Consider the following 57,671-nt stretch of genomic DNA (forward strand, 5'->3'; position numbering starts at 1 on the left):
GGAATACCAATATGCATTCATCTCACCACTTACAGAAGTGGGAGACTTCTGCTGGATGAAGTTAAACGAAAGGAAGATCTATGATTCAAAATAATTGAAAATAAGACAAGGAATTTTTTTACTCATCCTTAAATAGGAATCAAATGCTCCTCATTTTTCGGTTAAACAATAATGGGATAAATAAATATAACGCATATGCAAATGACATCCATGCTGTAAAAGCAATCACCTGTGAATCATCTAATGTTGGAAAAACCATATAGTGATTAGATAAAGAAAATGTGTCTAACGCTAAACCAATAATAGTACCAATGACTCCGAACTTTAGTGGTGCATTGTTTGTTTTATCGAATAATAGATACACATATGTAACACCACACAATAAAATTGATGTTCCAACTAATAATAAGACAATGCTGATAATGAACTCATCTGTAACTGGACTGAAAAGAACGTGCTCTCCAAAAAACCTAAAAAATAATGTAGCAAATAACCATACTAAAACACCACACAATGCCGTAAATAAATAGCCTTTCATTATTCGGCCTCCTTACTTGCTAACGTATTGAGTCCATTAACTAATTGCACGAATTCCTTGTATGCTTTTTCAACAGGAAAATCCTTTTGTAACAATGCCTGTAATGCCAACCCGTCGACAATAGCATTTAATAAAATTCCCCACGTCTCAAGTGAAACCCCTTCTATCGGTGATTCCGTCCAGAAGTTTGATAAATTCTCTGTTAGAGCCTTATTTTCTGTCATAATAATTTCGCCAAGCTGACCTCTTATTTTCTCACTATTAAAACTTGAAGCAACCAATGAAAGAAACAATTTATGAAAAAACGAATCATATGAACAACGACTTTTAGCTGATGCAATAGCTTCCTCAATCACATATTCGCTGCTTTGAGATATTTCTTGCCAGCTGGTTTCACAAATGTCTTGAACAATATTTATTAACAACTGTTCTTTCGTTTTAAAATGATAATAGATTGTACCTTGTGTAACTCCTGCCGTCTCAGCCACTGCTCTTAATGTGAATTTTTCAATACCTTTATCAACCAAACACTCCTTTGCACATTTAATTAACTCGTCCTTATTTATTACATTTGGTTTTGCCATTTTATCATCACCTTTTAGTTAGTCGACCAACTAACTATATATTACCAACTAAAAATAATCATTACAATCATTTCCTAGATCAAATGCGCCTTGGCGTATTTGCGCCCAGATTTTATCGAGCTCCGCTCGATAAAATTCCTCTGAAAATCTGTGGCATCCGCCGGAGGCTTTAACTTTATTCAGCCGGGATTTGAACCCTGAATGAAATACCAATATGCATTCATTTCACCACTTACAGAAGTGAGAGACTTCTGCTGAATGAAGTTAAACTTATTACTTCACCAAATAATCTGATTTATGATTTAATTAAAAAAGCCTCCCTACAAATGCGAAAGGCTCTTAAAAAAAGGGGACGATTCATTATTATCATATTTATTTTATTTAATCACCACACCAGTTTCCGAACCTACATAAATATTCTGTTTGCCGCGACTTATCATGTTCCTAACAAGATTCGGATGTGGACTTCTGTCTAACTTGTTCGATCAAATGGACATTGTTTTCGAACATTTATTTGTTAACATAAATATTAGCATAGGTTGGTATATACCAATTGGAAAAACGCTTGGATATGGACTGTTGAGACAGTTTAATCCAAGGGGTTTTTGTTTAATGAGATAAAGTTGTTTAAAAACTAAAACCATTGTTATTCCATAATAGTGCCATTTAACGGAATAAAATTTTAGATAGTAGTATGATCATATTAAGAGTGAGTGTGAGAGGAGATTCTAACATGGAGTTAGTCTTGGAAATTGTACGTATTATACTACCTGTTGTAATAGTGGCAGGGATTGGAGTATTTGTAGTTAAAAGGCTAAAACATAAGTATGACCAAGGTAAACTTGGTAAGAAAGAATCACAGGGAGCTCAAGCTTTATTAGATAGCTTAATACCACTGGGAATACTTTTTGGTTGTGCTATAAGTGTGATTTTCAGCATTTTTTTCTCAACATCTCTACTATCCGCAGTTAGTTTAGGAGCTGGAATAGGCTTATTATTTGGGTATTTTGCTTATGAATTTTATAGTAGGAAAAGAACTAAACATTCATAAATGGCTATCTTCCAGAAACAGGCGCGATTGTGGAGAAACCCGGAGATATCAAATACGCCTTGGCGTATTTGCGCCCGGATTTTATCGAGCTCCGCTCGATAAATTTCCTCTGAAAATCTGTGGCATCCGCGGGAGGCTTTAACTTTATTCAGCCGGGATTTGCCCCCTCCCCCCGCTGAATGGAATACCAACATTCATTCGTCTCACCACTTACAGAAGTGGGAAACTTCTGCTGAATGAAGTTAAAGTGTAACTTTTCCTTCAAAACTCCTCCCCGTCTTCCCTTCGCATTCGCTTCACTTTCCCCAGGTGCGTAACGATTTTATATTCACCAAATGGAGGAAGCTCTCTAATTTTCGCTTTACCATCACAGATCACGATCACGCAACTGGATGGTATATCCATTATATCAAATTCTCTCCTATTCCGACCGTTTATTTCTATATCTTGTATCTTCACAACAGACACCTCCCGTATATGGTATAATCAACTTGTAGAATTGATTTAGTCGGGAGGGATCCTGGATATTGGTTTTTTTAAGATCCACCTACGAGGAGGTTTTTACGTGTTTCTATTTGTTCTTTTTTTGATATTGATTGGCATATATGTAATTAATAGAACTGGCGGCTTACCACGAACGATAAAAACCTTTTTAATGGTATTTGCAATCATGGCTTTAATCTATACTGCTGCAGCAATAGCTGATATCTTACCTAACCCCTTTAAATATTGATCTTACAAATACCTTCATACCCACCAGATGCCAACCAATCAACGATCCGTTTATCTATATCTGCCAGTACTTCCATTGGTAATTGGCCAGATATAGTTGAGTAACTCCTGAATCGGCCTCATCCCTCTGCCTCCTCCAATTTCCATTTATTTTGCAGCTTGAATTTGATACAATGGACCAAATCATTTTCGAGGTGATCTCATGTGCGGCCGTTTTACCCTTACAGCTACATTCCCTGAAATCATTGACCGGTTCGAAATCCAAAATTTCTTTGACGAGGACTTGTACTCGCCCAATTACAATGTCGCTCCGTCTCAAAACGTTCTTGCTGTCATCAATGACGGTACAAACAACCGTCTTGGCTATCTTCGTTGGGGGTTAATCCCTTATTGGGCCAATGACCCTAAAATCGGCTATAAAATGATTAATGCCAGAGCAGAAACTTTGACCGAAAAGCCTAGCTACCGAAACGCATACAAGAAAAGGCGCTGCCTGGTCCTCGCTGACTCGTTTTACGAATGGAAACGCCATGCCGATAAGTCCAAAACTCCCATGCGTATCAAGCTTAAATCCGATGACCTCTTCGCAATGGCTGGGTTGTGGGAAACATGGGAATCACCTGACAGTAAATCAATCCACTCTTGTACGGTTATTACCACTAAGCCCAACGAGCTTGTAAAAGATATCCACGACAGGATGCCGGTTATCCTCAAACCCGAGGACGAGTCTGTTTGGCTTGATAAGTCCATCACTGATACGGACCGTCTGAATGATCTATTAGTTCCTTTGCCTGAAGACCGGATGGTAGCATACGAAGTATCTAGCCTTATAAATTCTCCTAAAAATAACAGCCCTAACTTAATACAGAAAATCTGCTAATGGAGGACTCTCCCATTTTTGGGTTCGATCTCTGACTCGCACGCCGGACACCCTATATTACCCCGCAGGTCTTTATTGATTTGTTGCATGGGATTACCGCCCTTTTTCTCCGTACTGTTCATAACAATAACTAATTCGTTGACCACAAAAGAACAATACTTGCCATATACATTTGTTTTGCATTCAGGACATGCCTGACTTGAAACGTCCTTAATTTTTATGACTTTTTTAGGTATTTGCTTTTGTACAGCTTACCCTGCAATTACAAACGCTTTTCTTTGTTCCTCAGTCCAATTCGGCCAAGCTACACCTGCCTGTATAATGCGAATTACCTCTTGATTTTCCATAATCCCACTCCTCCACAGTTTGTATCAAATATCAGCTCGTATCTTTTTCTCTTTAAACACAACCCTTGAATACAATTTTTGTCTTTTGGAATCATAAATACTAAAACAAGGAGCTTGATAAATATGGATAATAAAAATTTAAAAAGAAATGAACCTACAGTAGCACCTGGCATGAATACTCATGATCCCCTAGAAAAGAAAGCAACTAATAAGGAAATTAAACAAGGCGATTTTACCGAAGTAACTCGACTTTTTATTGATAGAACACCAGAGGATTAATTTAACTCTCTCAGCTCGTTTCTTACGTCCGCTTAAACTGATGCTCATGCTGCAGCTGGTAGCGCCTACCACTCACCCAAATGACGGTAGGCACTCCCTTTTTAGTTTTGAGGATATGGACAGCCGGACTGTACTTGTCACCTTTTTGCCTCATGCTATCTTCCACCCCTGCGGGAACCGCGCTTTGACTTCGTGATTATTGCCAAACGTGATCTCGTTCCTTTTTACGGTACATAAGATAGTATCCTGCCCTGCCCTGTATTTGCGTTTCATGGACTCACTTCCTCAAAATCTCCAATTTTGTATATGACTATCGACAACTTGTGAGGATATCTCCTATGGAACATCTTTTCCATCATGCGAAAAACGTTGGTCTTGTGCCCTTTCCACATCCACCACTTCAATGGATCCGTCCGTATTGTGTATCTCAAAATCAGCAATGTACTCTATCTTTCTATGTGTCTTGCCATCCTTTTCAAATGCTTCCTGTAAAGAATATCGGGGCTTGTTCAGGAAGAAGAGAATCTGTTTATTGGCTTCCAACCACTTCAGCTGCTCTTAATACTTTGACTCTGCCGTCTATCTCGACCTTTTTGTCCCGGTACTTAGACCGTGATTTCCTAATCTTCCTGCACTCTTGTACCGACATACCTTGACTCATTAATAATCTTCTCTGATCAAATGCGCCTTGGCGTATTTGCGCCCAGATTTTTATCGAGCTCCGCTCGATAAATTTCCTCTGAAAATCTGTGGCATCCGCCGGAGGCTTTAACTTTATTCAGCCGGGTTTGACCCCCTGCTGAATGGAATACCAACATGCATTCATCTCACCACTTACAGAAGTGGGAGACTTCTGCTGAATGAAGTTAAATCTAGTAAACCCAACCATTTTACTCCCTGTCCGCATATCACTAGCTCGTTTTATTGAAACTTGCATAAACTGAATTAACCTTTCGAAAGGCGGTGAATTATATGGGATGCTTTGGCGGTTGTGGCTATGGTGGATACGGTTACGGAGGCGGTTATGGAATGGGCAGCTCCTTCGTATTAATTGTTGTCCTTTTCATCCTGTTGATTATTGTCGGTACATCATTTGTCTATTAATAGACCCCGCCACTTATGTAGACCATAGCAAAAACCATTCGAACCCTTGAACTCACCTCACCACCTGAAGAGCGCTCGCCCCAGCGCTCTTTAATACCCTGCTTCTTTCCTAAGTTCCTCAATAATCTCAACATCTTCCTCTATCAAATGCGCCTTGGCGTATTTGCGCCCAGATTTTATCGAGCTCCGTCCGATAAATTTCCTCTGAAAATCTGTGGCATCCGCCGGAGGCTTTAACTTTATTCAGCCGGGGTTTGAACCCCCACTGAATGGATTACCAATATGCATTCATCTCACCACTTACAGAAGTGGGAGATTTCTGCTGAATGAAGTTCAATTAGCCAATGTCAGGAGAATTCGATTCGCGACCTAAGACATACGTAAGCTACTATCATGTTAGAAATTGGTGAGAATCCAAAAGTGGTTTCAGAGAGGTTGGGGCGTTCAAACGTGAATATTACTTTAAATAAATATAGTCACGTCACCCCCAACTTACAATTCTTCAATAGAAAATTTTTCAAAAGCGATACGAAATTCAAACCCGACCCATGAATGTGGTCATTATCTGGTCAATACATGAAAACAACAACGCAAAACCCTTATATAACAAGGATTTCACGTTGTTGATTTTTTACATAATCCGTTTAAACATTTTTTCCATATCCGTAATGGAAAAATGCACAATAATCGGCCTGCCATGCGGACAGGTAAATGGGTCCTCTGCCCTTCGCAATTCATCCAACAAAGCCTGAATTTCATCGTCACGCAAATATCGGTTCGCTTTGATGGCAGCCTTGCAGCTCATCATGATGGCTGCTTCCTCACGAAGTTTTTTAATATCAATCTTATGCATTGAAAGCAGCTGCTCGATGATTTCTTCGATGATTGTTTGTTCCTGTCCTCTTGGAAACCATGCAGGATGTGACCTGACAATAAAGCTGTTCATCCCAAAGTCTTCCAAAAAGATACCGACAGACTGAAGCTCTTCCATATGCTCCTTAATTTTTAAAGATTCATCGACCGAGAATTCCAAAGTAAGCGGAACAAGCAGTTGTTGCAGGTCCATCGTCACTTTGCCGACCTTCTCCCGGAAGTATTCGTATTTGATTCTTTCTTGAGCAGCATGCTGGTCGATCATATACAACCCAAGTTCGTTCTGAGCAAAAATATAAGTTCCGTGCATTTGTCCGATTGGATAAAGTGCAGGAAAACGTTCTTTTTCATTGACGATTTCTTCTGCCTCATCAACAGTTTGGCTTTCCGGTTCTTCAATCTTTTCAATCGTCTGCACGTTTAATTCATTTGTTTTTGAAATTTGAGAAGCCGGTTCATACTCAACAGGATCATAAAGTTTTTTCATTTCTTTGGCAGGCAGAAGTTTTTCTATTTTATACGGTGTTGTAGCCGGCTGCTTCCAATTTGGTTTTGGGCTATTTTCGGCAGGAGGCTCCAGTTTAAATTCCGTCTGGAAACTCATCTGATTTTTTTTCGGCGTCGGCACAACCCCGGAAGGAATCAGCTGCTCTTTTTTAAATGCCTGTTTGATTGTTTCAGTAATGAATTCTTTTAATTCCTGCTCTTTACTTAACCTGACTTCCAATTTTGCAGGATGGACATTTACATCCACTAAAAGCGGATCCAGTTCGATGGATATAAGCGCAATGGGAAAGCGGCCAATGGGCAGAAGCGTATGATAGCCTTCCAGTACAGCTTTCACAAGGGAATAATTTTTGATAAATCGACCGTTGATCATCGTTGATAGATAGTTACGGGATGCCCGCGTCATTTCAGGGCGGGAAATGAATCCAGACACCGAAAAGTCCAATGATTGGGCACTAATATAGATCATATCCCTAGCAATGTTTTTTCCATAGATCGCTGCGAGGACTTGCCTGATATCTCCGTTCCCGTTAGTATGAAGCAGGATCCGACCATCATGGCTCAGACGAATGGATACCTCCGGATGAGCCAATGCCAAGCGGTTGACCACGTCAGTAATATGTCCGATTTCAGTATGAAGAGTTTTTACATATTTCAGCCGGGCAGGCGTATTGAAAAACAAGTCAGAAACCGTGATGTCTGTCCCTTTTCGTGATGGGGCTTTTTCATGTGTGATTAGTTTTCCGCCTTCCAATATCGCTTTTGTACCGTCTTCCCCCTCCCTGGCTGTAACCAGTGTAAGGCGCGAAACAGAGGCGATGCTTGGAAGGGCTTCTCCTCGAAAGCCAAGGGTACGGATTCGGAATAAGTCATGTTCATCTTTTATTTTACTTGTTGCATGCCTTTTAAAAGCTGTGACAATATCTTCTTCTCCGATGCCTTTTCCGTTATCAATGATACGAATTTCACCAAGGCCTGCTTCTTTTATATTGATTTCAACGATGGTGCTTCCTGCATCAACAGAATTTTCCACCAGTTCTTTTACAACAGACGCAGGGCGCTCGACAACTTCACCGGCGGCTATTTTATTGGACAGGGCGTCATCCAGCTCTATAATTTCACGCATTGTTTCGCTCCTTCCCTCTGTTTATTTCCTTATTTTTTTCTGCAGCGAATATAAAACATTCAAAGCTTGTAGAGGGTTCATCTCAAGCAAATTTAAACTCTCGATTTCTTTTAAAACTTTTTTCTCAGTCTTACTAACAGCTGGCTCATTCGGTTTGGAAAAAAAGGCCAATTGCTCATTCGAAGCATTCGAAACTATCGGCTCTTTAACTTCCTCCCTTGAAACAGAAGCGGTTTTTGTCTTGCCATTTGACTTCTCCAACTGGCTTAAGATTTCTTCGGCGCGCTGGATCAGCGTTTCGGGCAGCTCGGCTAATTCAGCGACATGGATACCATAGCTTTTATCAGCGGCGCCGTCCTTCACTTTATGCAAAAATACGAGTTTACCTTGATGTTCAGCAGCACTCACATGGACGTTTTTTAAACGGGACAGTTGTTTATCCAGCCCCGTAAGCTCATGATAATGGGTTGAAAATAGTGTTTTGGCACCAATCTGTTCGTGGATATATTCAATGATTGCCTGAGCGAGCGCCATCCCATCATATGTAGATGTACCGCGACCGATTTCATCGAATAAGATTAAACTATTTTGAGTCGCATGGGTAATGGCATTTTTCGCTTCCAGCATTTCAACCATAAATGTACTCTGTCCTGATATTAGATCGTCCGCTGCCCCAATTCTAGTAAAAATTTGGTCAAAGATTGGGAGCTTTGCGTTCGATGCGGGTACAAAACAGCCAATTTGCGCCATGATGGCTGTCAAGGCCACCTGTCTCATATACGTGCTTTTTCCTGACATATTCGGCCCAGTAATGAGGAGCATTTCCCTTTCGTCATCCATCATGCAGTCGTTTGGAACATATTCTTGTGACCCCATCACTTTTTCGACAACCGGATGCCTTCCGTTTTCAAGAATCAGCTCTCTGTTGAAGTGAAGCTCTGGTTTCACATAGTGCCGAGCCTCACTGATCGCTGCAAAGCTTTGGAAAATATCAATCTCACTAATGATTTTTGCTGTTTTTTGTAGTCTAGGAATAAATTGTTTTACTTGATCCCGCAAATCAAGAAATAAATCGTACTCTAGTTCAATGGACCTTTCATCTGCTTGGAGAATCAAAGCTTCTTTTTCTTTTAACTCGGGAGTTATAAACCTTTCAGCATTTGTCAATGTCTGCTTTCGTTCATATCGTCCCTCTTCAAGAAACTTCACGTTGGCTCTTGTCACTTCAATGTAATAGCCAAAAACCCTATTGTAGCCCACTTTTAATGATTTAATGCCTGTTTTCTCCCGTTCATCCTTTTCCAGTGTCGCAATCCAGTTTTTTCCGTTTCGGCTTGCATCGCGATACTGATCCAATTTCTCATTGTAGCCATCTTTGATGATTCCACCTTCTTTGACAGATATCGGTGGATTTTCAGCTACGGAGCGTTCTAGTAGATCGGTCAATTCTTCACAAGGATCCAATGCCATAGCAAGCTTGTTCGTTTCCTCATGATCCATGCCCTTTATTAAACTGCGGATGGCAGGTACCTGCAGCAATGATTTTTTCAATTGAATGAAATCACGTGCATTTGCATTTCCGAAAGCCACCCTGCCTGCAAGACGCTCCAAGTCATAGACGCTTTTTAAAAGCTCCTGCAAATCAAGACGTTCAAAATAATGTTCCATGAATAGCTCTACCAAGAGCAGGCGCTTTTCTATCAAAGACTTACTGATTAAGGGCCTGTCCAGCCACTGTCTCAAATGACGCCCGCCCATTGCAGTAGATGTTTCGTCCAGAAGCCAAAGCAGCGTTCCTTTTTTATCCTTTCCTCGGATGGGCTCAGTAATCTCTAAATTCCTTTTAGAGTAAAAATCTATTTTCATAAATTGGTCATTTTCATAGATTTCAAAAGGCTGCAAATGATCGAGACTGCGCTTTTGTGTTTTTTTCAAATAATGAAGCAGCCTTTGTACGGGCTCCTGCAGTTCTTCAGCATCAAGCTTCTGAAGAATTTTCTGGAATTCATCGTGCATAAAGGAGTTTTCTTCATACGAAATAACTGCCTGACATCTCTCTTTGATTTTATCAAGAAGGTCTTTATCTTCATCTGGGCATGACACAACTTCCTTTGCCCCGATTGTTGCCAACTCATTTAAAAGCAGATCAACCGATCCTTCCAGTACAGTTGCTCTGCCCTCTCCGGTTGATAGATCCGTATACGCGATTCCGTATGACTGGTTGTTAAAATTAGCGATCGCCGCGATGTAATTATTCTCTTTCGCTACAATACCTTTTCCATCCATCACCGTTCCAGGAGTGACCAATTGGACAACTTCACGCTTGACAACACCCTTAGCGTGCTTTGGATCTTCTGTCTGTTCGCAAATCGCTACTTTATAGCCTTTTTGTATTAAATTTTCAATATAGCCCGCAGCAGAGTGATGCGGAACACCACACATGGGGATTTTTTCTTCCGCGCCTCCCTCTCTGCTAGTCAAAGTGATTTCCAGTTCTTGGGATGCCTTCAAAGCATCTTCAAAAAACAACTCATAAAAATCTCCTAGACGAAAAAATAAAAAGGCATCCTTGTTCTCTGCCTTTACTTTTAAATATTGCTGTATCATTGGTGTATATTGCTGACCCATATGTACTCGTTTCCTTTCCATTCGAACACTTAGAATGATTATATCATACCATCTTTAAAGCGTGAGATTCCAATAAGAAAAGTAAACAGACTGCAGCTTGAAAAACAATTATACGGTCTTTTGATTTTTCGGATTTCAATTTCAATAAGCAGAAAGCCTGTGATTAAAAACACGAATCTCTATATAAAAAAGGCAGTTAAGAGCTATAAAAAGCTATTCTATACAACCACTTTTGAATAAACTATTGACAGCTTAAGCGTTTTATCATTTCCAGTATGTAAAATAAATTCCTTAGATGACTAAACAAAGAAAAACCGGGGGTTTCCCGGTCTACACCTATTCTTCTTCAAGTGCTACAAGAAAGTCCGGATCAATTTCCTCGAATTCTTTATCGTCTAGCTCCTCTAGCTCATCTTCCCATTCATCGTCATCACTTGAGCATTTATCGTGATGTATGGCAACACAAACCTTCGTTTCACCAATGACCTCAACTAGGAATTCTCTCTCCACATTGACCAGTATCCTGTTCCCTTTCTTAGATATGACAGCTTCGACACAATTTGGCTGTTGGAGTACTTTGGCAGAGACAATTTTATCATCCAGACAATCAGGATCACGGTACTTCAGCTTGATTACATCTTTGTAATCAACTTTTTCGGTCACCACAGACGTCTTTGTATTATCATGATGGGAATACCAAACATTAATATCAAAAGAGCCGCAGACTTCGACGTTTTTGCCTACTTTCCGCGCTTCGTATTTATGGTTGATAATCCAACAGCCCAGTATGCTCGAAGGATGGTGTGGCGGGTCGATCGTATGATTGGACAGTGTCATTTTGCGCCCTTTCGCAACGACCGCTTTTGTTATAATTTCTCTATATTCTGCCATTCGAGCGAAACCTCCTCATTCATTTTCATTTCATCGTATGCATTCATCTAGACTCCTGTGCTTAATTTGCCTATTCATCGCCCGCCTATATTTAGGCAGTTATCCAGAACCTCATCCGATTATTTGACAGGTATCTTCCTGATTGATCCCATCAAAATAAATATAGATAGAGCCTAATCATACATTATAAAATATGGCAGCTATCGTGAAGGGGTGTTTGTCCATTAAAAAGAGCCCCGCCCAAATGGGCGAAGGCTCCGATTTTCATTAATGGTTTATGAGCAGCTAGATGGACTGTTCTTCAGTTTTGACCCTGTATCACCTGTCAACAAATCTCCGCCCGTTGACACGAGAATTTCATCTGTTACTTTGTTGGAAATGGCACTAGCTACCATTTGCAGCAAATCGTTAACATCAGTTTGTGACTGCTTAAACTCCTGAACAATAGGAATCTCATCCAATTCCTTCTCAAGCTTTTCAATCTTTTCTTCAACTAGTTCCAATGCCCGCTCTTTTTCGTAATGCTGAAAATTGACCGCTTGCTTTTGTAAGCTTTTGATGCTTGCAATCATTTCTCTAACTTTTTGATTTTCGTTAATTTGAGCTTCTGCACGCTTGAAAAAATCTACTTCTTCTGTTTTGGCGATCATGCTTGCCAATTCATGTGCACGTTCAACGATGTCCTCTTTTGTATATTTTGTCATATTAATTCACCTCAGCTGCTTCTCGTTCTTCCACCATGACTCCATCTAACGTCCACGTTTTTGCCTCAACAATTTTTACATTGACTAATTGCCCAATGGCAGATTTTGGACCTTTGAAATTTACAAGTTTGTTTTTTCGTGTATAGCCTGCAAGAACATCAGGATTATTTTTACTTTCACCTTCTACAAGGACTTCCACAACCTGGCCTTCGAATTTTTTCATAGCTTCTGCGGAAAGTTCATTCACCAGCTGATTTAAACGCTGCAATCTTTCTTTCTTCACTTCCATTGAAACATTATCCTTCATTTTTGCAGCAGGAGTACCGTCACGCGGTGAATAGATGAAAGTATAGGCTATTTCAAATCCAACTTCTTTATAAAGTGTCATTGTCTCTTCAAATTGCTCATCCGTCTCATTTGGGAAACCGACAATAATATCAGTTGACAAGGAAACATCAGGAATAGCCTCTTTGATCTTTCTCACAAGCTCAAGATACTGTTCACGGTTATAGACACGTCCCATGATTTTTAAAATATCACTGGATCCTGATTGAACCGGTAAGTGGATATGCTCCATCATGTTTCCTTTTTTCGCAAGGACCTCGATAAGACGATCATCAAAGTCACGTGGATGGCTTGTTGTAAAACGGATACGAGGGATATCGACCTTTCTTAATTCATCCATCAAGTCTCCAAGACCATACTCCATATCGGCCAAGTCTTTTCCATACGCATTGACGTTTTGCCCCAGAAGAGTGATTTCCTTATATCCTTGAGCAGCCAGATGACGGACTTCCTGGATAATGTCTTCAGGGCGTCTGCTTCTTTCTTTCCCACGAGTATAGGGAACGATACAGTACGTACAGAATTTGTCACATCCATACATGATGTTGACCCAAGCCTTAATATTACCCATGCGAACTTTAGGGAGGTTCTCAACGATGTCCCCTTCTTTAGACCATACTTCGATAACCATTTCCTTGGACATGTATGCCTCATTTAAAATGTTCGGCAGTCGATGAATGTTGTGTGTTCCGAAGATCATATCGACAAATTGGTGCTTTTCCAAAATTCGATTCACAACTGATTCTTCCTGTGACATACAACCGCACACACCGATCAAGAGACCGGGCTTTTCCAATTTCAGCGATTTTAAATGTCCCAGTTCACCAAAAACTTTATTTTCCGCATTTTCACGGATAGCACATGTATTCAAAAGAATGACATCTGCATCCTCGACAGTATCAGTATTTTCGTATCCGAGTCCCATAAAGATACCAGCCATGACTTCAGTATCATGCTCGTTCATTTGACAGCCGTACGTACGGATATAAAACTTTCTTCCTTGTCCCATGCCGAGAAATTGTTCAGGAAGCTCAAAGTCTTTATGATATTTGACTTCTTCTCGTCCCCTTTTTCTAGCATCTTTCAAGGAAGGAGGCATATAGACAGTTTGGAAATACTTGCTGTAATCCTTCTCTTTCTTTTCAGAGGAAGCGTTTTGCTTTACTTGCTGGCTTTCCAAACGCTGTTTCTCGTTCATAAAAATCCCCTTTCTATTTATAAAAAACAAATTCGGCCTATTGAAAGCCAGAATGGATGTAAATACAATGCAGGATTTTTCCCATACATTCTACTAGTATAATCCCTTTTTTTTTTGAATACAACAGACGGCTACTTTTGTACATAATTATTCAGAAATACCGTTGTGAATTTGACTAATCGGCAAATATCCCTGACTAAATAATCTTTTTTATGTATGAAAAAAGAGTTTTTCAGCCTTGTTTAGCATTCTTATTATTACGGACAAGATAGAATAGACTTTCCATGATATGGCTAGATGCAAAGCATCAAGTGCCCTGCAAATGGAATACTCATTCAAATCTTCTGCTTTTACACCCTTGCCGAATAGCCTCTCAACATCTTGTTCTTCAAAAAATCGTTGGACATGGTTAAGGAGCTGCCGGTCACACAGGATATTGATCAGTAGGGTTTTCAACCGGGCACCCAGAGACAAGTGACAACGACCTTTGTCCCAAAACCAACTGTTCATTGATGATTCCTTCGAAGTTTATTTCATCACAAATGGCAGAGTGGAGTTGGGGTAGACCAGCAGGAAGCGTTAAAACCGCATCAGATTGAGTCATGGATTTTCCCTCGCTTTTTTAGAAAGAGAGCAAAAATTCGCCATACTCTTGAGTAACACTATATAAGGAAGTACAAAAGAGAAATTATTAAAGCAAACAGATATTCTCAAAAAAAGTGAAAAACTTACACTAAGCAACTTGATTGTGATGCACTGTTCTAAAGCTAAATCAGGTTAGTATTAATAGGATATTTGAATACTTTTCCGTTTGTTCGGTTAACATAATTTCGGGAAAACAAAAAAGTACCTGAAGCAAATTACTTGAAAATAACCATTTTAATGTTAAAATGTAAATAAATCAAATATCTCTAATTCGAGATATTTGATTTATTTACATAATTTCTGAAAAATAGGGAGGAATTAATAATGAGCAAGAAAAAAGTAGCAGTCATTACAGGTTCAGCTCAAGGAATTGGGAAAGGGTTAGCTGAACGTTTAGCGGGAGAAGGGTTTTCAATTGTGTTAAGCGATATTAACAAAGAAATTTTAACAGGAACCGAAAATGAATTTAGAAACAATGGGTTTGAAGTTACATCGTTCGTTGGTAACGTTACAAAACCAGAAGATCAAGCTGCGTTAGTTCAACACGCCGTGGATACTTTCGGTAGTGTGGATGTATTCATTAATAATGCCGGTGTGGAAGGACAAGTAGCTCCTCTTATAGGGGCAGATCCCAAAGCGGTTGATTTCACATTTGATGTCAATATTAAAGGAGTTATCTACGGTATTCAAGCTGCAGCAAAACAAATGATAAAACAAGGAACTGGCGGAAAAATAATTAACGCTTGTTCTATTGCTGGACAACAAGGTTTTGAAATGTTAGGAGTGTACTCTGCTTCTAAATTTGCAGTAAAAGGATTAACCCAAACTGCCGCTAAAGAGCTTGCACCACATAAAATTACTGTTAACTCGTACTGCCCAGGTATTGTAGGTACTGGCATGTGGGAACGTTTAGACGAAAAAATGATGGAACATATGGGAACCAAAAAAGGAGAAGCTTTCGCTAAATTCTCTGAAGGCATTGCGCTTGGTCGACCTCAAACTCCTAAAGATGTAGCTGATCTTGTATCATTCTTAGCTTCACCAAACTCTGATTACATTACAGGACAAAACATTCTAACAGATGGTGGTATGATTTTTAATTAAATCAAATGCGCCTTGGCGTATTTGCGCCCAGATTTTATCGAGCTCCGCTCGATAAATTTCTTCTTAAAAATCTGTGGCTTCCGCCGGAGGCTTTGACTTCAGCCGGGGTTTGAACCCTCACTGAATGGAATACCAATATGCATTCATTTCACCACTTACAGAAGTGGGAGATTTCTGCTGAATGAAGTTAAACATTTATGTTAGGCAGAAGGATATGGGATAACTACATAAAAAAGCTAAGTTCTCACTTACATTGTAGATGTTCGTGTTCATCCCAGCATTTTCCTTAACTATAGATTTCACTGATGGCGGTGCTAAATTTATCACATCAAGAACAATCAGTAAATCAAGTCATTCCTTTAGCCTGTTTAAAGACCAATGAACCCATTTTGAGTCATTCAAAATGGGTTCTTTCTTTTGATGACTTATAATTAGAATAAATGTTTTTTTCAAGAGGTCCTTAAAAACAATAAAAAAGCCGGCACCATATGAGGATTCGGCTTACAACATTCCAATTATATAAAACCCATTGTGATAAAACAGGCCTTTTATATATTTTTACTACCTAGGTTCCACTATCAATTTTATCGCTGTACGTTCTTCCCCATCAATCAGAATGTCCGTGAATGCAGGGATACAGATTAAATCTACACCGCCGGGGGCGACAAATCCTCTTGCAATTGCAACAGCTTTTACTGCCTGATTCAAAGCCCCGGCCCCTATTGCCTGAATCTCCGCCCCGCCTCTTTCACGGAGAACCCCTGCCAACGCGCCCGCTACAGAATTTGGATTGGATTTTGCTGAAACTTTTAATATCTCCATTTCCTGTTCCTCCTTGTCATTTCCCCATATCGATTGCCATTTCATCTGGCAACCCCGGTAGACCTTTCCACTGATACTATATTCGCGGAATGGAGGAACTATTCCGGTTTGTCCGAAACTGAAACAGGAGGATACTCATCAATCTTTAAAAAAGGGACGATCGTCATTGATCATAATGCGTTCAATCGACTTTGCCTTGCCTGTCTCCTTATTTATATGTATGAGACAAGCGCTGAGCTGTTTCCTACCTGTTTTTGGAACCTCAAAACGTGCAGGTAATGACGTCTGGAAACGATAGAGGACTGGACCTTTATCCATACCAAGAATCTCATCATAAGGGCCTGTCATACCTACATCCGTGAGATATGCTGTACCAGCAGGCAGGATTCTTTCATCCGCGGTCTGAACATGAGTATGTGTACCGACAACAGCCGTTACTTTTCCATCAAGAAACCAGCCCATCGCCTGTTTCTCACTTGTGGCTTCTGCATGAAAATCGACAAAAATAATATTAGTGCGCGCCTTTGCAATCTTAATCAATTCTTCAGCCTTCTTAAATGGACAATCGAGCGGAGGCATAAACGTACGTCCTTGAAGGTTGATTACTGCAACCTCTAGATTGTTTAGTCTTAAAAACACCATTCCGGTTCCGGGAGCATCCGGAAAATTAGCGGGTCTAGTCATATATTTAGCTGTATTTATAAAATCGAAGATCCCTTTATTATCCCAGGCATGATTGCCCAGCGTCACCGCATTAGCCCCGGCTTCAAGCAATTGTTTATATATGGATTCGGTAATTCCTCTTCCTCCGGCACTGTTTTCGCCGTTTACTATGGTAATTTGTGGCTTGTAATAGGATTTTAATTTAGGCAAATATTCTTTGACCATTTCTCTTCCCATTGAACCAACAACATCACCCACAAATAAAATATTCATTAAATGCTCCTTTTTTTCTAAAAACTGGTCACTTTGATTGTATAACAATCAATCTCATTAATAAACTAAAAGTAGTAAATAATAGGAAAAGCGGTGTGACATTTCACACCGCTTTATTTAGCGTATTCAACTGCTCTTGTTTCCCGGATGACTGTAACTTTAATATGTCCAGGATAATCAAGATCATCTTCAATTCTTTTTCGAATATCACGAGCTAACCGATGTGCTTCCAAATCATTGATCTGTTCCGGCTTGACAATAATTCGAACTTCTCTACCCGCCTGAATGGCAAATGATTTTTCGACTCCGTCGTATGACTCTGAAATCTCTTCCAGTTTCTCCAGACGTTTAATATAGCTCTCCAATGTTTCACTTCGTGCTCCTGGCCTTGCTGCAGACAATGCATCGGCTGCGGCGACCAGCACAGAAATGATTGAAGTAGGTTCTGTGTCTCCATGGTGAGAGGCAATACTGTTAATGACAACTGGATGTTCTTTGTATTTAGTAGCCAATTCAACACCAATTTCGACGTGACTTCCTTCCACTTCATGGTCAATCGCTTTACCTATATCATGGAGCAGTCCTGCACGGCGGGCCAGCATCACATCTTCTCCAAGCTCCGCAGCGAGCATTCCAGCTAAAAATGCAACTTCCACCACATGTTTAAGAACATTTTGTCCGTAGCTTGTCCGATATTTCAAGCGTCCGAGAATTTTTATTAGATCTGGATGCAAACCGTGAATACCGACCTCAAACGTAGTCTGTTCACCAATTTCACGAATATGTTCATCCACTTCGCGCCTGGCTTTATCGACCATTTCCTCAATTCGAGCCGGATGGATACGACCGTCCTGAACTAGCTTCTCCAAGGCAAGTCTCGCCGTTTCGCGCCTTATCGGGTCAAAGCCTGATAAGATGACCGCTTCCGGCGTATCATCAATGATCAAGTCAATTCCGGTTAAAGTCTCAAGGGTACGGATATTTCTGCCTTCCCGGCCGATGATCCGTCCTTTCATTTCGTCATTCGGCAAATTCACTACTGAAACGGTGGTCTCAGCCACATGATCAGCTGCACAGCGTTGGATTGCAAGTGAAAGAATACTCTTAGCTTTCTTTTCCGCTTCTTCTTTGGCACGTGCTTCAGTCTCTTTGATCATTAATGAAGTCTCGCGGGCCAGTTCCTTTTCAACATTTGACAAAAGGAGTGCTTTCGCTTCTTCACGTGTCAACCCTGAAATGTGTTCCAGTTCTGCTTTTTGCTGGCGGATCATTTCATCCACTTTGCTTTCCATCTCTTCAATATGTTGTTGTCTTCCATTCAGAGAGTCCTCTTTCCGTTCAAGCTGTTCTTCACGCTTGGCCAGAGTATCATCTTTTCTGTCGAGGTTCTCCTCCTTTTGCAATAAGCGATTTTCTTGTCTTTGCAATTCGGTTCTTCGTTCACGAAGTTCACGTTCAGTTTCAATACGGAGTTTGTGGTTTTCATCCTTCGCTTCCAACAGGGCTTCTTTCTTCAGTGATTCCGCTGTTCTCTTGGCTTCTTCCAAAATTTGTTCTGCGGACCCCTGTGCACCTGTTATTTTTGCTTGAGCAACTGATTTAAAGATGAAATAGGCAACAACTACACCGACGATAAGGGCAAGCAAAATGGAGATGATGAATATGGTCAGATCCATGTTTTCACCCCCTCTTGCTATAAACTTGTATCATTCACTAACTGTCGGTTGGTACATGTTACAATATAGAGAGCAAAGCTCTAATTTTACGAAAAAAAATTGTAAAATATACAGTTTAATTTTATAGGTGTGGAGAATTATTGTCAAGCGCGGGCCCCTATTATTCTGAAAAAAGAAAACAGCAAAACCTAAGCTTTGCTGTTAAAGTGGCGTATTATTGATCCAATAGACTAAGTTCTTCCTGCTCCTCTTCTTCCGACGCTGTTTTTTCATCATCCAATCCATAATACTCTCGGATTTTAAACATGATTTCTCTGCGTAAATCTTCGTTTTCTTTCAAAAAGAGCTTTGCATTCTCCCGCCCTTGTCCTAGACGCTCATCATTATATGAATACCAGGATCCGCTTTTTTGAACAATATCGAGTTCAGAGCCCATATCGATGATTTCACCTTCATGTGAAATACCTTCTCCGTACATGATATCCACTTCAGCTGTTCTGAAAGGAGGAGCCACCTTGTTTTTGACAATCTTAATCCTTGTTTTGCTCCCCACGACATCCTGTCCCTGCTTCAATTGCTCGGCACGACGAACCTCAAGCCTGACAGAGGAATAGAACTTCAAAGCGCGCCCACCAGGAGTTGTTTCCGGATTTCCAAACATGACTCCCACTTTCTCCCTGATTTGGTTAATAAAGATGGCAATCGTTTTGGATTTGTTGATAGCGCCTGACAATTTTCTTAACGCTTGAGACATGAGGCGGGCCTGTAAACCAACATGTGAGTCTCCCATTTCCCCTTCGATTTCCGCTTTCGGTACAAGAGCAGCGACGGAGTCAATAACAAGAATTTCAATCGCACCGCTTCGGACAAGAGCTTCTGCTATTTCCAAAGCCTGTTCTCCAGTATCTGGCTGCGAAAGTAGGAGTTCATCAATATTTACACCCAACTTTTGTGCATATACCGGGTCAAGTGCGTGCTCCGCATCAATAAAAGCTGCTGTACCGCCTCTCGCCTGTGCTTCCGCAATCGCATGCAGGGCAACAGTTGTTTTCCCGGAGCTTTCAGGGCCATAGATTTCAATGACCCGCCCTCTTGGATAGCCGCCTACACCAAGCGCTATATCAAGCGCTAACGATCCGCTCGGGATGGTTGAAATTTTGCGGTCCGTTTGTTCGCCTAGTTTCATGATGGACCCTTTTCCAAATTGTTTTTCTATCTGTTTCAAAGCCATATCTAATGCCGCTTGACGATCACTCACACATTTTCCTCCTCAAATATATTCATTCAAGTGTGAACTACCCACCACTTACCACCCCTTGCGGGTTGCTTGAAGTGGGCTTCTTGGGTAATCGCCACTGTTGGTAGCTGACGAAATGAACCAAGCTAACCCTCTTGTTCCAAGAGTTTATAATAATACTGATTGTACTATATCAAGATTAATACAAAAGAAAATGCCTTTGGGCTAACGCCCAACCGAAATTCATCTCCCTCTAACCATCTAGCTTCGCCCTGCACATGCTTAAAGAGGGAGACCTCTTTCGAAGGAATGTTAAAATCTATTTATATTATACCTTCTTTTCATACCATTGCCAAGCAAAAAGGCGAACATTTATTCTGTGTTTTTGAAGGGCAAATAATAGTAAAATTTGATTTTCATTCATATATTCTTTTGTTTTGAGCAGATAAATTCCTATGAAAGTTAAATTTTAACTTCATTCAGTAGAAGTCTCCCACTTCTGTTAGTGGTGAGATGAATGTCCAAACTTCCGAAGCTCCGCTGCTTACCCGATCACTTAAAACATAGTTCGCTCACTGATCAGGCTATACCCCTTCGATAGAAAACAAAAATAGAGCCGATCGGCCCTATTTTTTGTCTAATTCCTTCAATAGATAGTAACATCCCATTTTGACGGAACGTCGTCTGTTTCCGTTCCGTGTACCTGCCATCTTTACGAGAACCGCCTTAGATCCCTCGTCCTTGAACGACATACCGATCCAGACAGTTCCAGCCGGGTGGCCCTCAAGCGAATCCGGTCCGGCTGCACCCGTGAAGCTGATACCAATATCGGCATCCAGAGACTTTCTGACATTCTCGGCAAGCTCAATAGCACACTGCTCACTGACAGCGCCATGCTTTTCCAGTGTTTCAGGCTTTACATTGCACAGCTTTATTTTTGCCTCATTTGAATAGCAGACGATGCCACCAAGCAGCATGGTACTGACGCCGACAACCGAGGTCATCTCGGACTGAAACAGTCCCCCTGTTAAACTTTCGGCTGCCGTGATGGTCAATTCACGATCCTCAAGCACCCTCAAAAGCTCGGCCATCAACGAGGTATCTCCATAGCCGTAAAAATATTCGCCAGCCTTTTCCTGGATTGGCTTTTCGATTTCATCCAGCAGCGAAATGGCGTTCTCCCTGCTGTCGCTTCGTGCAGTTAATCTGACTGTCACTTCGCCATCCCCTGCCAACGGAGCAACAGTAGGATTCGTTTGGGCGTCAATGATATCAGACAGCTTCTCGGCAATCTCAGCTTCTCCGATATTAAAAAAACGGAGCACCCGCGATTCTATGCATTCAACTTTTTCCAATTGGTCAATAATTGCTTGTCGCCCGTAGTTTCTAAACATCGGTTTCATTTCATGCGGCGGTCCTGGGAGCAGCATGTAAAAATGAGACCCTTCTTTTACAAACATACCTGGTGCCATCCCGTGGTCATTTGGAAGCACTTTTGCCTCCTTGATGACATGAGCCTGTTTTTCATTATTGGCTGTCATATAGCGTCCAGTCCGCATGAAATAATCCTGAATTTGTTTCCAGGAATTATCATCTGTCACCATCTCACGCTTTAAATGATCTGCAATAATTTCTTTTGTCAGATCGTCTTTTGTCGGGCCCAACCCTCCGGTAAATATCAGCAGGTCAGCCCTTGTTTCCGCGTGCTTTATAGCCTCTGACAGCCGGCTTGGGTTATCACCAACCACAGTATGGTAATAAACATGGACACCTATTTCCGCCAGCTCCCCTGATAGATACTGAGCATTCGTATTGGCTATTTGGCCAAGCAATAGTTCCGTACCGACACCAATGATTTCAGCTTTCATTCATGGATCACTTCCTTATTTCGAATGTTTAAATATTCCTCGGTTAAGGTAAAAATAATCCCATCCAGACCATACGGTAAATATTAAGGCTACCCATAACATTATGTCAGCAAACGGCACATTTATTGCTGAAAACGGCATATTGTTAAGAAGTAAAGCACTGATAGCAATGATTTGCGTCCATGTCTTGATTTTTCCCAGCATGTTGGCTGCCACTACTTCACCGCTTCCAGCCAAAATAAGTCGCAAGCCTGTCACTGCAAATTCACGGCTTATGATCAATATCACAATCCACGATGGTGCCAATTTCATTTCAACCAATACGATGAGGGCAGCGGAAACGAGTAGTTTGTCCGCAAGCGGGTCGAGGAATTTCCCCATATTTGTAACAAGATTATATTTACGTGCGAAGTAGCCGTCAACCCAGTCAGTAACTGAAGCAATGATAAAAAGAATCGCTCCAGCAAAATGCGCGACTTTCAAGTCAGCACCAAAATAATGGAAGGTTCCCCAGTCAAATGGTACAAGCATTAATATCAGGAATACAGGAATAAGCAATATTCTTGATACAGTGATTTTATTAGGTAAGTTCATCTGTCGTCTTCCTCCTAAGAAATGCACAAGGTGCCAGCTGGCGGCAAAAATCTCAAGTACTTAGCACTCATGTTCATGTAAGACTTGAAAAATGGCCGCCGATTGCGCGGCAGCCTCCCGAAATCATGACTCTTATTCTTTATCAAACTGGATGCTGATTTCCTGTGTGACATTCTGATTCGGGTCTAGTTCGTATTTCAATTTTTGATCGTTTACATAAATATCCGTTTCGAATGCTCTGCCGATCCGAATGTACGCTTCATCTTGATCTGACAAATCAAAGCTTTGGCTGGCTCCATTTTGAAGCATCCCTTGAAACAGCTGCTGATTTCCGCCATCAAGTATTTTGACCCACGTCTCACCCGATGCCGAAGCACTTACTTTCAGTTCGAACTTATCAGTACCTGACAGCTTATAGGTAGTTACATTGCCGGAAACCTGATCCATAGTCAATTCCTGGCCTGCATTTTGGGACTCCTGTTCTTCAGCATCATTTTCATCATTCGATTCCGCTTTATCCTTTTGATCAGATGCTGATTCTGAGGCTTTTATTGCATCTGACTCTTCAATATCAACGGTCTGATTTTTCCCTTTGTCAGCAGATCGATTTCCTGTTTCCCCACTTTTTGAAAACAGATACCAGGCGAGGAAGAGTACCGCTACGATCGCAACACCGATCAAAATTTTCGGCAGAAGCTCGGCAATTTTCGAAACACCCGGTGAGACGGTACGTCTCGTTTGTACACGGGAAAGCTGTTCCGACAAATCATCCTCATAGGCTGCCGGAATCTCGTTTTTATATTCCTCGAACAACTCGTCCGGCGAAAGCCCTACAGCCTCAGCGTATTGTTTTATAAAAGCTCTCACATAAAATTTGCCGGGGATTTGACTGTAGTCTCCCTTCTCAATGCCGGAGAGATATTTTTTCTGAATCTTAGTCATTGATTGCAGTTGATCCAAGCTGATTCCTTTTTCCTCACGAGCCGTTCTCAGACGGCCCCCTAATTCACTCAAAGCTAACACCTACCAATCCTAAAAATCAAAGTTTCCAAAACCGCCCACACCGGGCTCATCAAATAGGTTTTGTTTTTCAACCACGTCGTATGTTATTTCCTCATCAGGGTTATTGCGCAGCTCGATTATGTAATCGAAATCCTCGATGGAATACTCCGAATGCTCAACAAAAATATCCGGGTGCTCAATCACCTTTACAGCCGGCATCCTCATAATTTCCCTCACCAGTTGAAGATGCCGTTCATCAGCCCTTCTTCTTGAGACAATTCCATCTATCAGGAAGATATTATTCTCATTATATTCATCTTTAATCAATTCTTTTCTTATCGTCTGTTTCAATAAAGTAGAGGAAACAAATAGCCATTTCTTATTGGCACAGACACTTGCCGCAACAACAGATTCCGTCTTTCCGACCCGTGGCATCCCTCTAATGCCAATTAACTTATGCCCTTTCTCCTTGAAAATTTCAGCCATGAAGTCAACAAGGATTCCCAGTTCGTCCCTGACAAACCGAAACGTCTTCTTGTCATCATGATCTCTCTGGATATAACGCCCATGCCTTACAGCCAGTTTGTCGCGCAATTTAGGCTCCCTGATTTTTCTTACCTTGATCGTTTCCACTGTTTCTAAAATGGATTCAAGTCTTTTAATTTGATCCTCGCTTTGTGCCCGGATCAAAAGGCCCCTTCTCCCGGCATCTACGCCGTTGATACTTACAATATTTATTGAAAGCATGCCCAGAAGCGATGAGATATCCCCTAATAAACCAGGACGGTCAATCGTAATTTCATACTCTAAATACCATTCTTTACTTTCCATATAAAAACAGCTCCTCGAAAAAATGGAAATCGACCCTTATTATATTATCCTACCACATCATTTCTAGCTTATATCATATCTGATTTTAGATAAAGAAAAAAGGGAAACCTTATGATAAAAATGTCATCTGATATAAAAAACGAATATAAAAGGGGGTACAAGACTTAAAAACGGAGTTCTTATTGTGGAAATAAAACAAAAGTACAAGCGACTGTATATTGACATACTAACTGAAGTTGAAATGCGAAGAATGCATGCTTAGCCTTGACAAGCATGAGACAATTTCCATTTCTTAGCCGCCACAGAAACATCGAGGAGTTAAGCGTAGGAATGTGGACGCAGTATTTAGTAATAAATAAGCTACTTACAACTTAGGCAAGTTTATAATTTCCTGCAACAAGTAAAAAGAGAGGATGGCTCCTCTCTGCTACATGTCCTTATTCATTTAGTGAGTGCTGTTGTTCTCAACCAGCTTGACCATCACACTGGCAATCGCTTGTTGCTCTTCTTCAGATGCAACAGACCATAAATCAGAGAGCACTCGCTCCTGTTCGTTTTTCGGGTCAACTTGTTTTGACAGATAGTCACCGACTTGATGAGCCATTTGACCTATAACTTCCTGTGACATTCCTTGCTGCTGAGCCTGATCCAGTCGGTCACCAAGGAAGTTTTTCCATTGTTCCCAGTTTTCAAGTATTGACATGTTATTGTGCCTCCTTCACATTTTGATACGATGTTATTATTTGCATGGGTGAAGGAAATATGCATAAATCTTAAGTTTACAATACATATATTATGTATACCATCCGCCATTTATAGCAATGACTTGTCCCGTGATATAGGATGCTTTCGGTGATAATAAAAAAGAAATAGTATCTGCGATTTCGCCCGGCTCAGCCAGCCGCCTCAGCGGAATTTCCTCCTCCAAGCTTACAAGCTCCTCTTTCGAAAAACGATGGAGCATCCCTGTATTGACAGCACCTGGGGCTACACAGTTCACCCGGACTCCGGAACCGGCAACCTCTTTGCTTAACGCTTTGGTAAAAGAAATTTGTGCACCCTTTACGGTTGAATAAATTACTTCACACGCGGCGCCCGTCTGTCCCCACAATGAGCTGATGATGACGATTTGAGAAACTGAATTTCTCATCAATTTTGGAAGCAGGTTTCTGACCAAAATCAGTGGGCTTTTTACGTGTAGCTGAATGGCACTTTCCATTGTTTGATCATCCAGATCTGAAAAAAGACCAAAAGGGGCGTTTCCACTTGAATAAACGATAGCATCCAGTTGAAATACATTCCTGATAACTTGATCACATCCGCTTTCAACTGAAAGATCAGCCTTGATCGGAATCACTTCAATGTCATACTCGGCCAATTCCGATACAAGGTCTAAGATTCGCTGCTCATTGCTGTGATAATGCAAATACAAATTCCAATTTTCCTTCGCAAGAGCCCTTGCCGTCGAAGCTCCTATTCCGCCGCTTGCCCCCGTAATCAAAGCAAATTTTTTCATTTTACATTTCCTTTCAAAGAAAAAACCCGGGCTATTGGCCGGGTTTTTATATTTATTTAGGTACCATATGACATGTCGCCATTCTGTCTTCTGAAAAAAAGTCAGTTGCTGCGGTAGTTAAATCATTAAGTGTTAAATTCTCAATTACCGGTACAGCATCAAACAGGTTCATTCCATTCAATTTATAACGTGTAAACTGATTCGCAATGAACTCAGGAGAGTTGAACGCTCTTAAAAAGCCGCCGATCCGCTTTTTCTTAGCTCTTTCAAGCTCTTCTTCCTTCAATTGTCCCCCGGCATTCAGCATCATATTCTGCAAGCGCTCCGTCAGTAAATCCGGCTCTTGTGTATCACTGCCGACAATGGCAAAGCCAAAACCATCTTCCTGCGTATAATCAAATTGGAAAGACTCATCGATCAAGCCATCATTGTACAATGCTTCGTAATTTGCGGAACTCTTGCCGAATAAAATATCGAGCAAAATATTGACCGTCAATTCCTTCTTGAGCATCGCTTCACCATCACCATGAAAATGTGGTGCTTTTACGCCGACCATGCATTTGGGCGTTTGGACATCCATTTTTATGACTTGCTTTTTCTTTGCTACTCTATCTGGTTCTTCCTCGAAATGCCTAACTATTTCCGGCGCGGCCTCAAATTGCTTTTGCTTCTGGTTTTCGCGAATGAATGAAATTATTTTTTCTGGATCGACTGGCCCTGTAACAAAGAACAGCATATTACTCGGATGATAGAACGTGTTGTAACAAAGGTAGAGCAAATCAGCTGTGATATGGGAAATCGACTCAATCGTACCGGCTATATCAATCTTGACAGGATGATTTTGGTAAAGGTTCTCGATCAAGCCAAAATAAACTCTCCAGTCCGGGTTATCATCATACATGGTAATTTCCTGTCCAATAATCCCTTTTTCTTTTTCAACTGTTTTTTCTGTAAAATAGGGTTCCTGAACCATATCAAGCAACGTACTTAAATTTTGTTCGACATTAGACGTGCTGGAAAAAAGATAAGCCGTTCTTGTAAAGGATGTAAAAGCATTGGCAGATGCCCCTTGTTTACTAAAAAGCTGAAACACGTCCCCATCTTTTTTTTCAAACATCTTATGTTCAAGGAAATGCGCGATTCCATCAGGAACTGTTTGCATTTCTGTATCATTTAAAGGGATAAAAGTGTTATCAACAGAACCGTATTTTGTTGTGAATGTGGCAAAAGTCTTATTGAACCCTTCCTTCGGGAGGACATACACTTGAAGCCCATTATCAAGCGTCTCATGGTATAAAGTTTCTTTTAACTGATCGAAGAAAATGCTCTTCACTTGTCGCCCTCCTCCTTCGTTCCTGTCAAAAAGTAAATAGTATCCATTTCAATCTTACGGGCTGCGTTCATGATCTCTTCTTTGGTCGTTTTGGCGATCTGGTCCTGCCACTCATCTAAGTTGATGACTGTATGGCCTACAACATTATGATAAAGTACTTCCGTCAGTCCACGTGCCGTATCGATCGTCTCAAGGAATTGATTTTGGATAACAGCTTTCGTCTGCTCTATTTCCTGATCGGAGAAATCCCCGTTCTTCATTAATTGCATTTGTTCTTTGATAATCTTAACTGCATTCTCATAGTTTTGATCATCAATTCCGGACATGACCATCAGCAATCCCTTATGACTTTCTATTCTGCTGGCCGCATAATAGGCCAGATTGGCCTTTTCACGCACATTGATAAAAAGCTTGGAATGTGGAAATCCTCCAAAGATGCCATTAACCATTTGCAATGGAAAATAGTCCTGATCACCATATTTGATATTCGTACGGTAGCCTATATTCAGCTTTCCCTGTTTTAAATCCTGTCTTTCGACAATTTCTTTTACTTCCATGTTGCTTTTCTCAACAGAATCTGAACTTCTCTGCGGTGTGCGTTCTGTAAAACGAAGTTCATCACAGTAGCTCTCCACTTCTGCTTTGTCAATATCACCGATTATGTAAAGATCGAGTTCATCTTCTTTCAACGCTCTCTCATAGTACTGGTATAAGGAACTTTGCGTTATGTCATCCACTTGGCCAAGCTCCCCGTGAACAAATAATGAATATGGTTCATCCTTACACATTTCTTCAGTGACACGGTATGTCGCATATCTCATTTTATCATCATAGATTGACTTGATGCGCTGCTTTAATGTACGTTTCTCTTTTTCAACTGTTTCGGAATCAAAGGCCCCGTTTCTTGCATTCGGTTCCAACAATATTTCTTTTAACAATTGGACTGCCTTTTGTAATAGTGGAGTGGAATCTTTCAGGAACGACTCGTTAGCGATTTCAATCGTCAACGTGATGATATGATAGTCCCCTTTTTTACTTAGATCCACTTGTAGAGTTGCTCCATATAATTGATCGAGATACGTTCGCAACAGCGGTGTGGAAGGGTGCTTTTTTGTACTGCTTTGCAATACATGGGGCAAGAGCGCCCGATAGGTGACGGTCTCTTTTTCCAGTGGTGCTTTCATTTTCCAGATAATGGTGTTGGTCTTGTATTTATCAGTATGAATCAAGTGTAGGTTATATCCTTGCTTTTTCACTGTTTCCTCATGCAGCAACGGCATCTGCCACGCCTCCTTTATATATAGATGGGAAAATACAGTGCCTTCCCCCTCAAGCCGAGAACTTGAGGGCTTTACAGCACTTTTGCTTTTGTACATAGTAAGAAAGTATACAACTTAGATGAAATATTTTGTTCGAATTAAGATTTAATAAGTCTAGCTACGACGTACAAGGATGTACTAGTGCAAGCGAAGCGACAGGACGTCGCGTCCTGAGCCTGCCGATGTACAGGATGTACTAGTGCCAACGGCGCCACAGGGACTTGGCGCTTTTAGTCGGCCAGGCGCCATCGGCTCGAGGATCAAGTCACACGGAAGTTTATTCAGGAAGAATGTGCTCCTGCGGCACAGCTTATTCAAGGAAGCATATGTTTCCCTTGTCGCAAAGCTGCATGAAGCATACTCCAAGAAGCTTTTAACGATGTAATTGAAAATAGCAGCTTTGCTGTGGTGGCTGAGGAACTTCCTCATCAAAATGCCTAAGGCTGCGCGCCTTTCGCTTTTCTTAATAGTTTAAGGCTATGTTTATCGTATGTCCAATCTTATCATTATATTCAAAATGCGAAGTTTCTATTCTGAATCAGGAGGTCTGTTCTTCTGTTTGGGAAACTAAAACGGTTCTTGGTTTACTTCCTTCATATGGTCCGACAACTCCCCGGGCCTCCATTTCATCAATAAGTCTAGCAGCCCTTGTATAGCCTATCCTGAAACGCCGTTGCAGCATGGACACGGATGCTGTCTGCATCTCAACAATCAATTGGACAGCTTCGTCATAAAGCTCATCTTCTACTTCTTGTGATGTCTCCGGTATATCCTCAGGAATCATATCTTCCTGGTATTGGGCTTTTTGCTGGGATATGACAAAATTGACCACATCCTCAACCTCCTGATCAGACAGAAACGCTCCTTGGACCCGGACCGGTTTTGAAGCTCCCACCGGTAAAAACAGCATATCCCCTCTCCCCAGCAGCTTTTCTGCCCCGCCTGTATCAAGTATCGTTCTCGAGTCAGTTTGGGATGATACAGCGAAGGCAATTCGGGAAGGGATATTAGCCTTAATCACGCCAGTAATAACATCAACTGACGGACGCTGGGTTGCAATAATCAAATGGATTCCGGCAGCCCGTGCCATCTGCGCCAGCCGTGTAATCGAATCCTCCACATCATTCGAAGCAACCATCATCAAATCGGCTAATTCATCCACTATGACAACAATATAGGGTAAGAGCGGCTGTTTTTCTTCTCTTTCCCCATTTTCACGTTGAACAAAGTCATTATACCCTTCGATATTTCTTGTTCCGGTATGAGAGAAAAGTTCGTAACGCCTTTCCATCTCGCTTACTACTTTTTTAAGTGCCTGTGATGCTTTCCTGGCATCTGTTACAACGGGAGCCAACAAGTGCGGAATTCCGTTATAGACGTTTAATTCAACCATTTTTGGATCAATCATCATCATTTTTACTTCATGGGGCTTGGCTCTCATTAAAATACTTGTAATGATGCCATTTATACACACGCTTTTTCCACTTCCTGTGGCGCCGGCAACAAGAAGATGCGGCATTTTATTCAGTTCAGCCACAACAGCATCCCCTGTAATATCCCTTCCTAGACCAATTTGCAATTTCGCCTCTGGTTTTTGATGCTCTTTTGCCTCCAGTACTTCCCTTAAAGAAACAACGGCTATTTCCGAATTGGGCACCTCGATGCCAATGGCTGATTTTCCAGGGATTGGCGCTTCAATCCGTATATCTTTCGCGGCAAGTGCCAGTGCTAAATCATCACTTAGGCTGACAATCCGGCTAACCTTTACTCCTGCATCTGGATGTACTTCATACTTTGTAACTGCGGGACCAAGATGAACCTGGGTGACACGCGCCTTCACCCCAAAGCTTTGGAATGTTTTTTCCAGTTTCGCTGCATTAGCATGAATCAATTTATATTCGTTGCTTTGATCAGTTGTTTTGGGCCTTGAAAGCAGAGTGGAAGGCGGCAATTCATAGTCCTCATTCTCCATCTCTATAAAAGTGAGATTCGGAGCAAGGTTCATTTCATCCGCACTTGTGTCTGGTTCAAGCGACTCATCTTCCTTGCCTTTGGAATGGCTATTTTTTTCAGAAAAACTAGAAATAATCGGTTCTATCGGTTCATCTGTATGTATGTTTACCTGTTGAGGTTCTACGATAATAGGAGGCTTTTCGGCATTTTCCCTTCCCTCGCCATCTTCCTGTTTCTTCGCCTCTCTTCTTGCTTTTCTTTCTTCTTTCATGTCTTTGAGATCCTTTAAGAACAATGCCCATTGTCCTTTGATGAATACACTGGATTTTTTTACAGCCTTTTCAACAAACTCTCCCATCGGTTTACCTGTTATTAATATGATTCCAACCAAGATGAGGAAAAAGCTGATAATTTTCGTTCCGGTAGCATCAAAAAGAAGGTAAAATCCGGAAAAGAATACAGCTCCAATCATGCCTCCGCCTAAATCATTAGTTGACGCTTCTCCTTTAATAATTTGCATGAACAGATGATAAGTATTTTTAATTACGCTTTGGTTCGTAAGCATCCCTTCCTTATTCATCAGACCAAAAAGCTTCACATGGGCAAGCACAAGAATACTGGCCAGTATAAGATAAAGTCCGATAAGCCTGCCTTTCAAGAATACCGGCCATTCCCTTTTTATAATGAAAAAACCGGCAATACATAATGTCGCCAGCAATCCAACCATATACCATTCACCGAGCAAAAAATAGAAAAAATGTGAGATTCCACGGCCCACAGCACCAAGTTCAATAATGGATATCAACGTCAAAGCAATCAAAGCAATTCCTGCCAGTTCAAATTGAAGAATTTTTTTTAGCTTATTAGTTGTTTTACGACTTCTTCTTTTCTTTTTTGCCATTTTAATCACCTTGCCTAATCTATCATCTTGAACTGAAGAATGCTATTAGTACATGTTCAAAAGTTGCCAAATTAGAAGGGAAAAAGTCATGTGGCGGAAATCCATGCTTTTAAATCCATGTACTGCACAGAAACAAGCCACCGAAGGCATTCGCCACTTATCATTTGTGTCTTTTTGAACAGCCTCTTTTGATCAAAAGCAGCTCAGAACATATGAGCTGTATGACCATTCAATTATATCATATATCTGATGTACACTTTAGGATGTTTTTCCTGTTTTTCTAAATATGGGTAAACAAAGGATACAACCAATCGATTGTTCTTATCAAATGCGCCTTGGCGTATTTGCGCCCAGATTTTATCGAGCTCTGCTCGATAAATTTCCTCTGAAAATCTGTGGCATCCGTCGGAGGCTTTGACTTTATTCAGCCGGGTTTGAACCTCCACTGAATGGAATATCAATATGCATTCATCTCACCACTTATAGAAGTGGGAGATTTCTGCTGAATGAAGTTAAATAAATCAGTGAAATGACTCTAGCTAAAAAAGAACCAATGCTTTCCCCATTATTTGAGGAAAGCATTAGTTTTTTCAAGAGAAATGTATTTCGTTTATATCAATATGAGAGCCCGGTTGGATCTCGTTTCTCAAATAATGTGACGGATCGCTGCTCATAATTCGAATCACCTTGCATTTATGACCCTCTTGCTCTACCAATAGAGGAATATTATTCCAAATACACTCGGTTTGATTTAAAAAAACGTCATGATCGGCAGGAAAAATATGTTCATGCGGAACGATGGAATGGATAATCATTGTAGCAGCCTCTCTTCTTCATTGTTTTCTTTTTTAGCGGCTATCATTTCGTTCAGCTTCTTCATTGCAGGACCCACTCCACCTACCTCATTAATCAATCCATATTTTACTGCATCTGATCCGATTACATTTGTTCCGATATCGCGCGTCAAATTACCCTTGGCAAACATAAGGTCTTTGAAAGTCTCTTCAGAAATATCGGAGTGCTTTGTAACAAACCGGACAACCCGCTCCTGCATTTTATCCATATATTCAAATGACTGTGGAACACCAATAACTAAGCCAGTCAGGCGGATCGGATGAATGGTCATAGTGGCGGTTTCAGCGATAAACGCATAAGAGCACGATACAGCAATTGGTACACCTATTGAATGGCCTCCCCCTAATACAATCGACACAGACGGTTTTGATAAGGTTGAAATCATTTCCGATATAGCGAGTCCCGCCTCCACATCCCCTCCTACCGTATTCAAAATGACAAGGAGGCCTTCGATTTTTGGATTTTGTTCAATTGCCACGAGCTGAGGAATAATATGCTCATATTTCGTTGTCTTATTTTGAGGGGGCAATTGCATATGCCCTTCAATTTGACCAATAATCGTTAAACAGTGGATATTTGCATCCTGACTAAGATCAGGGACGTTCGTTGTTCCTAACTGCTGTAGTTTTTCTACAATTCCGGAGGGCTTTGTCTCTGGTGACTGTTCAGGTTCATTCGGTTGGTTTTCAAGTCGGTAATTGGATGATTGTTCGTTCTTCATGAAATACCCCCAAAACAAAAGATAATTGGAATTAGTATTCAACTACATCGTTTTTTTCATACAGAGGTTAAGAAAAGCGCAAGCGCCTTGGTCAGCACGGGCAAACAAGACGATTCCCAAGGAGGCGTTCTTCAGCCACTACAGGGAAACCGCTTGTTCCTTGCGGGGCTAAGCGCTAGCCGCCACATCCTGCCGCTTCGCTTGCACTAGTACCTCCTGTACGTCGGCAGGCTCAGTGCGCGACGTCCTGTCGCTTCGCTTGCACTAGTACCTCCTGTACGTCGCAGCTGGGACAAAGAAAAAGCTTTCTTTGAATAAAATTTTCCATAACAAGTTATACCTTCTTTACTCAGAACAAAAAGCGTAAGCATCTGTTCATCGATGAAGTCGAAATGAAAGACAGCCGATTTTGGGGAACTAGCGCTTTTTTGCCTTCAGAAGCGGATGGCTTGTCAATGGCGATCGGTTGCTTTGTTAGGAGCCTCCTATCGCATTCGCATACACTAGCGCTGCCTGTAGTCACGGCCAACTAACATAGCTGACGTGGTCCCCCACTCACCACACATTGGCTCTGGGGCACTCCCTTACTCCTTGGAAGGTGTTCCCTATCAGTTGGAGCTAGAAGCAGCATAATGCGATTAAAGATTATCAACAATCCTACTAAGAAGAAAAAGCGCCCATATGGCGCTTTTCGATTAACATTATACTTCCATGATAATTGGCAGTATCATTGGTCTGCGTTTAGTCTGGTCAAATAAAAATTGATTCAATCTGTCCCGGATATCCTGCTTGATTCCTGACCAGTCGAAGGAGCCCTCGGATATAGCTTGTTCAACAATCGACCGAACGATGTTTGTTGATTCCTCTATCAGCTTCTCCGATTCCCTTACATAGACAAAACCACGGGAGATGATTTCAGGTCCCGATGCAATTTTCTTATTCTTTTTATCCAGCGTCACGACGACAGTGAAAATTCCATCCTGTGAAAGAAGCTTGCGATCCCGCAGGACGATGTTTCCGACATCCCCGATACCGATTCCATCAATTAATATATTTCCAGCAGGCACTTTTCCTCCCACTGACATTTTGCCATCTTTGTATTCAATGACTTCTCCATTGCTAGGAATGAATATCTGATTCTTACTTAAGCCTTTTTGTTCAGCCAGCTTTGCATGCTCAAAAAGCATCCGATATTCTCCCTGAATCGGAATGAAAAATTTAGGCTTCATCAAATTGAGCATGAGCTTGAGATCCTCTTGACTCCCATGCCCCGAAACATGAATTTTAAAGTACGGCGTACTGACAACTGCTCCTGCTCTGTATAAAAGATCAATTGTTTTATACATGAAGGTTTCGAGTCCAGGCGAAGGAGTGGCTGTAATTAAGACAGTATCTCCTTTTCTAATATTGATCTGCTTATGATTTTGTCTGGCCATTTTTTGTAGTGCTTCGAAAGGCTCACCCATTGTTCCCGTCGAAATAATAACAATTTCGTTATCTTCATACTTCGGGATATCGCTAATCGGCACCATGAGCTCCTCTGACGCCAGGGAAAGGTATTTGAGCTTAAGGGCGATTTCAAAGCTCCGCTCAATGCTTTTTCCGACCACTGCCACTTTTCTTCCATTTTCATGTGCTGCATCCAAAGCCTGCTGGATCCTTATGAAATTAGATGCAAAGCAGGCAACAATGATCCTTCCTTGCGCAGTGTGAAATGTATTGGACAGCTCTCTTTCCGTGACCGCCTCCGAAATCGTAAAGCCCGGGTTTTCTGCTTCAGTGCTATCAGATAAAAGGCAAAGTACACCAGAATCACCGATACTCGCCATTTTTCCAATTTCTGCACGATATAATTCCGTAGCCGCCTGATCAAATTTAAAATCACCTGTATGAACGATTTTTCCTTCGGATGTCTGTATAGAAATCCCAACTGAATCCGGAATGCTGTGAGTTGTATGGAAAAATGTAACCACCGTGCGTTCAAACTTTATCCTGGAATTTGATCTGACGGTATGAAAACGACTGGATGTCTTCAGTCCGAATTCTTTCAACTTTTCCTTCGCCAATGCGATGGTTAATTTCGTACCGTAAACTGGAGCACTTATTTTCTGCAACACATAAGGTAGTGCTCCAATTGCATCTTCGTGTCCGTGCGTTAGAAAAATTGCTTTGACCCGATCTTTTTGTTCCTCCAGCCACGTTGTGTCCGGTATAACAATATCGATGCCAAGCATTTCATTTTCAGGAAACTTCAACCCGGCATCAATGATGAAAATGTCCGTATCAATTTCGATGACATACATATTTTTTCCAATCTCCCCTACTCCTCCAAGCGGGATTATTTTTATGTTGTCATTTATTATTTTAGTCAAAATATTTCTTCCTCCTATGGTGTATGTATTCCCGATCTTCATCAGTTACACTCCATTATACTTGATTGTGAATTCCATGTTCAACCAATACGGAAATTGGGAGTGAAAGCAAAAATAGTCTAAAGCTTATTATAAAAAACAACCGTAAAATGTGATACAATTTTTATAATTATGCGAACTCATAATAAAAAAAAGGAGACTCTGCATGAACAAGGGAAACCTGCTCCAAGAACTAGAAATTTATCGTTCATTTATTCAATACTCAGATATTCTTTTCTCGTTTCATTCAATCAACGGAGATTTTTCATATGTGTCCCCTACATCAGATCCTTTGCTTGGGTATAAGCCTGAAGAACTGCTAGACACCTCTCTTTTCGATTATTCTCATCCGAGCGACAGAAAAAAATTAAAGGATATTTGCTCTTCTCAATCGTATGAAAGAGTAAAATATCGTTTCTGTCGAAAGGAAGGAGATTATATATGGCTTGAAACCACACTGATACCGTATTGCGAAAGTAATGAACCAAAAGGCTTCTCCACGATTTCAAGGAATGTGACCAATCAGATTGCCACTGAAGCACAGTTGGAGGAGAATAAAGAAATGTACCGTTTGCTTGTTGAAAATTTCCAGGACACTGTCGGCATCATTACAAAAAGCGGTCATTGGATTTATATTAACGATACTGCCAAGAAATTGTTCGGAGTTACAAGGAAAGAAGAGGTGGTCGGCAAGTCAATCTTTGATTTTATATTTCCTGCCTCTCATGGGGAAGTAAGGCGCCAACTTATGCAAAATGGTATTAATGGCACTTTCGAACTTACTGTTTCTAGACATGACGGGCTGAAAAAATATGTACAAGTCAAATTGATTCCGACAATTTATAAAGAAAGAGAAACGTTTCAAATTTTGATCAGAGATTTGACTGAGCAAAAGAAAGCGGAAGAAATTATGCACAGGACCGAGAAACTGTCCGTTGTCGGACAACTGGCTGCAGGTATTGCTCATGAAATCCGAAATCCTTTGACAGCCATTAAAGGCTTCACACAATTGTTAAAGAAAGAAGATCATAATGACTATCTCGAGGTAATGCTGAACGAATTGGAACGCATCGAAGACATTGTCAGTGATTTACTGATTCTAGCAAAGCCACAGCCTTCCAAACTGGAAGAAGTCGATATCGGTATTTTGCTGGAGGATACCGTTGATCTTTTTCGTTCGGAGGCTATTCTTCATAATGTTGAGATCAAATTGGATATAGATCTGGGTGATTCCCTTATAAAAGGAGAATCGAACAAATTAAAACAGGTTTTTATCAATTTGCTGAAAAATGCGATTGAAGCAATGCCAAATGGGGGCGGAATCACGGTAAGCGCCATTAGGACAAGCAATGGGGAAATCATGACAAAGGTTAAAGATGAAGGCATGGGGATCCCGGAGGAACGAATACCCAATTTGGGAGAACCCTTTTACAGTACAAAGGAAAAAGGCACTGGTTTAGGATTGATGATATGCAATCGGATTATCAAAAATCACGGCGGGACGATAAGCATTGAAAGTAAAATCAATGAAGGAACCACCATCAGCGTAATTCTTCCGGCTTTCAGCCCTTCTAAGACACCTGCAAACATAAAATGATCCCCTGGTGAGATAATGTCACCAGGGGATTTTTTTAGCTATTTGGTATTTTTTTTACTGTATTCAATACAGCTTGCAAATCCAATCTTTCCTCTTCGGATAAAGGAACAAGCGGCAAGCGCACGGACCCTACATCAAATCCTGTAAGCTGCAGTGCCGTTTTAATTGGCGCAGGGTTGGGAGCCTTGAAAATCCCCCTCATAAACGGAAGCAGCTGCTGGTGTATAACCGCTGCCTTTGCATGGTCACCTCTTAAGAACAATTGTACCATGTCTTGCATTTCTTCTCCGATAACATGACTGGCAACAGAGACAACTCCCATCCCGCCGATGGAAAGCACCGGCAATGTCAAAGCATCATCGCCGCTGTATAACATAAAGTCATCAGGCGTATTGGATATAATTTTTGCCATGGCATCCAAGTCGCCACTCGCTTCTTTAACTGCAACAATATTATCAATCTTTGACAGTTCAATAACAGTATCAGGCAATAAGTTTATCGCTGACCTTCCCGGAATATTGTAAAGCATGACGGGCAATTTTGTGGCGCCTGCAATTGCTTCGAAATGTTTAAATAAACCAGCTTGGTTTGGCTTGTTATAATACGGTGCAACCAACATGATTGCATCAACCCCAAGCTCTTCGGCTTTTTTTGTTAATTCGATGGATGCATACGTATTGTTGCTTCCTGTACCGGCAATAACAGGAACACGGCCGGCCGTTTCTCTGACAACATGTTCAAAAAGAGCAAGTTTTTCTTCAGTCGTCAAAGTAGGAGATTCACCGGTTGTTCCAGCCACGACAAGAGAATCCGTACCACTATTTATCAAGTGATTCACAAGTTTAGAAGTTTTTTGGAAATCAACGTTTCCTTTAATATCAAAGGGTGTCACCATTGCCGTTGATACCCTGCCAAATTGAGCCATACACTCACACCTCAATCATATAATTCATATTCAATTTTTTCATTTTGCAATTCAAAGGCATCATGCAGTACATTTACTGCATTCTCCAATTCATTTCCTTCAACAAGGACCCAGATGGTTGTATGACTGTCAGCCGATTGAAGAATTCGGATTTCCTTTTCAGCCAAGGCAGTTACAATTTTAGCTGTAACGCCTGGGACCCCTGTGATGCCAGCACCAACAATTGATACTTTGGCACATTGTTGTTCCACGACTGGATCATAGCCTGCTGCATTCAATTCAGCAACAGCGCGTTCGACAGTATCTTCAGGAATCGTATAAACTACCCCTGTTGGTGAAATATTGATAAAGTCGACGCTGATATTCGCATTAGCCATTGCTTTAAAGACTTCAGATTGGAAATTATACTGTCCTTTTTTTGCAGTAACTTTTATTTGAGAAATATTTTCCAGAAAAGCGATCCCAGTAACCAACTGGTCGCGCACTTCATGCTGTTCGATTTTGCGATTTAACGTTGTAACAAGTGTGCCCGGTGAATCGGAATAAGTCGATCTGATCCTAAGTGGAATTTTAGCTTGCATAGCGATTTCGACCGCGCGTGGGTGAATGACTTTCGCCCCCTGATAAGCCATGTTACACACTTCATCGTATGTAACAACCGGAAGCGGCCGCGCCTTTTTAACAATTCGCGGATCGGCTGTCATCATTCCCTCAACGTCGGTAAAGATATCAATAAATTCTGCATTCAATGCCGCTCCAAGAGCTGCTGCTGAAGTATCGCTTCCTCCTCGGCCAATCGTTGTAACATCACCGTTTTCCGCTGCTCCCTGGAAGCCAGCGACTACTACTACATCATATGTCTTCAATTCCTCTTTAAGCCGACCACAGTTCATTTTCAAAATTTTGGCGTTTGTGAAATCAGCATTCGTGAGAAATCCTGCCTGCGCACCAGACAATGCTGTCGCTTTAATACCTTTCTCATTTAACATATGTGTGAAAACGACACTTGAGATTGTCTCGCCGCAGGATACGAGCATATCTTTTTCTCTGCTGGTAAGGGTTGTTTTTTTATCCCCTATCAAACCTAATAATGTATCTGTTGCATATGAGTCCCCTTTTCTCCCCATCGCTGATACAACCACAACTACCTTATTGCCGTTATCTAGAGCTTTTTGTATATGTCTTTTTGCGTGAGCACGTGTTTCACTATTTTTTACGGATGTTCCACCAAATTTCTGAACTACAACTTTCATTCTAACACCCCAAATTTAAAATTTAACTGTGCTGCGGCGTTGATACTAAACCCAATTTGACAAGACTCTGTGCAATTTGGACTGTATTTAGAGCTGCTCCTTTAAGCAGATTATCAGATACGATCCACAAATGGAATCCAGTTTTTTCATCCAAATCTCTACGGATCCTTCCTACAAATACATCGTCTTTTCCTACTGCCATAGCTGGCATCGGATAGATTTGCTCATCCGGATTGTCCTGAAGTGTTACACCCTGTGCTTCTGAAAGGACTCGCTTAATATCTTCAACTGTTACATCGTTTTGTCCAACTTCAATATAGACTGATTCAGAATGTCCAGTTTCGACCGGAAGCCGTACACAAGTTGCTGCAACCTTCAAAGCTGGAAGGCCCATGATTTTTTTCGTTTCATTGATCATTTTCAGTTCTTCCAATGTATAACCATTTTCAGAGAATTGATCGATTTGTGGAATGGCATTAAAAGCAATTTGGTAATGTTTATCCGCTCCACCCACTGGTAGAACTTCAGGCGTAAACTCTTCTTCATCAATAATGGATTTAGTTTGGTTATTTAACTCTGCAATCGCTTGAGCTCCTGCACCAGATACTGCCTGATAAGTAGAAACGATCACTTTGTTCAAACCAAATTCTTTTCTGATTGGCTCAAGGGCTGCAACCATCTGAATAGTTGAACAGTTTGGATTGGCGATAAGCCCTTTATGATCCTTTACAGCCTCTTCGTTCACTTCCGGAACCACGAGCGGAACTTCAGGGTCCATTCGGAATGCACTTGTATTATCTATAACAATTGCCCCGCGTTTCACTGCTTCGGGCGCGAATTTCTTGGATACGCTCCCTCCCGCACTGAATAAGGCAATATCTACTCCTTCGAATGATTCTGGAACAGCCTCTTCAACCGTGAGAGTTTCCTCTTTAAATTGGATTTGTTTACCTGCTGAACGGGCTGATGACAGCAGCGTCAACTTTCGAATCGGAAAGTCCCTTCTTTCCAAAGTTTTTAAAATTTGCTGTCCCACTGCTCCAGTCGCACCCATGACGGCGACATGATAACCTGTAGTTTTTTCCATTTGAAAGACTCTCCTCCTAATCCCAACTGCCTGTGTTTAGGCCCATAAGGACTATTTCAATAATAACCATTTTAACACACTTTACACTGCTATCGAAATCATTTTCTTCGAAATATTGAATTGGCGGGAAAAGGTAGATGATTGCATCCGCCTTTTCCCGTGAACACAATTAAGAAAAGCGCAATGCGCGCAGGCATAAGGTGAATTTTGATGAGGGAGTTCCTCAGCCACCACGGCAAAGCTGCTCATTTCAATTACATCGTGAAAAGCTTCCTTGAATAAGCTGTGCCGCAGGAGCACATTCTTCCTGAATAAACTTCCACGTGGCTTGATCCTTGCGCCAATGGCGCCTGGCCGCCTCAGTCCGCCACATCCTGGCTTCGCCTGCACTAGTACTTCCTGTACGGCGCAGCTAGACTTAATCAAATGCGCCTTGGCGTATTTGCGCCCAGATTTTATCGAGCTTTAGCTCGATAAATTTCCTCTGAAAATCTGTGGCGTCCGCCGGAGGCTTTGACTTTATTCAGCCGGGTTTGCCCCCCCCACTGAATGGAATAACAATATGCATTCATCTCACCACTTACAGAAGTGGGAGACTTCTGCTGAATGAAGTTAAATCTTAATTTGAACAAAGTATGTCATCTAATTTTATATTTCTTTAAGAAAAGTCCCTAAACCTTTCGATTATCACTGGTTGTACTTGGTATCCGTTAATAGCGGCTTCCACTGTTTCAGGCAGCATTTCCATACGAGCAACCATCGAAGTAGGCTTTTTTTCTGGATCGTCCTGGCCATACGGAATAAAGTATATATTCTTGGCAGCCATGAGCCTCATCAGATTTACGCCATTCAATCCTAGAGCATCATTGGTGGAGATTCCTAAAACTACAGGCTTCCTGTTTCTCAGCGTAGCTTTTGCCGCCATGAGTACCGGACTGTTAGTAAATTACTCATGGTAGTAAAAAACACTCATGGCAATTGAACATAGATAATAAAGTTGTTAAAATTCCATCACGAAAATCCGCATTATTTATAGTGTTAATATGACCAATGTGTTGGTTTAAAATAAAGTTTGATCAAAATAGGCGTATAAAAGCCTAGTCTAACAAAAAGATTAGAGCCTGCTTTTGAAAAACAGATTGATCAAAATAGGCTCAAAAAAATATTCGTTGTGGAGATGTTTTATAATTGGCACTTGCAAATCATTCAATTCATTGCACTAATTCTGGGTCCGGTCTATCTATCCATTATTTAAAATAATTTATTCCTATTGCTTCTCTTACTTCTAAAAGGGTTTCTGCTGCTACTGAACGCGCACTTAGACTTCCTTTTTCAATACTTCAAACACAAAATCCAGATGTTTTTCATAATAGTTTCTTTTATTTCTAATTGGTTCTAATTCTGCTTGAAGTATATCATTCAAATATTTCTTCACTTTTACGTCTCCTAAACCACCCTTTCTATAATGTTCTTTCATTTCTTCTAATTGCAATTTATCTGAACAAAATGCATCTAAGTATGTAAAGACAGTATTATTCTCTACATTTCCAGGATCTTCTACTCTAATATGATTTGGATCTGTATACATTGACATAACCTTCTTTTTAATAATGTCTGGGGAGTCCGAAAGGTATATTGCATTATCTAATGATTTACTCATTTTAGCTTTACCATCAATACCAGGTAATCTCCCTAAACCCTTTTCTGGAAGTAATACATTTGGTTCGATTAGTACATCTCTTTTATATATAGAATTAAAGCTTCTTACAATTTCTTTGGTTTGTTCAATCATAGGTATTTGATCTTCTCCAACCGGAACCACAGTTGCTTTAAAAGCTGTAATATCTGCTGCTTGACTAACTGGATAAATAAGAAATCCAATAGGCAAACTCTCGTTAAAATTCTTTTCCTTAATTTCATTTTTAACAGTAGGGTTCCTTTTAAGTCTAGAAAGTGTAACTATATTAAGATAATGCATTGTTAATTCATGAAGCTCTGGTATTTGTGACTGAACAAAGATATTTACTTTAGAGGGATCAATACCTACTGATAAGTAATCTAATGCTACTTCATTAAGGTTATTTCTAATTTTTTCGGGATTTCTTGCATTATCAGTTAAGGCTTGTTGATCTGCAATCATAATAAAACTATTATATTGGTCTTGTAATTCAACCCGATTTTTCAAAGAACCTATATAGTGCCCGATATGAAGTTTACCTGTAGGTCGATCTCCTGTTAACAAGATTTCTTTTTTCATTTGTTCTCTCCTTAATGTTTATAGTTAAAAAAATAAAAAACTCCGCCCTAAATTAATAGGACGGAGATCATTTCCGTGTTGCCACCTAAATTGTGTAATTATTTTAATAAATATAATTACACCCCTCATTATCAAGTACTAACATACTCTATCTGCTATAAGGTGCAGCCCACCACTTGGATACTCTCTTTATAGATTTCACCTTGTTCCTTCAAGGTCCATTCACTAAATTTCTTCTTGCTAGGTTCTCAACTACCCTAACTCTCTGTATTGAAGCTAAATTTAATTACTTCTCCTCATCATAGGACATCACCATTATTTTATTGTACTTATTATATAAACTTTTTTCTCCAGATTCAAATCATCTTCTTATCCACTAGCTTGCCATATAAATAAAGAAAAAAATCCTGCAATTTTAATCAAACCTTGTTAAGTCCCTTAATCATTTGAAGATGTCCACTGGAGACTGTTTAACAGAACACAATTTATTAGCAATTCCTACAAAATACTCTACCCCATACTTTAAAGCTTTTTCGTCTATCATAAACTTGGGATGATGTAATGGGAAAGCCTTTCCAGAATCAGCATTATGTACTCCTATAAACTGCATGGAACTAGGAACTACTTCGGAATAAGCTGAAAAGTCTTCTGTTCCAAAGAAAGGTTCCTCGACATTAATTACGTTATTTTTTCCACAAACTTCTTCTACTACTGCTCTCGATATATCAACTGCATTCTTTTCATTGACAACAGCTGGATACCCTAAATACCAAAGCATTTCATAACTGGCTCCATGTGCTTCTGTGATACCTTTTACAATTTGTTCCAAAAATTCCCTTGCCTTTACTCGACTATCATGATCTAAGGAACGAATCGTTCCACCAAGCTCGGCATATTCTGGAATAACGTTTAATGCACTACCACTTGTGAACTTCGTGATGGAAACAACCGGTGCTTTAAGTACTGCAATTTTTCTTGAAACAATTTGTTGAATACTTACGGCGATTTCTGCACCTATAATAAGTGGATCGATCGTTAATTCAGGCGTAGAAGCATGTCCGCCACGCCCGATTATTTTTAGTTCAAAGTCATCAGCAATAGCACAAAATACTCCTTCTCTTATACAAATAGTTCCCGTTTTCTCGTGAGGAGTAACGTGAAGTGCGAACGCATAGTCTACCCCTTCCAGCACACCTTTTTCTACTAATTCCGAAGCGCCCCCGGGTAAAACTTCTTCAGCATGCTGAAAAATAAATCTAATTTCTCCATGGATTTCTTTCCTATTATTAGATAAAATTTTTGCTGCACCTAATAACATTGCAGCATGTGCATCATGACCGCATGCATGCATAACGCCATGATTTTTTGACTTAAACTCAACATCAGTTTCCTCTTTAATAGGGAGGGCATCGATATCTGCACGAAATGCTATTGTATACTGTTTCTCACTAGATTCTTTTAGGCCTTTCAGGACAGCGAGAACGCTTGTTTTAGTTGGTCTCGTCACTTCTAGGCCAGAAAAATTTTTTAATAGATTATATATATATTCAGAAGTCTTATGCTCTTCATACGAAAGTTCAGGATTTTCATGGAAATGGCGTCTCCATTTAATAACCTCATCCTCTATGATGCCTCGTGTTGTCTTCATAAGAACCCCCTCTTTTTTAATATTAGGATTATTCGGAAATTAATTACTTAAAGTGTCCTCCTTCCATTAATTTAATAAATGTGAAAAAACTTAATATCATTGCTATATCCATCAATATGATTTTTGGAAACTATTCCACAAGCTTGCTCTTTAATTTCCTATATTATTCGCAAACATCATTTTAAAGAGGATCATATTTAATGCATTGAGCGATGATTATGGTTAATCGGAGACATAACTTGTAATAAGAAATTTAGAAATACCAACTTTACTTAATTTGATGTTGTAATTGGAGCTTCGCATCTCGGGCAATCCTATGTAAAAATAGAGGGGAGTCAAAGTTTCGAGGCCACTAATAACAACATCTTAAAACGATCGTGGGGCCAACAAGCAAAGGATCGTCGCTTTCTCCGCCCTGTGACAACGGCAAATGGTTGGCCCCCGCCGCGCGCTTAAGTCGGCCCAGGATATCATCTAACATGGCCGGGTGATTTAGCGCACACGCATTGATATTCTTTGTGAGCGAGTACGGCTGAATCCGCAAAAAGGCTCAACATTGTTCGCCCCCTTTGCTTAACCATTCAGAAGAAGACCGCAGGGATGTCCCGTGCTAAATGAGATTCAGATTGGGTTTGGGCCTCTTTTAACAGTTTTGAAATCCATATATTGTGACAAATTTAGGTGGAGAGTGATCTACTAAAAAGAGGTCATACAACTAGGCTTTTGAACCGGCTGAAACAGTTGATCTAGTTCCTTCTTAAACCGGGGATCCGATACTTTTACTAAGCTATAGTCATGCAGCTTTTGAAAAGATACAGCGCCCATGATGAGTGAGGAGAAATTAGCAATGTCCAGCTCAATGGTAACGTCTGGGGTACCTTCATCCAACAAGGAAGCTCTTCCCCCCTGAAAGTGAACAAGTGTGTTTCCCTCGTTTTCCGGCAGTAATTTGTCCAGAACCCGTATTTCTACTGTTAATGTCTTTCCACCAAAATTGTGATCAGAAAGGTCAGCAAATAATTTTGGTACGTTAATAATTCTGTACATTATCCCCACACCTGTTTGATGGATTTGAATGTTTGATTCTGGAAGTAGATTATCGTACCCGTTGCTCGGATCAACCAATAAATGGTGAAAGTCTTCATCCTGTGTGTTTAAAATTATCCGTTGAATTTGATCTGCCTGGCTGGAAAGGAATGTGCACAATTCTGAAAAAGCTTCAGGCGTTTCATAGATAAATTCCTTAACTATAAGATCATAGGCAGAAAAATTATCCTCAGGACAGAGCCTTTTGAATTTGAAAACTAGATAACCTTCAATTCTACCATCTTTTTTGTAAGCAACTATATGATCATCCGGATCGGCAAACATCAACTTTGCTTCCATTTCGGTTTTGGCGATCATACCATGCGTAAGTTCCGTATAACGTTGATAGCAATCTAACACCAATTCTTGGTCAAGCTCTGTAACACGAATTATGTGTTTTTTGGTACCTCTATTTTGAAAGTGACTAGGATTGACCCGATATTGATTTACCTTCGTGCCGACACCAAACCCCAACTGTTTGTAAAAATCAACACGAAACGGACTTAATAACGTGATACTAACCTCGCGTTCCCGATAGTAACGCAAGAAATAGGAAAGCAGATCACGACCTACTTTTTCTTTTTTACGCATGATATCAACCGCTACCAAACCGACTCCCCCTACTGGTAACGGATGGGAGAAGACATTCATTGTATAATGATGAAGTCTCATGCTGCCCAATAAAGTTTCATCTTCAAACAAACCATAGAACTCAGAGCTGTTGTCCTGATTATGTGCCATAACAAAGCGTTCCCGCAAGTTCCCGCCGGTTACAGGCAGGTCAAATTCGGTGTCGGGGAAAGCCCCTCGAATGAGAGGAACGTATTTTTCAAAGTCTTCCTCAGTTAATTTACGGATAACACGCACTGCAAACACCACCTTTATGTTATTTTACCCCCAAAATCGTTCGTATTATCTATTCCAGCCTTTGGTCTTTCAAGAGATTCAAAAATGAGCTTAGTAAAGTAGCCACCTTCAATAATTATACTTCTTCTTTCTTCTAGAAAATAAAGTAATATTAGTAGCTTTCGAATATCCTTTGGCCTGATTGAGGGCTTCTTCGGTAATTCGCTACCAGATCAAGTATTATAAAGCAAAGGCCTGAACAATAGCTCCTGCACTTTTTACAAAAAAATGAGCATGAATCCTTTACCGATGGTACAAATTCGTTGATTTTAGATATATCTAGCGTAGATCAAGCGAAATAGTTTTTAAATCTGACATTTCATTGATAGAGTATTTTCCGCCAATTCTTCCTACACCACTTGCTTTTCCAGCTACTCCTCCGAATGGAACGTGCGACTCCCAGTAGTTGCTGCTATCATTGATATTCACGATTCCGGCCCTTAAGTTTTCAGCAAAATACATAGAATCTTTTAAATTGCTTGTAAACACAGAGGAAACTAGTCCCCAATTATTACGCGCAGCGATTTCCACCGCTTCTTCATGTGTAGAAAATGACATTACAGGTGCTACGGGACCAAACGTTTCTTCCTTATTATATAAGCACTCTTCGGTTACCCCAACAATGACTGTTGGCTCAAAGAATAAATCGCTTGTTTTATTTGCTGCCCGTTTACCACCAATGAGTATTTTCGCTCCTTTATCCAGGCAATCTTTGGCATGTATATCATTTTTTAATGTCACAGGTTCATTATTTAAAGGCCCCATTGTTGTACGCTGGTCGAATGGATCACCAATGATAATTTCCTTTGCATGATTGACTAGTTTGGCAACAAATTCATCATGAACATCACGATGAATCAAAATCCGTTCGGTTGCAGAACAAACCTGACCGGCATTATAGAAACACCCACTTGCAATCATACGTGCTGCGTGATCCAGATCGGCATCTTTCAGCACGATCGTAGGACCATTTCCGCCCAATTCAAGAAGCATCGGCTTTCCTGCGCCTCGAACAGCAATTTGGTGGCCAGTTGCTGTACTTCCAGTAAACCCGATTGCATCAGTGCCTGGATTTGCCACGATTTCGTCTCCAACAACGGCCCCTTTGCCTGTTACTAGATTGAGAACTCCTACGGGAACGCCAGCTTCCTCAAAACATTCCGCCAGTCTGATCGCACATAAGGAAGTAGTTGGTGCTGGAACCCAGACGATAGCATTGCCGGCAGCCAAACCAGGAGCAAGGTATTCTGCCGCGACCATAAATGGAAAGTTCCATGGAGTGATGATGGCGTATACTCCCTTTGGCTGCCGAATTGTCAAAACTCTTTTATTCCTGTCTTCTACTGGAATCACAGAGGTCTCTAGCCACTTGATTTGTTCGGCTGCGTCTGCGAACGCCATAACCGTGCCATCGATTTCATCGAGTGCTTCGGAATAGTACGGCTTTCCCTGTTCCAGTGTTAAGACTCGTGCCAAATCCTCTCTCCTACGCGAGATGACCTCTGCAATAGATACAAGCAATTTTGAGCGATCCCATACAGACATTCTTGAAATTTGTTCAAAGCCTTGGCGTGCGGATTGAATTGCCATACGTGCATCTTTCCGAACTCCTTCCGGAATACTCGCAATTGCTTGTCCAGTTGCCGGATTAACGCTTTCAAAATAGTTACCAGATACTGAATCTACCCATTCCCCACCTATAAACATTTTTTCTGTTTTCATATGGATACCCCCTACAATTTTACTTGGACAGGAAGTCCTTCCTTGCTAGACTTTTCTGCAGCAATCATAATTTTCAAGGCGTCAACCCCAGCCTGTCCTCCTGCATACGGAGACTCATCAGTCAAAATACATTTGATAAAATGGTCAGCTTCAATGTGATATCCATTATCGAGTGTCAGCTCAGGATAATCGCAATACGTATTCGTTGCGACGTTAAGCTGTTGGCCTCCTAGATTTACGTGAGCACTACCCTTAGTTCCATTTACGTAACATTCCATTTCCAGCAAATTTTTGTTTCCCTCAGGTTCATTCCATGTTACTTGCAAAGCAGCTGTTGCACCACTTTTCCACTTGATAATGTTCCAGTAATAGTCGGCCACGCCTAATTTATCGAATATTTCAAAATTACCGCTTGTAGAATAAACAGTGTCTACATCACGTCCAAAAATCGATAACAGAAAATCAATATCATGAACTCCCAAATACTCATTCACACTGCAACGCCCATTTAAGCGATATCCTTCTGATTTTCTAACTGCTCTTCTTGAATAGGCATTGATGGGAAGTCCTAATTCCCCCTTCTGGAATTGCTGTTGAATATGTGCATATTCTGGAATATAGCGCAGCGTCATCCCCAGCATCAATTTCACGTTTGCAGTATTTACAGCATGTATGATTGCCTCTGCATCTTCAACTGTCGTAGCAATTGGCTTTTCTAATAAAATATCAACACCTGCACGAGCAGCTATTAAAACTGGTTCACGATGATATTGATCAGGAGTAGCGATGACGACCCCATCCAACGGACATTTCTCATGCATTTCTAACTGATTTGAATATACTTCGGGAATTCCATAAGTAGCTTGCATTTCTCTTAATCTACTTTCATTCATATCACAGATAGCAACTACTTCACAAAGAGGATGTTTATTAAATGCCTGTATATGCACCTCGCCAATCAGTCCTGTTCCAATAATACCAATGCGTACTTTCTTCATGACTAAAACCTCTCCTTTATTTATTATTTATGAAATATTCATCCTAATGAGACCTTCAGTTCTGCCCTTTCTCTTTCATTAACCCGCAAGTGATTGTCTATACATTTTTGTTAAGCGAAGGTATATCAAATCGGGTGAGATAAGCCAGAAGCCGACCATTAGTAATGAATGAATATTTATCAAAAATGATAAGTAAAAAAGCACCTAACCTATAAGTGAGAGAATTATGTATAAGATTACGTCCTTTCCAGAATCTTCTTTTATTCAAAGAATAGTGTGATATAAAGGACAATTTTACCGCTGTAAATGCAAACAATGCTCCAAAGTTAAACCATAGACCCTAAGGCAACTGTGGCAACTAACAAAAAATCTAAAATAAGTGATTGTTTGTCCCTTTTGCAGGGTTGTCCATTTAAAGGGCTGTCATTATTCTCAATCCTTCCATTTTTTGAATCAAATGTAAGAATGGCATCCGTGCTTCATTTGTTCCTCTTCTCCCCCTTTACATGTGTGGGATTCGAAGGAGTCACAACGTTAGCAGAAGAAACAGATCCCTTATCAAATGCGCCTTGGCGTATTTGCGCCCAGATTTTATCAAGCTCCGCTCGATAAATTTCCTCTGAAAATCTGTGGCATCCGCCGGAGGCTTTGACTTTATTCAGCCGGGGTTTGAACCCCTACTGAATGGAATACCAATAGGCTTTCATCTCACCACTTACAGAAGTGGGAGATTTCTGCTGAATGAAGTTAAATGTTCATCATTTTTCTATTATCACAATTGTAAGTATACTCAGGGTAAAATCTCGGCAAATTTTAATGTTTTGCTATTGTCTCTATTCTTGAACTAAATGGCCACAAAAGAGGCTAATCTGGTTCCCACCCAAATCTTTACAAAAAAGAAGTACCTTGACCTTCTCCCTATCCATACGACCGACTGTATGGTAATGCTACAACTGTTTTTACGAAATTGCAAGATAATTTTTTATTACCTACATCAAATATTCATAGATTGACTTTTGACATAAACTTATGTATAAGGATTACAAGGTGATATTACTTTTCAGGGGGACATCATGACATCTAAACTAATTATAGAAGCTGCTCTAAAATTATTTACTCAACATGGTTACGAGGGTGCCTCCTTGGCAGATATCGCCAAAGAAGTGGGCATTCATAAGTCTTCCATTTATACACATTTCCAAAAAAAGGAAGATCTTTTCTTTGCTGTGTTTGATTATGCCATGTCAGATTATCGTGAACACCTTAAACAATTGCTTAATACAATACAATATGACTCTATTGAAGACATTCTGTATAAAATATTGTGTAACGTTGGTCAGTACTACAATCACAGCGCAGAGAAAGTAGTATTTCAAAAAAGGTTTCTTCTCTTTCCACCGATCTCTTTACAAGACGAATTGAAAAATAGGTTTGCTTCTTTCGATGATTCATTAATTCAAATTTTATTTTCAATTTTTAAAGAAAGACTTCCAAAATCTGAGTTCCAATCCCAAGAAGTAAAAGACTGGTTAAATGCATATTCATGTGTGTTGGATGGTCTTTTTTCACATATGGTGTACTATGGAAATGTAGGTTTTGATGAAAAAGTTTCTAGCGTTTGGAATCTTTTTTGGGGAGGTATTCAACACTCTACCCTTCTGCGAAAATAAAAACTATCTTTAAATTCTAATAATTCAAGACAAAGAAATAAGATTTGATAATTCAGTTTATTGATTTATCAAATCTTATTTTTATTGTTCATTACAAGCTAAACGGTTATATATTGTCTCGTTGTTATCGTTAATAACTTAGTTTTGTATGTGCAACGCAATAATCTTGATAGAGTTTGAGCCGTGTAAACACATCATCCTCTTCAATTATTTGTTCTTTATCATTTAGATATTGAATACATCCAACGATAATGAATAAAGCAATCATATCCTCTTCCCTGTTAAATAGAACAGAAAACTATCCCTTAATAAGCAAATTGTCGTTATTACACAGGTATTATTGTAAATAATTGCTAAATAGCTTGAGCCATCTTTGATTAGTGATTCGCATTCGCGGCTCTAAATAAGAAAAATACTTAAACAGAATATTCATTCTCTATTAAAAGAGAATTCTTTATAAAATACTTTTAGTACAAAAGAATAAAAAAGCAGCGGTTATCGCCGCATCAACCGCTACTTTGTTTCAATCATATTTCATAACACACGTTGGCACTTGTGCATTTATTTTATAGTTCAGATTCGACAATCATTTTTAGTTTCTCATATGGAACGTATCCAACAAGAGGATCTTTAATGTTGTTATTAATAATTATACGAGTATGTGGAATTCCCATGACACCATATTGTGCAGCTAAATCTGGTCCTTCATCGACATCTACTTTGAGAATTTGTACTTTATCTCCTAATTCTTCATCAAGTTGTTCAAGAACCGGAATTAACATTCTACAAGGACCACACCATTTGGCCCAAAAATTTAATAATACAGGTTTACCTCCGTTTAAATGCGGTTCGATTTCATTATTTGATGTGACATGTAAAATAGCCATCTTTTTATCTCCTTTATTATCATATGCGCCTTGGCGTATTTGCGCCCGGATTTTATCGAGCTCCGCTCGATAAATTTCCCCTAAAAATTTGTGGCATCCGCCGGAGGCTTTGACTTTATTCAGCCGGGGTTTGAACCCCCACTGAATGGAATACCAATATGCATTCACCTCACCACATACAGAAGTGAGAGATTTCTGCTGAATGAAATTAAACATTAAAGATCTATAAAGTCCTTGATTAGAGTGACAAAAATCCTCTTTTGAAGCTAAAACCTTTCTATTGCCATATCTCCATTCATTGCAACGGCTGCTTTGTTTCCTTCTGACGCTGCAATAACAAGTGAAGAAGCACTCATTCCTGCTGTTTCACCGGCTGCATAAAGATTTTTTACTGATGTTCGACCACCATCATCTAACACAATCGTACCATTTTTTTGTAATTCACATCCTAGTGTTTCAGCAAATTGATTTGAGCGTATAAATGACGGAGCAACAAATCCGAATGAAATTTCAATTTTTAAATTTGATTCAAATTCTACATTTGTTAAATATCCATCTACATTATTTATCCGTTTAATTGGATCGTTCACGACTGTTATATCATTTCTTGCTAATTCCTCCATAGCATCCGAAGATATTGCTGTACCATTTGTAGCAAGAACTAAATCATTTGACCAGTGATATAGTAGTTTACTTAGGTGTAGAGCGCTATCCTCATTTTCTGCAATGATAAGAAGCTTTTTATTACTTAATTCCCAACCGTCACAATAAGGACAACTAAAGAGACTCTTGCCATAACATTGTTTGACATTTGGAATATCAGGAAACACTTCTTGAATACCTGTTGCGAGTAATACTTTTTCGGCTACAAATATTGTGTTATCTGAGGTCGTAACTTTAAACGAGCCATTCGGCAATTTAACAATATTTGAAACTGTTGTTTGGAAATGTTGCACATAAGGATATTTTTTTAATTCATTTAGGCTAAGTTCACGAAATTCTGCTGGCTTAATACCATCACGTGTTAGAAATCCATGTGATTCTTGTGTCTTTCGATTTCTATTTGTATTGTTGTCAAAAAGAGCAACGCTTCTACGTGCTCTACCTAACACTAGGCTTGCATTTAGTCCTGCTGGACCAGCGCCAATAATGGCACAATCAATCATTGCTAGTTCCATTTCGAATAATCCTCCTAAAATATTGTTTTATTTGTAGGTCTATTTGGAGCAACACGATTATAATAACCCTAAACTATAATCCCTTCCTCACCCCCTTAAGTTTTCAAAAAAGAGAGAGTAAAGACACTCATCCCCTTAATGAATTAAAAACAAAAGTGATACTATATTCACTTTCGCTCCTGTTGCATTATAGGTTCCGCTATTCTGAATAAAGTGCCTATCAAATTTGCCAAGGTGACGCTGCCTATTTGGTAAAATATATAAATTAATTATTCGAGGCAAGAGGGGCGATCATAGTCTATCACTTAGGTTATTTCTGGTTCTTTGATTTATCATCGGGCTTTAAAACAAAAGGATATAAAAGACTCCTAATATCTATGATTGCCACAAAAAATAATTGTGGGTGATAAACCCACTTTATTTTTTTACAATATCTGATATTTTTTTATTTCTTAACTCTTCTTCCAGTTTTTCCTCAGCTGAAAGCATTACATCTTTTATTACACATTCTGGATCAGAGTATAAACAACAGTCAAACAATGACGATTTACCTTCAATTGCATGTATAATATCTAAAAATGAAATGTCTTCCCAATTATGACTAAGCGTATACCCTCCATTGGCACCTGATGAGGAATTAATCATCCCTTCCTTCACCAGTTTAGTCAATATTTTGGACAAATACGTAGGAGATACATTTTGCTTTTCTGCTAACTGTTGTACACCAATTGGATTATTTGGTGCCTCCTTTGCAAAAAATAGCATTGTGTGAAGGGCATAATTTGTAGCCTTAGAATACTTCATGATTTAAACACCCTCCTTAAAAGACTTTGTGTGTCTATAATAACCTTCATTATTTCCTAATGTCAATATTTTTATGTGTATTTTTCTTTAAGTCCAAATTTGTGTTAAAGTGAAGCTTACACATCAAATACGCCTTGGCGTATTTGCGCCCAGATTTTATCGAGCTCCGCTCGATAAATTTCCTCTGAAAATCTGAGGCATCCGCCGGAGGCTTTAACTTTATTCAGCCTAGGTTTGAACCCCCGCTGAATTGAATACCAACTTGCATTCATCTCACCCCTTACAGAAGTAGGAGACTTCTGCTGAATGAAGTTAAATTGACGAATTATTCCGTTTAATTCGTTTTGAAAGAGAGTTCATAACTTATGAGTATCACAATTGAACAAGTAGATTATGATAAAAAAACTGCTTTGAGACATCTCCTTGAATTGTACAACTACGAGTTTAGTGAATTTACCAATGATGATGTAAATGAGTTTGGTTTATATGACTATAAGTATTTAGATAATTATTGGAATGAACCGACTAGATTCCCATTCTTTATTAAAGTTGATGGTAAATATGCTGGATTTGCTTTAATAAGAAAGGTTACGACTGATACTGGTATTTATTATTCAATGGCCGAGTTTATTGTGATGAAAAAATATAGAAAAATGGGGGTCGGTAAAACAGCTTCTTTCATTCTATTTAATAAATATAAAGTGGACTGGCAAGTGTCCGTTATACAGGAAAATAACCCTGCTAAAGAGTTTTGGAAAAAAAGCATATGCAATTATACAAATGGTCATTATAGGGAGTATATAAACGAAGAAGGAGACACTGTATTTTCGTTTAAAGCTATTCAATAGTTGTCAAAATTTTTCTTTATGGATAAAAATTGAGCAGTATAATGATCAAATAACAGCATACAAGGAGGGATATTTATGTTTCGATCAATTTCACCCCCAAAAATGTCTGCACAGTAGAATCTACTGTTTAGGCATTCAATAAAAGCTTGCTAATCCTTAATAGATTCTACTGTATATATCATTCTAACTACTATATACATGTAGAAAGTGGGATTTAGAAGTGAGAGAAAAATTATCTTTTATTTTATCAATGATTATCTTTGGAGCTGTAGGTGTTTTTGCAAAGTATATTCAGCTACCTTCAAGTAAAATTGCTTTATGGATGAGTCTGATTGGCTCTAGTTTTTCACTTTTTATTTTCTTATATAAGAAAGGTAAATTTACGGGGAAAATCATTCTGAAAAATAAATGGCCTTTAATGCTTTCAAGTATTGCTTTATGCGGCAATTGGATTTTTCTTTTCCAAGCATATAAAGAGACGACTATCGCAAATGCTGCACTGAGCTACTACTTTGCGCCAGTTTTGGTTATTTTTCTATCCCCTATTATCTTAAAAGAAAGTTTATCGTTAAGAAAGATAATCTATGTTTGCTTGGCACTTGTTGGGCTGTTTTTTATTGTACAAAACCAAACAGCTGGTGAGGGAAAACATTATGCTGGTATCCTTTATGGACTTATTGCAGCTTGTTTCTATACACTCCTCACTTTTATAAATAAATTTATTTGTGGAATAAAAGAACCTGAAAATACAATCATTCAACTTACTTTAGCAGCGTTATTTCTTATTCCTTATATTTATGGGACAAACGGATTTAAAGTGTTGCAAATCGATATGACATCACTTCTTTTACTCATAACATTGGGCATTCTGCATGTAGGTATTGGATTCTACCTCTTCTTTTTAGGGATGAGTAATTTAAAAGGACAAAGCATCGCGATTCTAAGCTATATTGATCCACTTGCATCGTTGGTCATTTCAACTATGATCATTGGTGAAAAAATGACTATCCCACAAATTATTGGCGCCATTCTCCTGCTGGGGTCAACCTTTATGAGTGAAATGCACAAAACAAGGCACCGCATCAATTAAATAAACAAAGGGCTTCTGTACTGAACCCCAAAAGTTAAACTTCAATCCTAGCGGATTTTACCCCCGCTAGGATTTTTCTTTTTCAACGTCATCTATAATACATTGGATTACTTTACTTTCAGATTGCTCATTTCCTCCATAGCGTCAATATATAGAAAAATCTTCGAGTTTACTAAGAAGCTTTATTAACCAATATTTATGCATACTTCATTTTGCGATAATTTCCAATCATTTAAACTAACTCTTATGAAGTTAGTACTAATCCTTTTCTACCTTTACAAGAGCTTTTAAGTATTTCCCCGCCAGCACCATATTGGTACAAGTGCCTAAAGTGCAAGCTGTATCATTACTAACTCCAGTATAGATATTTCACTCCAATTAACAATGTGATGTTAACGGGAACATAAAGTTGCCCTTCAGTAATGATTTTTTCGTTAAGACGAATAAAGCATCATCATCATTTGGCATAATGGTTGCTGTCATGCCCTCGATTGTAAAATCAGGTGTGAAATAAAATACCACTTTTTTCGTTGTTTCCTTCACAATGCTTGCTATTACAGCTTCAACATTTGGAGCATTTAACGAAATGATATCGAAAATATGCAGAGTATCTTCTTCTTCCTCCATTAGCACAATCGTTTCTAAATCTTCCACATAGAAAATGGCTTCATGAAATACTACTGTGAAATAAAACATTAACAAACTTTCATTATGCTCAACATCTAAAATCATTGAGTTTACATGGCGATTTTTCGCAAATTTTTCAAGTAGTGCAAGATCATTTTTAATAGTAAGCTGCTTTATTTTCGCATCCATATTCATTTGAATTGAGCTTTTTGCGAGGTCAAAGCTAAACTCACTTTCATTTAGACGTGTAAAGCCAAACTTCGGGTAAAAATCCAATACAGTATCATTCGCAAAAAGATACATGAAATCACAGGTATTTTCGTATTCTTTCATAATATGTTGCATTAATTGCTTAGCCAAACCTTGATTGCGGTAATTTTCATCTGTCATTACTGTACCAATTTGAATCCCTTTATACATTTTACCATCAATAATTATTGACATTTTATTAATTGAAGCATTTGAAATAACCTTACCTTCATCAACAAATGAATATGATACATATTTGTCATTCCAATACCCTTTGTTGTACCAGCCTCGCAAATCTAATTTGAATGTTTTCATAGCTAAGGCATTAAAACTCTCCTTCAAGCTTTCATTATTACGATAATCACTTACTAATTCATATTTTTCCATTTAAATTCCCTCCAATTTTTGTTTCAATCACTTTGGTTTTTGGGAATTACCACCTCCTAAAAACAGAAAAAGACTCCATGAGAATAAACTCATAAAGTCTTTTTAAACGCAAAAAAATAAAGTTAGCCCGCCCAAAGCTAGTGCCTGCCTTTAGTTGGGTTACATAAATTTATTTATCTGCTTATATGGATTAGACATTATATCACTTCTCTTAGTTATCGCAAAAGGGCATCACAAATAAACCTATAAATCAAATGCGCCTTGGCGTATTTGCGCCCAGATTTTATCGAGCTCCGCTCGATAAATCTCCTCTGAAAATCTGAGGCATCCGCCGGAGGCTTAACTTTATTCAGCCGGGGTTTCAACTCCCACTGAATGGAATACCAATACGCATCCATCTCACCACTTACAGAAGTGGGAGAGTTCTGCTAAATGAAGTTAAATTATAGAATTGCCCTCCTATTAAATTCATTGGAACTTAAATTGCAATAATAAGTTTTAGCATAAAAGTCTAATTTCCCTTCTGTTTTTAAGAATAAAGATATACTATCACCTTTTATATTTTTTGTCTACTTTTTATTTCGCGAATTTTTTTATTAATATAAATGTTCTATAAATCATCCGATACTCACCTTCTTCTTTTTAACATAAAACACCCCTTTGCCTAAATCACAACCAAAGAGTGGACCAGTACAACTTTCTTGCAATGGGTAACAGTATATCTTTTTTGCTGCCATGGAGGGTGCCTTTATCATTATAATGTGCTATGTTTTCTTTACTTCTCAAACGTTTTCACTCTTTCTACAAATCCAAATTTATTCTAGGCCTTGACATTGTGTTAAGATCAACAAAGAAATGTTAAATTACAAATGTATTTGACCATTCGGAATTATCAGTTCTAAAATTGGAATAAGGCTTAAAAAATAAAGGTTGGTACATAT

The 57,671-nt window shown here is 39.8% G+C and carries 55 protein-coding genes and 3 pseudogenes; 11 read left to right on the forward strand and 47 right to left on the reverse strand.

Annotated features, from left to right (window positions below; translation table 11 throughout):
* Positions 1-139 precede the first annotated feature (139 nt).
* From D5F11_RS04410 to D5F11_RS25910, 3 genes are read right to left on the reverse strand one after another with little or no spacing between them, the layout of a single operon-like run.
* The gene (locus D5F11_RS04410) at positions 140-538 is read right to left on the reverse strand and encodes a DUF5367 family protein (protein WP_120116191.1); all 399 of its coding nucleotides are present in this window, start codon (positions 536-538) and stop codon (positions 140-142) included.
* Positions 538-1,122 carry a TetR/AcrR family transcriptional regulator gene (locus D5F11_RS04415; RefSeq protein ID WP_120116190.1) on the reverse strand — a complete coding sequence of 195 codons (585 nt, stop codon included), beginning with the start codon at positions 1,120-1,122 and terminating at the stop codon, positions 538-540. Before D5F11_RS04415 ends, D5F11_RS04410 begins: the two co-directional genes overlap by 1 nt.
* A 48-nt stretch (positions 1,123-1,170) precedes the next feature.
* Complete coding sequence (locus D5F11_RS25910) at positions 1,171-1,335, reverse strand: hypothetical protein (protein WP_185830497.1); 165 nt, start codon at positions 1,333-1,335, stop codon at positions 1,171-1,173.
* A 520-nt stretch (positions 1,336-1,855) separates the two neighbouring features.
* On the opposite strand from D5F11_RS25910, the gene D5F11_RS04420 reads away from it, so the two are divergent.
* The gene (locus D5F11_RS04420; protein ID WP_120116188.1) at positions 1,856-2,173 is read left to right on the forward strand and encodes a hypothetical protein; all 318 of its coding nucleotides are present in this window, start codon (positions 1,856-1,858) and stop codon (positions 2,171-2,173) included.
* Here D5F11_RS04420 and D5F11_RS04425 read toward each other — a convergent pair.
* Both D5F11_RS04425 and D5F11_RS04430 read right to left on the reverse strand, forming a co-directional pair.
* Positions 2,143-2,364 (reverse strand): hypothetical protein, encoded by a 222-nt coding sequence (locus D5F11_RS04425; protein ID WP_126646501.1) that lies wholly within the window; start codon positions 2,362-2,364, stop codon positions 2,143-2,145. The two genes, D5F11_RS04420 and D5F11_RS04425, sit on opposite strands and share 31 nt — an antisense overlap.
* A gap of 70 nt (positions 2,365-2,434) precedes the next feature.
* Positions 2,435-2,632: an XtrA/YqaO family protein gene (locus D5F11_RS04430; protein WP_120116187.1), complete on the reverse strand. Its 198-nt coding sequence runs from the start codon at positions 2,630-2,632 to the stop codon at positions 2,435-2,437.
* Between the two features lie 106 nt (positions 2,633-2,738).
* Between D5F11_RS04430 and D5F11_RS25915 the strand changes: the two genes are divergently transcribed.
* The gene (locus tag D5F11_RS25915) at positions 2,739-2,906 is read left to right on the forward strand and encodes a hypothetical protein (RefSeq protein WP_185830498.1); all 168 of its coding nucleotides are present in this window, start codon (positions 2,739-2,741) and stop codon (positions 2,904-2,906) included.
* Here D5F11_RS25915 and D5F11_RS28005 read toward each other — a convergent pair.
* On the reverse strand, positions 2,896-3,000 hold the full coding sequence (locus D5F11_RS28005) for a DUF6877 family protein (RefSeq protein WP_425470753.1): 105 nt from the start codon (positions 2,998-3,000) through the stop codon (positions 2,896-2,898). The genes D5F11_RS25915 and D5F11_RS28005 overlap by 11 nt on opposite strands.
* Positions 3,001-3,107: 107 nt before the next feature.
* Here D5F11_RS28005 and D5F11_RS04435 point away from each other — a divergent pair, with 107 nt between their 5' ends.
* Positions 3,108-3,785 carry an SOS response-associated peptidase gene (locus D5F11_RS04435; protein WP_120116186.1) on the forward strand — a complete coding sequence of 226 codons (678 nt, stop codon included), beginning with the start codon at positions 3,108-3,110 and terminating at the stop codon, positions 3,783-3,785.
* A 470-nt stretch (positions 3,786-4,255) separates the two neighbouring features.
* Positions 4,256-4,411, forward strand: coding sequence for a hypothetical protein (locus D5F11_RS25920; RefSeq protein ID WP_185830499.1), 156 nt, complete (start codon positions 4,256-4,258; stop codon positions 4,409-4,411).
* A gap of 22 nt (positions 4,412-4,433) precedes the next feature.
* Here D5F11_RS25920 and D5F11_RS27695 read toward each other — a convergent pair whose 3' ends face one another.
* From D5F11_RS27695 to D5F11_RS25925, 3 genes are all read right to left on the reverse strand, one after another.
* The gene (locus tag D5F11_RS27695; protein WP_281277062.1) at positions 4,434-4,565 is read right to left on the reverse strand and encodes a hypothetical protein; all 132 of its coding nucleotides are present in this window, start codon (positions 4,563-4,565) and stop codon (positions 4,434-4,436) included.
* Between the two features lie 182 nt (positions 4,566-4,747).
* Complete coding sequence (locus D5F11_RS04440; RefSeq protein WP_245998078.1) at positions 4,748-4,954, reverse strand: DUF1064 domain-containing protein; 207 nt, start codon at positions 4,952-4,954, stop codon at positions 4,748-4,750.
* Between the two features lie 134 nt (positions 4,955-5,088).
* Positions 5,089-5,226 carry a hypothetical protein gene (locus D5F11_RS25925; protein WP_185830500.1) on the reverse strand — a complete coding sequence of 46 codons (138 nt, stop codon included), beginning with the start codon at positions 5,224-5,226 and terminating at the stop codon, positions 5,089-5,091.
* A gap of 214 nt (positions 5,227-5,440) precedes the next feature.
* Here D5F11_RS25925 and D5F11_RS28010 point away from each other — a divergent pair, with 214 nt between their 5' ends.
* Complete coding sequence (locus D5F11_RS28010) at positions 5,441-5,515, forward strand: YjcZ family sporulation protein (RefSeq protein ID WP_373316046.1); 75 nt, start codon at positions 5,441-5,443, stop codon at positions 5,513-5,515.
* Positions 5,516-6,146: 631 nt separating this feature from the next.
* Here the strand turns inward: D5F11_RS28010 and mutL are convergent.
* The 6 genes from mutL to D5F11_RS04480 form a co-directional block, all read right to left on the reverse strand.
* On the reverse strand, positions 6,147-8,021 hold the full coding sequence (gene mutL, locus D5F11_RS04455) for a DNA mismatch repair endonuclease MutL (protein WP_120116184.1): 1,875 nt from the start codon (positions 8,019-8,021) through the stop codon (positions 6,147-6,149).
* 21 nt (positions 8,022-8,042) lie between these two features.
* Entirely contained in the window at positions 8,043-10,649 is a 2,607-nt protein-coding gene (mutS, locus tag D5F11_RS04460; protein ID WP_120116183.1) for a DNA mismatch repair protein MutS, read from the reverse strand.
* Between the two features lie 336 nt (positions 10,650-10,985).
* A complete protein-coding gene (cotE, locus tag D5F11_RS04465) occupies positions 10,986-11,540 on the reverse strand; it encodes an outer spore coat protein CotE (protein WP_120116182.1) in 555 nt (184 codons plus the stop codon).
* A 275-nt stretch (positions 11,541-11,815) separates the two neighbouring features.
* On the reverse strand, positions 11,816-12,244 hold the full coding sequence (locus D5F11_RS04470; protein WP_120116181.1) for a YlbF/YmcA family competence regulator: 429 nt from the start codon (positions 12,242-12,244) through the stop codon (positions 11,816-11,818).
* Between the two features lies 1 nt (position 12,245).
* On the reverse strand, positions 12,246-13,787 hold the full coding sequence (gene miaB / locus D5F11_RS04475) for a tRNA (N6-isopentenyl adenosine(37)-C2)-methylthiotransferase MiaB (protein WP_120116180.1): 1,542 nt from the start codon (positions 13,785-13,787) through the stop codon (positions 12,246-12,248).
* Positions 13,788-13,997: 210 nt separating this feature from the next.
* Complete coding sequence (locus tag D5F11_RS04480; RefSeq protein ID WP_120116179.1) at positions 13,998-14,297, reverse strand: DUF4277 domain-containing protein; 300 nt, start codon at positions 14,295-14,297, stop codon at positions 13,998-14,000.
* A gap of 459 nt (positions 14,298-14,756) precedes the next feature.
* Here D5F11_RS04480 and D5F11_RS04485 point away from each other — a divergent pair, with 459 nt between their 5' ends.
* On the forward strand, positions 14,757-15,536 hold the full coding sequence (locus D5F11_RS04485; RefSeq protein WP_120116178.1) for an acetoin reductase: 780 nt from the start codon (positions 14,757-14,759) through the stop codon (positions 15,534-15,536).
* A gap of 561 nt (positions 15,537-16,097) precedes the next feature.
* On the opposite strand, the gene spoVS is transcribed toward D5F11_RS04485, so the two are convergent.
* The 12 genes from spoVS to yfmF form a co-directional block, all read right to left on the reverse strand.
* Positions 16,098-16,358, reverse strand: a complete 261-nt coding sequence (spoVS, locus tag D5F11_RS04490; protein ID WP_018705045.1) for a stage V sporulation protein SpoVS — start codon at positions 16,356-16,358, stop codon at positions 16,098-16,100.
* Between the two features lie 138 nt (positions 16,359-16,496).
* Positions 16,497-17,294 (reverse strand): TIGR00282 family metallophosphoesterase, encoded by a 798-nt coding sequence (locus D5F11_RS04495; protein ID WP_120116177.1) that lies wholly within the window; start codon positions 17,292-17,294, stop codon positions 16,497-16,499.
* A 113-nt stretch (positions 17,295-17,407) separates the two neighbouring features.
* Positions 17,408-18,970 (reverse strand): ribonuclease Y, encoded by a 1,563-nt coding sequence (gene rny, locus D5F11_RS04500; RefSeq protein WP_120116176.1) that lies wholly within the window; start codon positions 18,968-18,970, stop codon positions 17,408-17,410.
* Positions 18,971-19,184: 214 nt separating this feature from the next.
* A complete protein-coding gene (recA, locus tag D5F11_RS04505) occupies positions 19,185-20,228 on the reverse strand; it encodes a recombinase RecA (protein WP_120116175.1) in 1,044 nt (347 codons plus the stop codon).
* A gap of 605 nt (positions 20,229-20,833) precedes the next feature.
* Entirely contained in the window at positions 20,834-22,075 is a 1,242-nt protein-coding gene (locus D5F11_RS04515; RefSeq protein WP_120116173.1) for a competence/damage-inducible protein A, read from the reverse strand.
* Positions 22,076-22,090: 15 nt separating this feature from the next.
* On the reverse strand, positions 22,091-22,669 hold the full coding sequence (pgsA, locus tag D5F11_RS04520) for a CDP-diacylglycerol--glycerol-3-phosphate 3-phosphatidyltransferase (protein ID WP_120116172.1): 579 nt from the start codon (positions 22,667-22,669) through the stop codon (positions 22,091-22,093).
* Between the two features lie 132 nt (positions 22,670-22,801).
* Complete coding sequence (locus D5F11_RS04525) at positions 22,802-23,683, reverse strand: helix-turn-helix domain-containing protein (protein WP_120116171.1); 882 nt, start codon at positions 23,681-23,683, stop codon at positions 22,802-22,804.
* Between the two features lie 18 nt (positions 23,684-23,701).
* Positions 23,702-24,502 (reverse strand): DUF3388 domain-containing protein, encoded by an 801-nt coding sequence (locus D5F11_RS04530; RefSeq protein ID WP_120116170.1) that lies wholly within the window; start codon positions 24,500-24,502, stop codon positions 23,702-23,704.
* A gap of 445 nt (positions 24,503-24,947) precedes the next feature.
* On the reverse strand, positions 24,948-25,205 hold the full coding sequence (locus D5F11_RS04535) for a DUF3243 domain-containing protein (RefSeq protein WP_120116169.1): 258 nt from the start codon (positions 25,203-25,205) through the stop codon (positions 24,948-24,950).
* 90 nt (positions 25,206-25,295) lie between these two features.
* Positions 25,296-26,018: an elongation factor P 5-aminopentanone reductase gene (gene ymfI, locus D5F11_RS04540; RefSeq protein WP_120116168.1), complete on the reverse strand. Its 723-nt coding sequence runs from the start codon at positions 26,016-26,018 to the stop codon at positions 25,296-25,298.
* Between the two features lie 52 nt (positions 26,019-26,070).
* Positions 26,071-27,351 carry an EF-P 5-aminopentanol modification-associated protein YfmH gene (yfmH, locus tag D5F11_RS04545; protein WP_120116167.1) on the reverse strand — a complete coding sequence of 427 codons (1,281 nt, stop codon included), beginning with the start codon at positions 27,349-27,351 and terminating at the stop codon, positions 26,071-26,073.
* Positions 27,348-28,631, reverse strand: a complete 1,284-nt coding sequence (gene yfmF, locus D5F11_RS04550) for an EF-P 5-aminopentanol modification-associated protein YfmF (RefSeq protein WP_120116166.1) — start codon at positions 28,629-28,631, stop codon at positions 27,348-27,350. Before yfmF ends, yfmH begins: the two co-directional genes overlap by 4 nt.
* A 257-nt stretch (positions 28,632-28,888) precedes the next feature.
* Between yfmF and D5F11_RS28315 the strand changes: the two are divergent.
* Positions 28,889-29,047 (forward strand): annotated as a pseudogene (locus tag D5F11_RS28315) (hypothetical protein); the annotation flags it as partial.
* Between the two features lie 161 nt (positions 29,048-29,208).
* Here D5F11_RS28315 and D5F11_RS04555 read toward each other — a convergent pair.
* The 5 genes from D5F11_RS04555 to D5F11_RS04575 form a co-directional block, all read right to left on the reverse strand.
* Entirely contained in the window at positions 29,209-31,524 is a 2,316-nt protein-coding gene (locus D5F11_RS04555) for an FtsK/SpoIIIE family DNA translocase (protein WP_120116164.1), read from the reverse strand.
* Positions 31,525-31,757: 233 nt separating this feature from the next.
* Positions 31,758-31,985 (reverse strand): hypothetical protein, encoded by a 228-nt coding sequence (locus D5F11_RS04560; RefSeq protein ID WP_120116163.1) that lies wholly within the window; start codon positions 31,983-31,985, stop codon positions 31,758-31,760.
* 129 nt (positions 31,986-32,114) lie between these two features.
* Entirely contained in the window at positions 32,115-32,339 is a 225-nt protein-coding gene (locus D5F11_RS04565; protein WP_120116162.1) for a YlzJ-like family protein, read from the reverse strand.
* Entirely contained in the window at positions 32,336-33,100 is a 765-nt protein-coding gene (locus tag D5F11_RS04570) for a ClpP family protease (protein WP_120116161.1), read from the reverse strand. Before D5F11_RS04570 ends, D5F11_RS04565 begins: the two co-directional genes overlap by 4 nt.
* Positions 33,101-33,801: 701 nt before the next feature.
* Positions 33,802-35,472, reverse strand: a complete 1,671-nt coding sequence (locus D5F11_RS04575; protein ID WP_120116196.1) for a ribonuclease J — start codon at positions 35,470-35,472, stop codon at positions 33,802-33,804.
* 205 nt (positions 35,473-35,677) lie between these two features.
* On the opposite strand from D5F11_RS04575, the gene D5F11_RS04580 reads away from it, so the two are divergent.
* Complete coding sequence (locus D5F11_RS04580; protein WP_120116160.1) at positions 35,678-37,108, forward strand: PAS domain-containing sensor histidine kinase; 1,431 nt, start codon at positions 35,678-35,680, stop codon at positions 37,106-37,108.
* A 34-nt stretch (positions 37,109-37,142) separates the two neighbouring features.
* Here D5F11_RS04580 and dapA read toward each other — a convergent pair whose 3' ends face one another.
* The 9 genes and pseudogenes from dapA to D5F11_RS04625 form a co-directional block, all read right to left on the reverse strand.
* On the reverse strand, positions 37,143-38,033 hold the full coding sequence (dapA, locus tag D5F11_RS04585) for a 4-hydroxy-tetrahydrodipicolinate synthase (protein ID WP_120116159.1): 891 nt from the start codon (positions 38,031-38,033) through the stop codon (positions 37,143-37,145).
* 11 nt (positions 38,034-38,044) lie between these two features.
* A complete protein-coding gene (gene dapG / locus D5F11_RS04590) occupies positions 38,045-39,286 on the reverse strand; it encodes an aspartate kinase (RefSeq protein ID WP_120116158.1) in 1,242 nt (413 codons plus the stop codon).
* A 22-nt stretch (positions 39,287-39,308) separates the two neighbouring features.
* Positions 39,309-40,373 (reverse strand): aspartate-semialdehyde dehydrogenase, encoded by a 1,065-nt coding sequence (gene asd / locus D5F11_RS04595; protein WP_120116157.1) that lies wholly within the window; start codon positions 40,371-40,373, stop codon positions 39,309-39,311.
* A gap of 658 nt (positions 40,374-41,031) precedes the next feature.
* Positions 41,032-41,316, reverse strand: a pseudogene (locus tag D5F11_RS04600) (flavoprotein); the annotation flags it as partial.
* A gap of 304 nt (positions 41,317-41,620) precedes the next feature.
* Positions 41,621-42,630, reverse strand: a pseudogene (trpS, locus tag D5F11_RS04605) (tryptophan--tRNA ligase).
* Positions 42,631-43,072: 442 nt separating this feature from the next.
* Positions 43,073-44,278, reverse strand: a complete 1,206-nt coding sequence (locus D5F11_RS04610; protein ID WP_120116155.1) for an amidohydrolase — start codon at positions 44,276-44,278, stop codon at positions 43,073-43,075.
* 696 nt (positions 44,279-44,974) lie between these two features.
* On the reverse strand, positions 44,975-46,243 hold the full coding sequence (locus D5F11_RS04615; protein WP_120116154.1) for a GNAT family N-acetyltransferase: 1,269 nt from the start codon (positions 46,241-46,243) through the stop codon (positions 44,975-44,977).
* A gap of 306 nt (positions 46,244-46,549) precedes the next feature.
* Positions 46,550-47,992 (reverse strand): aldehyde dehydrogenase family protein, encoded by a 1,443-nt coding sequence (locus D5F11_RS04620; protein ID WP_221768446.1) that lies wholly within the window; start codon positions 47,990-47,992, stop codon positions 46,550-46,552.
* 11 nt (positions 47,993-48,003) lie between these two features.
* Positions 48,004-48,990 (reverse strand): Gfo/Idh/MocA family protein, encoded by a 987-nt coding sequence (locus tag D5F11_RS04625; protein WP_120116153.1) that lies wholly within the window; start codon positions 48,988-48,990, stop codon positions 48,004-48,006.
* A gap of 1,073 nt (positions 48,991-50,063) precedes the next feature.
* On the opposite strand from D5F11_RS04625, the gene D5F11_RS04630 reads away from it, so the two are divergent.
* Positions 50,064-50,660: a TetR/AcrR family transcriptional regulator gene (locus D5F11_RS04630; protein WP_120116152.1), complete on the forward strand. Its 597-nt coding sequence runs from the start codon at positions 50,064-50,066 to the stop codon at positions 50,658-50,660.
* Positions 50,661-51,226: 566 nt separating this feature from the next.
* Here D5F11_RS04630 and D5F11_RS04635 read toward each other — a convergent pair.
* The 4 genes from D5F11_RS04635 to D5F11_RS25930 form a co-directional block, all read right to left on the reverse strand.
* On the reverse strand, positions 51,227-51,715 hold the full coding sequence (locus tag D5F11_RS04635) for a thioredoxin family protein (RefSeq protein WP_244861956.1): 489 nt from the start codon (positions 51,713-51,715) through the stop codon (positions 51,227-51,229).
* 98 nt (positions 51,716-51,813) lie between these two features.
* Positions 51,814-52,725 carry an NAD(P)/FAD-dependent oxidoreductase gene (locus D5F11_RS04640; protein WP_120116151.1) on the reverse strand — a complete coding sequence of 304 codons (912 nt, stop codon included), beginning with the start codon at positions 52,723-52,725 and terminating at the stop codon, positions 51,814-51,816.
* Between the two features lie 417 nt (positions 52,726-53,142).
* A complete protein-coding gene (locus D5F11_RS04645; protein ID WP_120116150.1) occupies positions 53,143-53,529 on the reverse strand; it encodes an Rrf2 family transcriptional regulator in 387 nt (128 codons plus the stop codon).
* Positions 53,530-53,645: 116 nt separating this feature from the next.
* Positions 53,646-53,801, reverse strand: coding sequence for a hypothetical protein (locus tag D5F11_RS25930; RefSeq protein ID WP_185830501.1), 156 nt, complete (start codon positions 53,799-53,801; stop codon positions 53,646-53,648).
* Between the two features lie 93 nt (positions 53,802-53,894).
* Between D5F11_RS25930 and D5F11_RS04650 the strand changes: the two genes are divergently transcribed.
* Both D5F11_RS04650 and D5F11_RS04655 read left to right on the forward strand, forming a co-directional pair.
* A complete protein-coding gene (locus tag D5F11_RS04650) occupies positions 53,895-54,377 on the forward strand; it encodes a GNAT family N-acetyltransferase (RefSeq protein ID WP_120116149.1) in 483 nt (160 codons plus the stop codon).
* Between the two features lie 220 nt (positions 54,378-54,597).
* Entirely contained in the window at positions 54,598-55,467 is an 870-nt protein-coding gene (locus D5F11_RS04655; RefSeq protein WP_120116148.1) for a DMT family transporter, read from the forward strand.
* 378 nt (positions 55,468-55,845) lie between these two features.
* Here D5F11_RS04655 and D5F11_RS04660 read toward each other — a convergent pair whose 3' ends face one another.
* Entirely contained in the window at positions 55,846-56,730 is an 885-nt protein-coding gene (locus D5F11_RS04660; RefSeq protein ID WP_120116147.1) for a GNAT family N-acetyltransferase, read from the reverse strand.
* Between the two features lie 215 nt (positions 56,731-56,945).
* On the reverse strand, positions 56,946-57,128 hold the full coding sequence (locus D5F11_RS04665) for a hypothetical protein (protein ID WP_126646502.1): 183 nt from the start codon (positions 57,126-57,128) through the stop codon (positions 56,946-56,948).
* Between the last annotated feature and the right edge of the window lie 543 nt (positions 57,129-57,671).

The sequence above is a fragment of the Siminovitchia terrae genome (assembly GCF_003605405.2).
In the GTDB taxonomy this organism is placed as follows: Bacteria; Bacillota; Bacilli; order Bacillales; family Bacillaceae_C; genus Siminovitchia; species Siminovitchia terrae.

Bases quoted from the DNA above. Each gene is read 5' to 3' on its own strand.
- D5F11_RS04660 (WP_120116147.1), bottom strand. From the start codon at position 56,730: ATGGAAAAATATGAATTAGTAAGTGATTATCGTAATAATGAAAGCTTG.
- mutS (WP_120116183.1), bottom strand. From the start codon at position 10,649: ATGGGTCAGCAATATACACCAATGATACAGCAATATTTAAAAGTAAAG.
- D5F11_RS04620 (WP_221768446.1), bottom strand. From the start codon at position 47,992: ATGAAAACAGAAAAAATGTTTATAGGTGGGGAATGGGTAGATTCAGTA.
- D5F11_RS04555 (WP_120116164.1), bottom strand. From the start codon at position 31,524: ATGGCAAAAAAGAAAAGAAGAAGTCGTAAAACAACTAATAAGCTAAAA.
- D5F11_RS04570 (WP_120116161.1), bottom strand. From the start codon at position 33,100: ATGAAGAACGAACAATCATCCAATTACCGACTTGAAAACCAACCGAAT.
- yfmF (WP_120116166.1), bottom strand. From the start codon at position 28,631: ATGCCGTTGCTGCATGAGGAAACAGTGAAAAAGCAAGGATATAACCTA.
- D5F11_RS04410 (WP_120116191.1), bottom strand. From the start codon at position 538: ATGAAAGGCTATTTATTTACGGCATTGTGTGGTGTTTTAGTATGGTTA.
- pgsA (WP_120116172.1), bottom strand. From the start codon at position 22,669: ATGAACTTACCTAATAAAATCACTGTATCAAGAATATTGCTTATTCCT.
- D5F11_RS04420 (WP_120116188.1), top strand. From the start codon at position 1,856: ATGGAGTTAGTCTTGGAAATTGTACGTATTATACTACCTGTTGTAATA.
- D5F11_RS04610 (WP_120116155.1), bottom strand. From the start codon at position 44,278: ATGAAGACAACACGAGGCATCATAGAGGATGAGGTTATTAAATGGAGA.
- D5F11_RS04650 (WP_120116149.1), top strand. From the start codon at position 53,895: ATGAGTATCACAATTGAACAAGTAGATTATGATAAAAAAACTGCTTTG.
- D5F11_RS04515 (WP_120116173.1), bottom strand. From the start codon at position 22,075: ATGAAAGCTGAAATCATTGGTGTCGGTACGGAACTATTGCTTGGCCAA.
- D5F11_RS04565 (WP_120116162.1), bottom strand. From the start codon at position 32,339: ATGATTATCCATTCCATCGTTCCGCATGAACATATTTTTCCTGCCGAT.
- cotE (WP_120116182.1), bottom strand. From the start codon at position 11,540: ATGGCAGAATATAGAGAAATTATAACAAAAGCGGTCGTTGCGAAAGGG.
- D5F11_RS04480 (WP_120116179.1), bottom strand. From the start codon at position 14,297: ATGAACAGTTGGTTTTGGGACAAAGGTCGTTGTCACTTGTCTCTGGGT.
- D5F11_RS04665 (WP_126646502.1), bottom strand. From the start codon at position 57,128: ATGGATGCGTATTGGTATTCCATTCAGTGGGAGTTGAAACCCCGGCTG.
- dapG (WP_120116158.1), bottom strand. From the start codon at position 39,286: ATGAAAGTTGTAGTTCAGAAATTTGGTGGAACATCCGTAAAAAATAGT.
- D5F11_RS04435 (WP_120116186.1), top strand. From the start codon at position 3,108: ATGTGCGGCCGTTTTACCCTTACAGCTACATTCCCTGAAATCATTGAC.
- mutL (WP_120116184.1), bottom strand. From the start codon at position 8,021: ATGCGTGAAATTATAGAGCTGGATGACGCCCTGTCCAATAAAATAGCC.
- D5F11_RS04535 (WP_120116169.1), bottom strand. From the start codon at position 25,205: ATGTCAATACTTGAAAACTGGGAACAATGGAAAAACTTCCTTGGTGAC.
- asd (WP_120116157.1), bottom strand. From the start codon at position 40,373: ATGGAAAAAACTACAGGTTATCATGTCGCCGTCATGGGTGCGACTGGA.
- D5F11_RS04630 (WP_120116152.1), top strand. From the start codon at position 50,064: ATGACATCTAAACTAATTATAGAAGCTGCTCTAAAATTATTTACTCAA.
- D5F11_RS27695 (WP_281277062.1), bottom strand. From the start codon at position 4,565: ATGAGGCAAAAAGGTGACAAGTACAGTCCGGCTGTCCATATCCTCAAA.
- rny (WP_120116176.1), bottom strand. From the start codon at position 18,970: ATGGATCTGACCATATTCATCATCTCCATTTTGCTTGCCCTTATCGTC.
- D5F11_RS04580 (WP_120116160.1), top strand. From the start codon at position 35,678: ATGAACAAGGGAAACCTGCTCCAAGAACTAGAAATTTATCGTTCATTT.
- spoVS (WP_018705045.1), bottom strand. From the start codon at position 16,358: ATGGAGATATTAAAAGTTTCAGCAAAATCCAATCCAAATTCTGTAGCG.
- D5F11_RS25930 (WP_185830501.1), bottom strand. From the start codon at position 53,801: ATGAATGCAAGTTGGTATTCAATTCAGCGGGGGTTCAAACCTAGGCTG.
- miaB (WP_120116180.1), bottom strand. From the start codon at position 13,787: ATGAACGAGAAACAGCGTTTGGAAAGCCAGCAAGTAAAGCAAAACGCT.
- D5F11_RS04645 (WP_120116150.1), bottom strand. From the start codon at position 53,529: ATGAAGTATTCTAAGGCTACAAATTATGCCCTTCACACAATGCTATTT.
- dapA (WP_120116159.1), bottom strand. From the start codon at position 38,033: ATGGCTCAATTTGGCAGGGTATCAACGGCAATGGTGACACCCTTTGAT.
- D5F11_RS25920 (WP_185830499.1), top strand. From the start codon at position 4,256: ATGGATAATAAAAATTTAAAAAGAAATGAACCTACAGTAGCACCTGGC.
- ymfI (WP_120116168.1), bottom strand. From the start codon at position 26,018: ATGAAAAAATTTGCTTTGATTACGGGGGCAAGCGGCGGAATAGGAGCT.
- D5F11_RS04625 (WP_120116153.1), bottom strand. From the start codon at position 48,990: ATGAAGAAAGTACGCATTGGTATTATTGGAACAGGACTGATTGGCGAG.
- D5F11_RS04640 (WP_120116151.1), bottom strand. From the start codon at position 52,725: ATGGAACTAGCAATGATTGATTGTGCCATTATTGGCGCTGGTCCAGCA.
- D5F11_RS04495 (WP_120116177.1), bottom strand. From the start codon at position 17,294: ATGAATATTTTATTTGTGGGTGATGTTGTTGGTTCAATGGGAAGAGAA.
- D5F11_RS04415 (WP_120116190.1), bottom strand. From the start codon at position 1,122: ATGGCAAAACCAAATGTAATAAATAAGGACGAGTTAATTAAATGTGCA.
- D5F11_RS04470 (WP_120116181.1), bottom strand. From the start codon at position 12,244: ATGACAAAATATACAAAAGAGGACATCGTTGAACGTGCACATGAATTG.
- D5F11_RS04530 (WP_120116170.1), bottom strand. From the start codon at position 24,502: ATGGAAAGTAAAGAATGGTATTTAGAGTATGAAATTACGATTGACCGT.
- D5F11_RS04485 (WP_120116178.1), top strand. From the start codon at position 14,757: ATGAGCAAGAAAAAAGTAGCAGTCATTACAGGTTCAGCTCAAGGAATT.